This is a genomic window from Xanthocytophaga flava (assembly GCF_030068545.1).
In the GTDB taxonomy this organism is placed as follows: Bacteria; Bacteroidota; Bacteroidia; order Cytophagales; family 172606-1; genus Xanthocytophaga; species Xanthocytophaga flava.
Window position 1 is genome coordinate 57,672 of record NZ_JASJOR010000017.1, and the last position, 57,671, is coordinate 115,342.

The 57,671-nt window shown below is 39.5% G+C and carries 39 protein-coding genes (1 of these 39 only partly in view); 12 read left to right on the plus strand and 27 right to left on the minus strand.

The window, feature by feature from the left end:
• Positions 1 to 152: 152 nt before the first annotated feature.
• From QNI15_RS23010 to QNI15_RS23025, 4 genes are all read right to left on the minus strand, one after another.
• A complete protein-coding gene (locus QNI15_RS23010; RefSeq protein ID WP_314033749.1) occupies positions 153 to 731 on the minus strand; it encodes a GNAT family N-acetyltransferase in 579 nt (192 codons plus the stop codon).
• A gap of 170 nt (positions 732 to 901) precedes the next feature.
• Positions 902 to 3,262 carry a glycoside hydrolase family 3 protein gene (locus QNI15_RS23015; RefSeq protein ID WP_314033751.1) on the minus strand — a complete coding sequence of 787 codons (2,361 nt, stop codon included), beginning with the start codon at positions 3,260 to 3,262 and terminating at the stop codon, positions 902 to 904.
• 598 nt (positions 3,263 to 3,860) lie between these two features.
• Positions 3,861 to 6,269, minus strand: a complete 2,409-nt coding sequence (locus tag QNI15_RS23020; RefSeq protein WP_314033753.1) for an ABC transporter permease — start codon at positions 6,267 to 6,269, stop codon at positions 3,861 to 3,863.
• A 249-nt stretch (positions 6,270 to 6,518) separates the two neighbouring features.
• Positions 6,519 to 7,058, minus strand: a complete 540-nt coding sequence (locus tag QNI15_RS23025; protein ID WP_314033755.1) for a hypothetical protein — start codon at positions 7,056 to 7,058, stop codon at positions 6,519 to 6,521.
• 195 nt (positions 7,059 to 7,253) lie between these two features.
• Between QNI15_RS23025 and QNI15_RS23030 the strand changes: the two genes are divergently transcribed.
• Positions 7,254 to 8,189, plus strand: a complete 936-nt coding sequence (locus QNI15_RS23030) for a leucine-rich repeat domain-containing protein (RefSeq protein WP_314033757.1) — start codon at positions 7,254 to 7,256, stop codon at positions 8,187 to 8,189.
• A 103-nt stretch (positions 8,190 to 8,292) separates the two neighbouring features.
• Positions 8,293 to 8,745, plus strand: coding sequence for a hypothetical protein (locus tag QNI15_RS23035; RefSeq protein ID WP_314033759.1), 453 nt, complete (start codon positions 8,293 to 8,295; stop codon positions 8,743 to 8,745).
• Positions 8,746 to 8,818: 73 nt separating this feature from the next.
• Here the strand turns inward: QNI15_RS23035 and QNI15_RS23040 are convergent, their stop codons facing one another.
• Entirely contained in the window at positions 8,819 to 9,526 is a 708-nt protein-coding gene (locus QNI15_RS23040; RefSeq protein ID WP_314033760.1) for a YetF domain-containing protein, read from the minus strand.
• 405 nt (positions 9,527 to 9,931) lie between these two features.
• On the opposite strand from QNI15_RS23040, the gene QNI15_RS23045 reads away from it, so the two are divergent.
• Positions 9,932 to 12,760: a sensor histidine kinase gene (locus tag QNI15_RS23045; RefSeq protein WP_314033761.1), complete on the plus strand. Its 2,829-nt coding sequence runs from the start codon at positions 9,932 to 9,934 to the stop codon at positions 12,758 to 12,760.
• A gap of 137 nt (positions 12,761 to 12,897) precedes the next feature.
• Here QNI15_RS23045 and QNI15_RS23050 read toward each other — a convergent pair whose 3' ends face one another.
• Positions 12,898 to 13,089: a cold-shock protein gene (locus QNI15_RS23050; protein WP_313981814.1), complete on the minus strand. Its 192-nt coding sequence runs from the start codon at positions 13,087 to 13,089 to the stop codon at positions 12,898 to 12,900.
• A 213-nt stretch (positions 13,090 to 13,302) separates the two neighbouring features.
• Between QNI15_RS23050 and QNI15_RS23055 the strand changes: the two genes are divergently transcribed.
• Both QNI15_RS23055 and QNI15_RS23060 read left to right on the plus strand, forming a co-directional pair.
• Positions 13,303 to 13,725, plus strand: a complete 423-nt coding sequence (locus tag QNI15_RS23055; protein WP_314033763.1) for a response regulator — start codon at positions 13,303 to 13,305, stop codon at positions 13,723 to 13,725.
• 293 nt (positions 13,726 to 14,018) lie between these two features.
• Entirely contained in the window at positions 14,019 to 14,684 is a 666-nt protein-coding gene (locus tag QNI15_RS23060) for a response regulator transcription factor (RefSeq protein WP_314033764.1), read from the plus strand.
• A gap of 418 nt (positions 14,685 to 15,102) precedes the next feature.
• Here QNI15_RS23060 and QNI15_RS23065 read toward each other — a convergent pair whose 3' ends face one another.
• The 4 genes from QNI15_RS23065 to QNI15_RS23080 all read right to left on the minus strand — a co-directional run bounded on the left by QNI15_RS23065 (position 15,103) and on the right by QNI15_RS23080 (position 21,164).
• Positions 15,103 to 16,806 (minus strand): methyl-accepting chemotaxis protein, encoded by a 1,704-nt coding sequence (locus tag QNI15_RS23065; protein WP_314033766.1) that lies wholly within the window; start codon positions 16,804 to 16,806, stop codon positions 15,103 to 15,105.
• A gap of 168 nt (positions 16,807 to 16,974) precedes the next feature.
• A complete protein-coding gene (locus QNI15_RS23070; RefSeq protein ID WP_314033768.1) occupies positions 16,975 to 17,466 on the minus strand; it encodes a chemotaxis protein CheW in 492 nt (163 codons plus the stop codon).
• A gap of 366 nt (positions 17,467 to 17,832) precedes the next feature.
• Positions 17,833 to 18,471, minus strand: a complete 639-nt coding sequence (locus QNI15_RS23075; RefSeq protein WP_314033770.1) for a response regulator transcription factor — start codon at positions 18,469 to 18,471, stop codon at positions 17,833 to 17,835.
• Between the two features lie 143 nt (positions 18,472 to 18,614).
• Positions 18,615 to 21,164, minus strand: coding sequence for a PAS domain-containing protein (locus QNI15_RS23080; protein WP_314033772.1), 2,550 nt, complete (start codon positions 21,162 to 21,164; stop codon positions 18,615 to 18,617).
• 482 nt (positions 21,165 to 21,646) lie between these two features.
• Here QNI15_RS23080 and QNI15_RS23085 point away from each other — a divergent pair, with 482 nt between their 5' ends.
• Positions 21,647 to 22,042 (plus strand): response regulator, encoded by a 396-nt coding sequence (locus QNI15_RS23085; protein ID WP_313995040.1) that lies wholly within the window; start codon positions 21,647 to 21,649, stop codon positions 22,040 to 22,042.
• Positions 22,043 to 22,520: 478 nt separating this feature from the next.
• Positions 22,521 to 24,386, plus strand: coding sequence for a glycoside hydrolase family 2 protein (locus tag QNI15_RS23090; RefSeq protein ID WP_314033774.1), 1,866 nt, complete (start codon positions 22,521 to 22,523; stop codon positions 24,384 to 24,386).
• A 358-nt stretch (positions 24,387 to 24,744) separates the two neighbouring features.
• On the opposite strand, the gene QNI15_RS23095 is transcribed toward QNI15_RS23090, so the two are convergent.
• The 3 genes from QNI15_RS23095 to QNI15_RS23105 form a co-directional block, all read right to left on the minus strand.
• Positions 24,745 to 25,908: a glycoside hydrolase family 43 protein gene (locus QNI15_RS23095; protein WP_314033776.1), complete on the minus strand. Its 1,164-nt coding sequence runs from the start codon at positions 25,906 to 25,908 to the stop codon at positions 24,745 to 24,747.
• Between the two features lie 536 nt (positions 25,909 to 26,444).
• Positions 26,445 to 27,587 carry an epoxide hydrolase family protein gene (locus QNI15_RS23100; RefSeq protein ID WP_313995049.1) on the minus strand — a complete coding sequence of 381 codons (1,143 nt, stop codon included), beginning with the start codon at positions 27,585 to 27,587 and terminating at the stop codon, positions 26,445 to 26,447.
• 115 nt (positions 27,588 to 27,702) lie between these two features.
• On the minus strand, positions 27,703 to 28,554 hold the full coding sequence (locus tag QNI15_RS23105; protein WP_313995052.1) for an AraC family transcriptional regulator: 852 nt from the start codon (positions 28,552 to 28,554) through the stop codon (positions 27,703 to 27,705).
• A gap of 643 nt (positions 28,555 to 29,197) precedes the next feature.
• Between QNI15_RS23105 and QNI15_RS23110 the strand changes: the two genes are divergently transcribed.
• Complete coding sequence (locus QNI15_RS23110; protein WP_314033778.1) at positions 29,198 to 29,659, plus strand: GyrI-like domain-containing protein; 462 nt, start codon at positions 29,198 to 29,200, stop codon at positions 29,657 to 29,659.
• A gap of 362 nt (positions 29,660 to 30,021) precedes the next feature.
• Here the strand turns inward: QNI15_RS23110 and QNI15_RS23115 are convergent, their stop codons facing one another.
• The 13 genes from QNI15_RS23115 to QNI15_RS23175 all read right to left on the minus strand — a co-directional run bounded on the left by QNI15_RS23115 (position 30,022) and on the right by QNI15_RS23175 (position 48,042).
• Positions 30,022 to 30,411 carry a hypothetical protein gene (locus tag QNI15_RS23115; protein WP_313995059.1) on the minus strand — a complete coding sequence of 130 codons (390 nt, stop codon included), beginning with the start codon at positions 30,409 to 30,411 and terminating at the stop codon, positions 30,022 to 30,024.
• A 163-nt stretch (positions 30,412 to 30,574) separates the two neighbouring features.
• The gene (locus QNI15_RS23120; protein WP_314033780.1) at positions 30,575 to 31,777 is read right to left on the minus strand and encodes a S8 family peptidase; all 1,203 of its coding nucleotides are present in this window, start codon (positions 31,775 to 31,777) and stop codon (positions 30,575 to 30,577) included.
• A 30-nt stretch (positions 31,778 to 31,807) separates the two neighbouring features.
• Complete coding sequence (locus QNI15_RS23125; protein ID WP_314033782.1) at positions 31,808 to 33,832, minus strand: tetratricopeptide repeat protein; 2,025 nt, start codon at positions 33,830 to 33,832, stop codon at positions 31,808 to 31,810.
• Between the two features lie 153 nt (positions 33,833 to 33,985).
• On the minus strand, positions 33,986 to 35,425 hold the full coding sequence (locus QNI15_RS23130) for a T9SS type A sorting domain-containing protein (RefSeq protein WP_314033784.1): 1,440 nt from the start codon (positions 35,423 to 35,425) through the stop codon (positions 33,986 to 33,988).
• A gap of 276 nt (positions 35,426 to 35,701) precedes the next feature.
• The gene (locus QNI15_RS23135) at positions 35,702 to 37,417 is read right to left on the minus strand and encodes an IPT/TIG domain-containing protein (RefSeq protein ID WP_314033786.1); all 1,716 of its coding nucleotides are present in this window, start codon (positions 37,415 to 37,417) and stop codon (positions 35,702 to 35,704) included.
• Positions 37,418 to 37,603: 186 nt separating this feature from the next.
• Positions 37,604 to 38,980 carry a cell shape-determining protein MreB gene (locus QNI15_RS23140; protein WP_313995071.1) on the minus strand — a complete coding sequence of 459 codons (1,377 nt, stop codon included), beginning with the start codon at positions 38,978 to 38,980 and terminating at the stop codon, positions 37,604 to 37,606.
• A 75-nt stretch (positions 38,981 to 39,055) separates the two neighbouring features.
• Complete coding sequence (locus QNI15_RS23145; RefSeq protein ID WP_314033788.1) at positions 39,056 to 42,361, minus strand: TonB-dependent receptor; 3,306 nt, start codon at positions 42,359 to 42,361, stop codon at positions 39,056 to 39,058.
• A 351-nt stretch (positions 42,362 to 42,712) separates the two neighbouring features.
• Positions 42,713 to 43,723: a FecR domain-containing protein gene (locus tag QNI15_RS23150; protein WP_314033790.1), complete on the minus strand. Its 1,011-nt coding sequence runs from the start codon at positions 43,721 to 43,723 to the stop codon at positions 42,713 to 42,715.
• Between the two features lie 81 nt (positions 43,724 to 43,804).
• Positions 43,805 to 44,437 (minus strand): RNA polymerase sigma-70 factor, encoded by a 633-nt coding sequence (locus tag QNI15_RS23155; protein WP_313995078.1) that lies wholly within the window; start codon positions 44,435 to 44,437, stop codon positions 43,805 to 43,807.
• 708 nt (positions 44,438 to 45,145) lie between these two features.
• Positions 45,146 to 45,352 carry a hypothetical protein gene (locus tag QNI15_RS23160; RefSeq protein WP_313995081.1) on the minus strand — a complete coding sequence of 69 codons (207 nt, stop codon included), beginning with the start codon at positions 45,350 to 45,352 and terminating at the stop codon, positions 45,146 to 45,148.
• Positions 45,353 to 46,182: 830 nt separating this feature from the next.
• Positions 46,183 to 46,395 (minus strand): hypothetical protein, encoded by a 213-nt coding sequence (locus QNI15_RS23165; RefSeq protein WP_313981784.1) that lies wholly within the window; start codon positions 46,393 to 46,395, stop codon positions 46,183 to 46,185.
• A gap of 250 nt (positions 46,396 to 46,645) precedes the next feature.
• A complete protein-coding gene (locus tag QNI15_RS23170; protein ID WP_314033791.1) occupies positions 46,646 to 47,053 on the minus strand; it encodes a response regulator in 408 nt (135 codons plus the stop codon).
• A gap of 290 nt (positions 47,054 to 47,343) precedes the next feature.
• Positions 47,344 to 48,042, minus strand: coding sequence for a hypothetical protein (locus QNI15_RS23175; RefSeq protein ID WP_314033794.1), 699 nt, complete (start codon positions 48,040 to 48,042; stop codon positions 47,344 to 47,346).
• 529 nt (positions 48,043 to 48,571) lie between these two features.
• Here QNI15_RS23175 and QNI15_RS23180 point away from each other — a divergent pair.
• On the plus strand, positions 48,572 to 49,309 hold the full coding sequence (locus QNI15_RS23180; RefSeq protein WP_314033795.1) for a response regulator transcription factor: 738 nt from the start codon (positions 48,572 to 48,574) through the stop codon (positions 49,307 to 49,309).
• A gap of 426 nt (positions 49,310 to 49,735) precedes the next feature.
• Here QNI15_RS23180 and QNI15_RS23185 read toward each other — a convergent pair whose 3' ends face one another.
• Positions 49,736 to 50,524 (minus strand): DUF421 domain-containing protein, encoded by a 789-nt coding sequence (locus QNI15_RS23185; protein ID WP_313995092.1) that lies wholly within the window; start codon positions 50,522 to 50,524, stop codon positions 49,736 to 49,738.
• 1,647 nt (positions 50,525 to 52,171) lie between these two features.
• Between QNI15_RS23185 and QNI15_RS23190 the strand changes: the two genes are divergently transcribed.
• The 3 genes from QNI15_RS23190 to QNI15_RS23200 form a co-directional block, all read left to right on the plus strand.
• Complete coding sequence (locus QNI15_RS23190) at positions 52,172 to 55,018, plus strand: PAS domain-containing protein (protein WP_313995095.1); 2,847 nt, start codon at positions 52,172 to 52,174, stop codon at positions 55,016 to 55,018.
• A 641-nt stretch (positions 55,019 to 55,659) separates the two neighbouring features.
• Positions 55,660 to 56,967, plus strand: coding sequence for a hypothetical protein (locus tag QNI15_RS23195; RefSeq protein ID WP_314033797.1), 1,308 nt, complete (start codon positions 55,660 to 55,662; stop codon positions 56,965 to 56,967).
• A 521-nt stretch (positions 56,968 to 57,488) separates the two neighbouring features.
• Positions 57,489 to 57,671, plus strand: partial view of a zinc-dependent alcohol dehydrogenase gene (locus tag QNI15_RS23200; protein ID WP_313995101.1) — the 5' portion only. The gene runs 975 nt beyond the window's last position; 183 of the gene's 1,158 nt are visible here — the first part of the coding sequence; the start codon lies at positions 57,489 to 57,491; the stop codon falls past the right edge of the window.

Sequence of the window (57,671 nt, forward strand, 5' to 3'; positions counted from 1 at the left end):
AAACACCTTTCATCATAAACAAATACTGTATTTAAATTACTATATCATTAATACCATCTTGAATCAAAAGAGAACAAAAAAGTTTTGTTTTTTCAGGGGAAAAGAGTGGAATCGGCTGATATATAACAAGTATATAACTAAGACAACTTAGCTTAAAGAACGACTTTCTCTGATTCGGGAGCCTTTGTTCGAAAGAAATATAACGTATACCCAAAATCCTGCTCTGCAAATAACTCAAAACCAGATTTCTGATACCAGGGTATATTTTTCAACATGCTTGTTTCCAGATATACAGAGCGATTCTCAGATTGTGCTTTATGTATAATCTCCTCTAGAAGTTTTCGTCCAATGCCTTCATTTTGTCTTTGTGGATTCACACCAATATACCACAGATGATAAAAAGGTTCAGTAGGATGTAGTGCTTTGATCCTGGCCTCACGACCCAGTATATAGTTGATCTTTCTGAAACCCGTACAAGTAAAGACTAACTTTAAATCCCAAAGTAGAGAACGCAAAGTAGTTTGTTTTTGGTCTGGAAAAACAACCAGAGCACAAGCTTGTCTGTCATCTGACAAATACACTGCACCAAATGCACTACAAACATCAAAGGAATATTCCATCAGTCGTTTGATCCGATATTCACGCTGCCCTTGTTGAATTATAGAATTAACGCTTTGATTGTTTTCAAAAGCAGCAGTGAGTATATCTGCTACGTATATTTTATCCTCCAAAGTTGCTTTGATCATCCCTTGCCTAATAGAAAAGTTTGTGCAAGTTAGTAAGATTTGACAAGCAAGTAGAGATAGATTAGTGTCTGACGGCAATACTATAGTATAAAATAACAGGCTCCAGCCTAGAAATAGACAGGAGCCTGCAAATGTAGATAGTAAAAGTAAAAATCTTATTTCAGTGTCAGAACAGATTTTTGATATTTGGTAGTGCGGGCATCCTTAATAATACCTTTCCAGTTCATACCATAGGCAAAATCATAGGTGTGGCCTTCAGAATCTGTATAACATTTCATATCACGAGGAACATCCTCAGCCTGAGCCTCTACTGTCTGCATATCAGCTGGCATTTGTAATGGCAACAATGCAGATGGCTCACTAATACCTGTAATTAAATCCAGCAAAGCCTGATCCTGGACGCCAAAATGTACCAATATGGCATTTGACTGCTTTTCAAATTCACTCATCACCGCTGGGTTAGACATATTTATGGATACAATGACTGGCTTACCTTTCATTTTTGTATAGGTATCCTTCACCATAGCCAGATCAGTCTTATTGATGGTTTGGGTGCTTTTGCCAGTATATGAACGATTGGTAAACTTCTCAAGCGGATCACCACCTGCAATACTTGGATTTCGTGAACTCTGTGCTGTATAGTCTCCATACAGTAAACTGATAGGCACATATCCGGTTTCACCCGCTTTTGCAGCATCACTATTATATCCTAATCCGGAATTAGGACTTGCAATAAACACCAACGCTACATCAGCTTCCTCGGGATTGTCAGTCACTTTAAAATATTTCCGTACAATATCCAGGTTTACAGGATAGTCAAGATTTTCCGGATATGGTATACCCAGGAAATTACGTCCGGCTGGAGTAAAACGTTTAGGGATATAAACTGTTTTATTTTTGGCAATGGGCAGTAGCTGGGCTTTGTTCTTAAGCATTACTACTGACTGCAACTGAGCATGAAAGCCTGCTTTCATAAAATCAGGCTTACCCACTGTCTGTTTAGAAATCTGATGATCGAGGTAAGGATTTTCGAACAAACCCACCCGAAAGATATTGCGTAGCAACCGAACAGCTGATTGCTCAAACCGCTTCCGCATAAAAGCTTCTCCATGTTCTTTAGCACCCATTTGATAGGCTTCCAGCACAGGAGCTACTTCATTATTTCCGCCATACTGATCCACTCCTGCCATCAGTGCCTTGTAGTGACGTTGGCCTACTGTCAGTTTTTCAGCGCCCCAGGATTTACCTGTGAGGAATACATCCACAGCAGTTTCATCAGCCGTAACCAGCCAATCCGTACATACAACACCGTCATACTTGTATTTTCCACGTAGCAGATCACCAATAATGTATTTGTTATAGCTGTTACCTACATTTTCGTTATAGGCTTTGTCCTGATTATACGAAATAGTATAGTAAGGCATTACGGCTGAAGCCATACCTGTTTTGCCTTGTAATTTAAAGGCTCCTTCTGTAAAGGGTAGAAAGTGTGTCTGAAAGTTATTACCTGGATAAACAGCATATTTCCCAAAACCGTAATGTGCATCACGTCCACCTTCTCCACTACCACCTCCCGGCCAGTGCTTTACCATGGCATTGACACTGGTATATCCCCAACCATCTTTGATCTCATTGGCTCCTGTCGAAGTTTGAAAGCCATCAATGTATGCTCGTCCAATATCTGTAGCAAGCAAAGGATCTTCTCCAAACGTACCACTTACCCGATTCCAGCGAGGGTCTGTTGCCAGATCTACCTGAGGTGAAAGAGCTGTGGCAATACCCAATGCCCGATATTCCATCGCAGCAATTTGACCGAAATTATGAACCAGTTCAGGATTAAATGTGGCTGCCAACCCCAGCGACCCTGGCCACATCGAAATAGCACCACCCGCTCCAGCATTGAATTCGGCATCTGCCCGTGTACCATGACGTGGATCAGAACTGGTATTTATCGGAATGCCCACACCATTTTTCTCAACCAGTGCCTGGGCTTTATTATTCCAGCGAGCCGCTATTTCCGGACTTTGTACGGAGATAATGAGTACATGTCGCAGGTTATCTTTGGTTAGAAACTCAATCTGCTGATCAGAAAGATCATATGGTTTCGCTCCACTTTCTGCAAAAGCCTTTCCATTGTACTTGCCGGCAAATGGTCCTCCTGGTGCAGTAGGAATAGCCTGATGACGACTGTATAACATTAAACCCGCAATCTGCTCTATTGTCAGTCGTGCTGCCAGATCCCTGGCCCGTTCATCGGTAGGTAAGCGCCAATCTTCGTATTTATCCAGTTTGCCATTCTTATTCAGGTCTTTAAAGGCCTGGCTATTTACTGTCAGCACTTTCACACCGGAAACAAGGGAATAACCCAAAGTTGGACCTTTTTTATTTGTGACAATACGTATGCTATCATCCAGTGCTTTCTCAGTCCATTGCTTTTCAGGTTCTTTTCCTGTAAATGCCCCGATAGCCAAAGGTAGTGCAACAAGGATGGGTAATTTTAAATATAGGTGTTTCATAACAGGTAGTGATAAGGTAGGACTTACATTGCGTCTCTCAAACGCAATGTAAGTCCTTTTCTTTGAATAGTAAAAAATAGTATCAGTTTTTTACAAGTATTAACAGACTTATTTACTAGACATACCTCCTATATGGAAAGAAAGTCATGTTCTATGAACGACTCACTACTCTCTACAAAATGACAAAGCTACTCTCTATCCTATCTTGACAAGAATAGTCAACCAGTTTATATCAACGGACGAAGAGCTACCTATACAGATGTAAATTTTACTGAAGAAGGTAATACTTATCTGTTTTAGAAGAGAGGCAGGTTGGAAAACATTCGTTCTGTTACCGTTATTTTTAGTTCGGCTACAGCCTTAGCCAGCGAACTAGCCATTAACGTGTTAAATCCTTATTTAGAAATGAAGCTGATTGGATAACAAACTTATAGCAAAATGTGGGTTTTCTGGCCATTGGGTTCAGAATAAGCAAATCGTAGTATCAAAAAAGATGCTTACACTACCAGATTTAAGTAAACATCATACTTGAAATTGTAAGAAGAGGTTATCATTTACTAGTCTGGTAACCTCTTCTTGTTATTTGTACTATAAGCTATTATTCAACCTTCAAACTTTTCACCGGATCAGCATGGGCGGCTTTGTTTGTCTGAAGGATGATCAACAAAACTGTAAGTAGCGTTAATATTACTACCACAACCATAAAAGGAAGAGCTGTCAAAGTTATTTTATACACATAGTTACTTAGCCAGTTATTCATAATTACCCAGGCAACCGGACATGCAATAATCCAGGAGATTATCAGTACACCCAGAAAATCTTTGATGAAAAGCATCATGATGCTACTTGTTGAAGCACCCAGTACCTTACGTATCCCTATTTCTTTTGTTCTCTTTTGTATACTTAAAGAAACAATTCCAATCACTCCCAGAAAAACAATAACTAATGATAATACCACAGAGGCATAAGATGCCTTTTGCAATTGTATTTCAGTTTTATATACCCTTTTTAATGTATCATCCATAAACCGATATTCAAAGGAACTTCCGGGTAACAGTGTAGCCCATTTCTTTTCAATAGCACTGATAGCAGAAATGGTATTACCCGGTTTTAGTTTGAACGACAAATAGCGGTATGTATTGGCTACTTTTACATGGCTGAATACCATAGGCGGTATTTTATGTTGCATGGAGTTAAAGTGGTAATCACCGGTAACACCTGTTACAGTACAAATTGGAGCAAAACCCGAAAACTTAACCTGCTGACCAATGGCATCACGAGCATTGGCCCACCCCATTGCTTTGGCTGCAGCCTCATTTATAACAACTTTGGTAAGATCAGTGGCTGTTGCTGCTGTTAAAAAAGAACCTGCTTTTACGGGTATACCATAGGTAGCTAAAAAATGCTCATCTGAATTCATGAACTGTGCCGCAATGGCCTGTGTAGAATCCTGCTCAGCCCGGTAAATTAATCCTTGCCCGCCATTCATCCCATCCGGAATTTCGTAAGACAAGGTTACATTGATTACTTCAGGCATCGCTGCAAACTCATTGCGAACAGTTTCCATCTTTTGTACACCCAGTGGAGACCAGTCTCTAGGTACCTGAGAGGATACAATATAATCCTTTGTATAGCCTAGACTTTGACCAAAAAAATAAGATATCTGCTCAGTAACTATGAAGGCCGCAATCATTACAATGCCAGCCAGACAAAACTGAAAACCTGCCAGCACTTTACGTAAACCGGTATTCTCCTTAACTGTCTGGAATTTCCCTTTTATGGAATCGGATGTTTTAAGGGCTGAGAGTCTCAGAGCCGGATAGAAACCAGCAGCCACTCCAACCAGAAGAATAAGAATAGAAGGAAAAGCAATGAAAAACAGAGGAAATGCAGTAAGTCCGGGAATTTGCTTTCCAATCAAATTCCCAAATACGGGTTGTGCTAATGGATACAAAAGCAAAGCAAATACAGTAGCTACAGAAACAAGAATGACAGACTCCGCAAGAAATTGAATGATAATCTGGTTCCGCAAACCGCCTAATACTTTCCGAATCCCGATCTCTTTGATTCTTGTGGAAGAACTACTAATAGAGATATTGATAAAATTCACAATAGCCATGAGCAAAATAAACACTCCTACAAAGGACAATGCATATAACATTCGCGTTACCAGACTATTATCTTTTGTCAGGTAATACTCAATCAGAGCAATAGGCTTTACAGTTAGGTTTTCCTTAATACCATCGGGTGCATTCTGGGCTATAAGTCTTTTCAGAGGCAACTCTAACTCTTTTGCTGTAACTCCATCTTGTAACTCAATGTATGAAGGAAATGAAGAAATAGTCCAGTCTTCTCTATCTGCACGAGGGAAAAACGAAGAGCTACTGGCAGGAATAAAAAGTTGATGATGGTTATCATTATTTAAATCTGTAATGGAATTTTCAGGAATATCGTCGAGTACTCCGGTAATCCGAAAGTCATGATTTGTATTTGAAAAGTTTTGAATCTGAATCGTTTCTCCTACTACATCAGTTCGGCCAAAATATTTGAAGGCAATCTCTTTCTTTATAACAACAGAAAACGGTTCCTTCAGAGCTGTAGTTGCATCCCCATGCAACAATTTAAATCCGTACATGGTAAGTAAAGTACTGTCTCCGATGTCCATGGATTCACAAAAGTGTTTGTCTCCTTTGGAAACAATTGAAGTGATATAATCTCCCCGAAAGTAGTTGGCAACCAGTGTAGGATATTCTTCTTTCAACCGCTTCGCAAGTGGTCCCAGTGTAGTAAGCGGGATTCCCATGTTGGGGTCTCTCCATTCGCTAGTAAGAAAATATTGGTTCTTAGCCTGCCGTAACTGTCTGTTTACCTGCAGTTCACCCAGGATATAGATGCCTATTAACAGAGAGAACAGTATACCAGTACAGATACTGATGATATTGAGCAAGGCAAAGAAAGGGCGTTTAAGAATATTGCGCCAACCAACAATAAAGTAATTTCTGATCATAAAGCTGTAAGGTTGATAAGTTCAAAATCCATATTTTATTGCAATACCATACTTCTAGAAGAAAGTAGATTGTTTATTTATCAAAGTAGACAATCTACTTTCCTTATTGTAAGCTGAATTGTTATTTGATGACAATACTTTTCAATAAGCTCCTAAGCATTTGCAGATCAGGCCAATATACATTAAAATACCTATTGAATGTAGTAGTAAAACGACAATTATATCTACAAACTGTGTAACACTATTTATTTATGGACTACCCTTACGCTGAAGCCGACCTTTTACGAGGGTGTACTGATACTTGTCATGAAGAAAGCTTACCAGTTCTGCTGTATAGTCTTTCACTTCAGGACTAGAATACAATACACCTTTCTGATGAAACAGAAAAGATAAATTCAGATAGTTAGCAAAGGAATAACAATCCAACCCAATAGCAACACGAAGTTGGTCAATATTTCGTTTGCGAAAAGCTGGTATAGCATACAAAACGCTATCCTGGTAATGCAACATATGATCATACAGGTTATTTGCCTTTTCTGACATGGCCTTAGTTGCTTCCTCACTACCACAACAAGCACAAATACTATTATCTAACCATTCCATTAAATCCATAAACTTTCCTTTCCACACTTCTGCAGAATCTGTAAATGATTGGGATTTCAAAAGTGCGCGCCTCTCGATCTCCCAGCGAAAAGGATGTTTTTCAACCAAACTATCCAGATTAAAAACTCCTATTTGTGCAGAGGCCATTAGTGGAAAAAGCAGAAAGAACCAATATACCAGTTTCATGAAAGCATATTTATAACTACTGCCCTAAGTTAATCTGTATATCATACCTTCTGGAATTCTTAACTATTTTTAACACCTTTCCTTATAGTCAGATAAAGATAGCACTGTCACCTTAATCTCTTACATAAATGGTCTGCTACAACATACCCAGAATTAGGTAAATTTGCTCCCGTAACTACCACAGCCCAAGAAAACATGTTATCTGTTAAAGAAGAGGAAAATTTGTATCGTTTGCTCTATTCCGGACAATCGGAAACGGTAGCATTAGGCCTGGAATTAGCTCAGTCACTTCAGTTCAGTCTGGAAACGTTCATCTCTCCTATTCATCACGTGGATCAATGGTTACAAGAGCATGCAAAGGACTATAAAACAACAACAGAGACTCTGGCAGAAAAGATAGCTAGGGTGTTATCAATGCAAGGGTTGACTCTCACCTACAAAAAGCCTGTATCCCTACCTGAGTCCATTGGCATTTTGAAGAATCTTAGGAATTTGGAAGCCTCTATAGTAGAATTGAGCTCTTTACCAGAATCAATGAGTCAATTGACAGAGTTAATCTGGTTAGTACTAACAAACAATCGTCTGACGTTGTTACCAGAATGGATTGGACAGTTAGAGCAACTAGAGGAATTATCTTTATCAAGTAATCAGCTTACCTCTCTCCCTGAATCCATAGGTAAACTTACAAAACTGAAAAGACTAACAGTTATTGACAATGAGCTGACTTCTCTTCCAGAAACGATTGGTCAGTTGAAGCAGTTGGAATCGTTTCAGGCACGTTCCAATAAGCTTATCTATCTACCTGAATCAATAGGTAAATTAACAAATCTGAATAAGTTGGATTTATCAGATAACCTAATCTATGAATTACCAAAATCGGTAGGTAGACTTAGCAACCTGAAGGAATTACGTTTGCAGAAAAATCAGCTTACATCTTTGCCTGAATCCATTGGCAATCTCACAAATCTGGAGAAATTAGATGTAAGTACCAATCCTCTCAAATCACTACCAGAATCTATCAGTGAACTACAAAATCTTCAAAGCCTAAATCTGTCTGGTACTCTCCTTCCCCATCAACTGAAAAAGCAACTTCTTCGGAGGCTGCCTAACTGTTCTGGATTATCTGTCTAGACCTTCATTTTATACACTTTTGTAAACTACTGAAAGGGCTTTGCCAGGTATAGCCATACTTTTTCTGAGATTCCGTGTATCTTGCTCTTAAAATTTACTTTCTATGAATAAACCCGCCGCCGCATCGTATCGGCAACCCATGACAGAGGAAGAAATTCAGCTACTACAAGAGATGGCACATATTGCTCCTGCAAAGATTCTGTTACTCGTAGGTTTTTATGGTTTTTTCTTCTGGTTAGCCTTTCATGTACATTTTACTGCATTATTGTTGCTGGTAGGGTTGGTACTGTTTAGTCTTGCCTATATAGTGTATACACAGTTCTTTCCGAACAACTTGCTAAGGCAGGATATCAAAAACGGACAAAAGATAGTAGTACAAGGTCAGGTTGAAGAGAAAAGTGAAGCTGGTCATAACGATTCCTATACATTAACCATTCTCAACCATACATTTGCAGTTTCTGAAGAAGATTGGCAATCATTTAGGAAAGGTCAGATGGTTGAAATCCATTTTGCTCCCTTGAGCAAGCACTTGTTTGAGGTCAATCCAATTAACTAATTCATAAATCTACAAGTATCATGCAACCATTGCAAAATGGTAATGATCATAGTAAAAGCAGATCATAAGGGTGTTATACGATGACTCCAGGCTCCCATTTATCTTTTTTACAAACACTACATGTAGAATCTTTTGCAGACTGTGTATTTCCACAATTGGAACACACATGCATTTCTTCAGACTTTTGTTGCTGATTTCTAAATCCTTTGTCCCATACAGGTATAAGTGACAGACCCGGACGCGGATTTTGAGATTCAATAATGGTAAAACTGCCATTGGCTTCCATATACATACGTTCTATCATTCCCAGATGTAAGATACCTTTTTGACGGATTGCAGCAGTCAGTCGCTCTTTGGAAAGCCCTATCTGATGCATGTCGTGGAGTTGAAACACTCCATCAGCAACCAGAGTATTGTATTTCCCATTAACCAGATTGGCAACCTTTTGATTGGAAAAAGCCCACAGAGAAAGGAGGCGCTGAATGCCTACAATCACAATCGCAATAATAATAGCCGGAAGTAAGCCTCTTGTGGGACTCATCATCGGAATTCCTATGGCAGCAGCCAGTGATACGATTGAGGCCTGCTTGATACGATTTTGACTACCCGTTTGTGATTTCCCTGATAACCGCAAGGTAATGATGAGAAGAATAAATAAAAATAAAAAGCGAATAACCAATTCCAGTAAAAAACTAACGGGTGCATCTGTCCCAAATAGAATTCTGGTAATATCATTGAATTTAATGTCTTCTGCTTTCATGTTACGGGTGGAATAAATCATTCTATACCACTAGTATACATATAAAATAATGCCTGACATGAGTACAAACGAGTTAGATTCCAGATGTGGTAAATACTTGTTTTGCAAAATGAGTATTTGCCACAGAAATACATCGTTAACCAAATAAGAAGGCTTCAAACCGCAAATTCAATTTGAATACCACACAAAATCAAACTCTATATCTTTATAAACAGAATGTACTTGACTGTATTTCAGCATTATTTTTGTACATTAGAGATCTGCAAAATCAGATTATATACACATGTTACAGGATCTGGTCGGTCCTGATACAAGATACAAAACAGATGTAAGTCAATTACTCCTACTTACTGGAATGTGTAGTTATGAGTATGGTTCATCTGTCTCTTTCGTCTTAAGCCCGTCACCAGTATAAACTCATTACCTATGGAAGGTTATATGCAGTCTGAAGAAAAGGCCGCAATGCCAACGTCTTTAGAGGAAGCCACACAACTTATTGCACAATTACAAAAAAAGCAGCAGGAATTACAAAGTCAAATTGAGCAACACAAATTCGGGTTGGCAAATGTAGCGGCTATGGTTGATTACGAAAACACAAATATTGGTAGTGAAACTGATAAAAGTGGACAGAAAAAGTCATTCAGTCTGGAGTTTTTTCAATCCATTATAGATAGTTCACTGGATGTCATACAGGTATTGGAAGCTGTAAGAGATCTGGGAGGTAAAATTGTGGACTTCCGATGGGTATTGAATAATAACAAAGCGAAAGCCCAGAATGGTGACGTGATAGGAAAAAGCCTGCTTACACAAAATCCTGGGGTTATAACTACAGGAATTTTTGATCGGATGGTGCAGGTAATGGAAACTGGTCACCCTTTTGAACAGGAAATATACTATCCGTATGAGCAGTTTAGCAGTTGGTTTTATCAGGCACTTGTTCGACAAGGTGATGGTATAGTGATGACCACAAGGGATATTACTGTCCAGAAAAAGGCGGAACAGGAAATGCTACAGTTAAAAGATACCCTCGCTCAAAAAGCCACTGACAAATATCTTTCACTCTTCAATTCCATTGATGAAGGGTTTTGCATTATTGAGGTATTGTTTGATACAAACCAAGTTCCGTTTGACTGGAGGTTTCTGGAGGTTAACCCGGCCTTCGAAAAAAATAATGGTTTACACAATGCGGCTGGCAAAACAATTCTGGAATTAACACCAGACATTGAACATAAATGGTTTCACATTTATGGACGCGTTGCCCAGACAGGTGAACCTCTGCGCTTTGAGGAAAGTTCTGTTGCACTTGGCCGCTGGTTTAACCTCTATGCCTTTCGAATTGGGGATCCACAAGAAAACCATGTGGCAGTTATTTTCACCGATATCACCAGTCAGAAACGAGCCGAAGCTGCCTTGCGAAAAAGTGAAGAACAATTTCGACTGTTTGTAACTGCCAGTTCAGATATAGTCTACAAAATGAGTGCAGACTGGAAACAAATGTACTTTCTAACTGGTAAAAATATTCTCTCCAATACAGATGTCTCTACTACCAACTGGGTGGAGACGTATATTCATCCAGATGATCAACCTTACATACATTCAGTTATTGCACAAGCCATTGATAGTAAAAGCATGTTAGAGCTGGAACACAGAGTAATTCTGTCTAATGGCAAAGTAGGCTGGACTTTCTCCAGAGCCATTCCTATGCTGGATGAAAAAGGCCAAATCAGTGAGTGGTTAGGAACTGCCAGTGATATTACCATTCGCAGGCAGGCTGAAGAGCAGCTAAAAGGATTTACTAGTCAATTGGAACAGGAGGTAGAGAAACGTACAAAAGAACTAAGAGAAAGTAAAAATCTGTTGCAATCCGTATTCGATACAAATCTGATGGGAATGTCCATGATGAAGGCCATACGCAATGAAAATGGGACAATCGAAGACTTTCAGATCATTCTGGTCAATCAAAAAATTATAAATGAAACGGGAAGGACTGATTTAGCAGGCAGTAGATTTACTGAACAATATCCGGGTGTAAAACAGGTAGGCCTCTTTGATCTGATGTTGCGGGTAATGGAAACCGGATATGCAGAAAGGATGGAATATTATTATCCACAGGAAGGCTTTAACAAATGGTATTCCTGCCAGTTTGTAAAGCTGGATGATGGACTCGTTGCTACAAATTTGGATATTACCAGCCGTAAACTAGCAGAATTAGAGAAGGTTAAACAATATCAGATTTTACATCAGGCCGAAGAGGTAGCTCGTATGGGTAGCTGGGAATATGATGCTGCCAATGAAAAGCTTATCTGGTCAGAGGGTATGTATCGTTTGTTTGGGTTACCCGTTGGTAGTGCGGTATGCCCCGAAACCTATATGAACTTTGTCTGGGAAGAAGATCGTTTCGTAGCTGAAAGGCTCATTCATAATCTGCGTCGTCAACCAAAGTCGCTGGAAGAGACATTGCGGATTGTGGTTAACAACAAACCTATTACGTTAAAAATTAAAGCAGTCTTACTGCTAAATACAGACGAACAGCCTATAAAGATGTTGGGAGTAGATATAGACATCAGTGAATTAAAACAGTTGGAAGACGAAAACATCAAAATACGAATAGAACAGCAAAACCAGCTTCTTTTAGCCATTCTGGAAGCTCAGGAAGAAGAACGTAGACGAATCTCTGAATCCATTCACAATGGTGTAGGCCAGATTCTATATGCTACCAAGCTCAATCTGAATCAACTTGAACTGTATCTCCAGTCTGACGATAAACCGATGATTCAAAAGTCCCTTCAGGCTACAGAAGCCATGCTTGCTGATGCTATTACAGAAACCCGCAGAGCTTCGCATGAACTGGTTCCTATTCTACTTAAAGAATTTGGATTGGAAAAGGCTATTGGAGACTTTTGCAGACGTTTTTCGAAAAGTGGTATAAAACTTTCCTGTCATTCGCTGCCCGAAAGGTTACCAGCCCATCTGGAAACCGCTATTTATCGGATTTCTCAAGAGTTAGTCAATAACATTGTGAAACATTCTGGAGCCACTCGTGCCCGTATAGAAATTACCCGTGATGATCAGTATATCTATGTAGAAGGACAGGACAATGGTACAGGCATGAAAATGAGTATGTCTGCCAAAGGGATTGGACTAAAAACAATTCAGGATAGAGTCCAACTGCTGGATGGTAAATTGGAAATAGAATCTACTCCCGGAGAAGGCACATTGATTACTATTATCTTGCCACTCCGCAGAATGCTATAGTTAAGTAGAAACTTCCATCTATTATATCTCTCATAAAAGCAGTAACCTGTAAGTACTAACTTATTGAGTCAAATTATTAAAAATTAAAAAAGCCTCTGTAATGAGGCTTGGCTTAAAAGAATCTTTGGCTGTTTATCTCAGGCTAACTTGACATTAACCGCATTCAGACCTTTTTTGCCTTGTGTTACCTCAAAGGTAACTTTGTCATTTTCTTTGATTTGATCAATCAAACCAGTGACATGAACAAACACTTCTTCACCAGATGTGTTAGACTTAATGAAACCGAATCCTTTGGCTTCGTTAAAAAATTTTACTGTACCAGATTGCATGAAATTAAATATTTTAGGAGCAGTCTAAAGATAAGTTTATTCTACATCTGTCAAAAATTTTATTTCATAATTTTTTTGACAGATGTAGAATTCATGCAAATTGCGATTACTAGCCTTGTTATATCATCTCATAAGGTTATGAGATATTTTTTCATTTTTTTTATATAAGAAAGAACATTCTTTCTTCACCACCAACACTGGAATTTATTTTTTATGTCATCTGAAAATCCTTTTTTTATTCTGGTAGCAGAAGATGATCCTGATGATCAGGATATTTTGCAGATACTATTGGACACTCACTTTCCCCAATGGCATTATCACATTGTCAACAATGGGCAGCTTTTGATTGACTATCTTTCAAACAAAACGGAACAACCATTTCCTGTCTCTCTGGTATTGATTGATATAAACATGCCTGTCAAAGATGGAATAGAAACACTAAAGTCACTCCGTACTATGATAGAATACAAGTATTTGCCTGTTGTAGCTTTTTCTACTTCAGGTAATAAATGGATGGAAGATACTTTTATGAAGGCAGGAGGAAATGCTTATTTACAGAAACCAGATAAATTGGAACAGATGGTGTATGTATTGAGCCAATTGCCTGAACTAATCAAAAAAACAGGTAATAAATAATTGTCTGTTTTTTCTGGAGAACCGCGATACCTATTCATGGTTTCAGTCTGACTTATGCATTCGGCTAACCAGAAAAGTGAGTTTATAGGCTACAATTCACAAAATCTCTCCCTATGCACAGGTAATAGAAGATCAGCGATCCGCTGAGTTCTGATGCTTTGTAAAAACTCAGGATAAGACCTTTGTTAGCATTTTTTTAACGATAAAATAATAGTTAGATAAAATTAAGATAACATTCCTATATTTGCCACTCTGCTTCAAAATGCTATTTACGTGAAGATTGCTTGAGTCGAATGAACTATAAGATACTCCTTATTGATCCAGAATCATCTGTAACCGAGTTTTTTCACTCTATACTTCCTGCACATCTGTATACTATCAAAAGTGTAAGCAATCAATCAGCATTGGAAAAAAAAGTCCACAAATGGCAACCCGACCTGATTATAGTAGGAAATGCATCTGATAACTCATTGGAATTACTAACCACCCTTAGCACAAACCCAGCAACAGCTTCTATTTTTCTTGCCATGATTGTTGAACAAGCCTGTAGAGAGAAAGAAGCGGAAGCATTTGATAAAGGAGCAGATGCTTTCTGGATAAAGCCTTTACCTAAGCAAGCAACGCTGAAACGAACAGAAGCTTTACTCAAACGAAAAACAAGGCTAACTTCACTGGAAGAACTACAAATTGGAGAAATCCTTATCAGCAAGGATGCCTTTACTGTAAAAAGATCTACTCAAATTATAGACTTGACCCAGATGGAGGTCTCTATTTTGTGGTTTTTGGCAACTCATCCTAATCAGGTATTCTCCCGCCAGGAAATTGCCACCTATCTGTCAAGTGATAAAACTACTACTGACAACAGAAGTATTGATGTACACATTCTGTCTCTACGACAAAAAATAGGAGCTGAATATATTGTTACCAGACGAAAACGTGGGTATCTGTTTAAACTGTAAGCTTGGCTTTCACACTAAGTAACCCAGGTTAATTCCTATAAAAAGAGCATTCGTCCGAACCTGTTTGAGTTATAGTCTTTGTCTCAGCCAGTAGAGAACTTATGGCCTTCCTTAAAATCTATTAAATAGTTAAAGCATGTGCTTGTTATACTTACTTACTTTATTTAGGCATAAATAAATCGAGCTTACTTTTTTCATAACAAAGAGTAAGCTCGATTTACCAAATGACAGCAACAGTAGAACCCGATTCAAGTAGAATTTCCTCCTTACGTTGGGTAATCCTGTAACGGTATTATTCTAATGATAGCAGATATTCTATTTCTTCTTAATGCCTTTGTTAACTAAAGATCCAAGAATAATATATACTTTAACTACCTCATAGAACTGTAATAAATGAATACTTTACAGTATTTATTTTTTAATAGCGTTCATAATCAGCATCCGAAACCTCTCCCTGCATTTCCAGAGTTACTCCATTTGTTTTGGGCTTCCCTACCTGCTTTTTCTTCATTCCCCAACCAGAACTGGTATGTCCATAATCATTTTGAGCCGAGTAAGATGAAGTTTTTGATTTTTGCCGGGATTGTGACCCAGTGTTACGATCCAGCATATGTTCAATACGGAAAAAAGCAACTGTATCCCGAAGCTGATCCGCCTGTGCAAATAACTCTTCGGCGCTGGAAGCTATTTCTTCTGCATTAGCCGCATTCGACTGGATGATCTGACTTAACTGCTGAATAGCTGTGTTGACCTGCTCTGCACCTGCGTTTTGCTCTAAGCTGGAGGCCGAAATTTCCTGCACCAGACGTGATGTTTTTTGAATGTCAGGCACAATCCGTTCGAGCACCCTTCCCGACTGATCCGCAATCTCTACACTTGACTTTGATAAGGCATCAATCTCAGTAGCTGCCAGCTGACTGCGTTCGGCCAGTTTGCGTACTTCTGCTGCTACAACCGCAAATCCTTTTCCATATTCCCCTGCCCTCGCTGCCTCTACAGCAGCATTAAGTGCAAGTAGATTCGTTTGGCGGGCAATCTCGCCGATGATAGAGATCTTATCTGCAATCTGCTTCATTGACTGCACCGTTTGGTTCACTGTTTGACTTCCATCGCGTATATCTTCAGAGGCTTTGAGAGCTATTTTTTCAGTCTGCTGAGCATTATCGGTATTTTGCTGAATATTAGCAGCCATTTGTTCCATAGAGGAGGATACTTCTTCTGAAGAAGCAGCCTGCTCGGAAGCCCCTTCAGACATTTGCTGTGACGAGGCGCTCATTTGCTGACTAGCTGCAGCAATATTGTCAGCAGCATTAGTTACTGATGAGATAACTTCTTTTAATTTGGTAATCATTGATTTTAGATGGTTCAATAATTCACCTACCTCATCCTGACTTGTATTGTCAATAGTGATGGTCAGATCCCCATTGGCTACTGCACTGATCGCCGCTCTTGCCTGAGCCAGAGACTTGGAGATGGAGGTAATGATCCAGTAGGAAACGATAGCCGCAATGCATACACTAATGACAAGCATGATAATCATATTGTTCTTTCCTGAATCATACAATACATCCGTGTCTGCCGCTATTTTAGCCAGTTCCTTCTGGTTTTTCTTTACCAGCTTATAACCTAAGTCTCTCACAGCTTGAAACTGTTCATCAGAAACAGTACTTGACAGTTTATAGGCCACGGCATTGCTTGAATCAGTATTGGTTGTAATGCCCAGATAGAGCACCTGATTCATTGTTTTTATATAGGCTTCTTTTTTTGCAATTAACTCTTCTATTATCTGTTGCCCTTCGTCATCAGCTAGTTCTTTAATCTCTTCCAGGCGAGAATCCATCTCCTTTTTACGGGTCTCTACCTCTTCTAATAACTGTTTTCCTCTTTCCTGAGTAATAGATAAACAGGCTTCTTTTTCCCGTTTCCCGATAAACTGAATGTCCTCCGTCACCTTACTGGCTAGCAGCATTCGTTTAGCATTAACCTCAACAATCGCATTAAGCTGGTTATTTAACGAATTTGAACTATTATTTCCAATGTAAAAGATAATACCTGAAAGGGCTACAAGCAGGCTGAATGCAATAATGAGCCTTGCCCGAATAGTAAGTTTTGAGAGCTGCATTTTCTATCTGATTTATATAGTGTCTGAAAATTCTGTAATTCTATACTAATTCTAAATTGAAGTACATTTACTGAGTTAGGTTAACCTATAAGTCTGATCCCAATTGGTTCTGATTTAAATGGGTATAAATAAGTTGGTATAAAGTAAATTAAGCTTATCGGGATAGACTCAATCTACTTGGCCTGATTGAGAAACAGCTGTTAGCTCTTCGGCTGAAAAGACCTGATCCATATCCAGCAACATCACAAAGTGCTCTTTTGTCTTGACCAACCCAAGCAGAAACTCAGATCTATAGTTAGACCCCAGACTGGGGGAAGGTTTAATCTGTCCATCCGTGATTTGAAGTACTTCCTGTACACTGTCTACCAAAGCTCCCAAAACGATGGACTGGTTATCAATGGTGACCTGCAGAACTACAATGCAGGTATTTACAGTGAAATCAGTGGGGGGCAAACCAAAACGAATGCGTGTGTCAATTACAGGTAATACTGATCCACGAAGATTGATTATGCCAGAAATATAATTGGGGGTATGAGGAACTCTTGTAATATAGGGTACTTCAAGGATCTCGAGTACTTTCGCCACATTGACAGCAAAAGTTTCCTCTTCAAGACGAAAGGATAAGTAAGAAAGAGGAACACTGGCAGTTTCTACGCTCATAATTCGGTTGATTTATAATTAGTTGATGAATTTACATACAGATTTTGTTGTAAAAGGAAGCTTTGCTGTCAACAAAGAATATTTAAGAGAATGCATATCTGCTCCTGGCATAAGTAACTATTTTCTACTCAAAGATAGGCTGAGAATAAATCTCTGTAAATAAGTAGAAAAGACCCTTTTTAGTTGATTACTTCAAGGGGCATGGCAAGTAGTAAGTTTAGGGAAGGTGGACTAGTGATTTATAACTAGTAGGCCAAACTTTAGGTTTATCTGGCTGAATCAGAACTAGAAACCTAAAGTAGTGGGATAAAAAATATTCAAAAAAATGCTATACACAAGAGTAAATCCTACTTCCAAAACAGATTTTCAATCCAGCAGATTAAGTTCAGATGCTTTTCTGATAAGTTCTGCCACGTTTTGGGCAGCTAGCTTTCTAAGCAGGTTCGCCCGATGATTAGAAATGGTATACTCGCTGACCACCAGTCGGTCTGCAATCAGTTTGGTGCTAAGTCCCAGTGCCAATAGTTGTAATACTTCCTTTTCCCGTGGAGTTAAACGGATCTCTACACGTTGATGCAGTGAACGAATGGCTTTGAAAGCTGTATTATAGACAGATTCGCTAAAGTACTCCTTCCCCTGAGCGATCTGGTGGATGGCAGTGACAAGTTCTTCTCCAACAGTGGATTTGGGAAGAAAGCCAAGTACACCCTGTTGCATGGCTTCTATAATATATTCTTCCTTATCCTGCATGCTTAGAAAAAGCACTTTTGTCTGAATGGATAACCGGTTGATTTGCTGAACGAGTTCAATCCCATTCAGATTTGGCATGGCAATATCACTGACGAGAACATGTGGCGTAAATTCTTTGATAAGGGCAAGAGCTTGTACACCATCAGAAGCCTCTCCTATTATCTGGATAGTAGAATCTTTTTCTAAAATTAACCGGATTCCCTGGCGAACGATACTATGATCATCGGCAAGTACTACTGTAATTGGCTTATCCATCTGAATCAGCTTATATATTCAAAAACCAGACAAATCAGGTAAGAGCCTAATTCGTTACAGTGCTATACAGGAGATTGAAAAAAAATCAGGCCATCTCCTGTATACGTTTTCGTATTCTTTAATATAGTAGATGACTGAATATATTAGATAAAGTGTGTGGATAAAGGTACTTCAATGTTAATCACACAGCCTCTGCCGATTTGGCTTTCAATAAAGATTCTTCCTTTTAACGTTTCTACTCGAAACCGCATGTTGAGAAGGCCAAAACCTTTCCGATCTGACAAAAAGGGTGCCTGCGGTTCGAAACCAATACCATCATCTTCTACCATTAGCAGCAGATTAGTGCTTGTATGTGTTATTTGCACTGAAATATGACTCGCCTTAGCATATTTTGCAGCATTACTTAATGCCTCCTGTATCATTCGGTAAACACTTACTTCCAGATTTGAATCGAAACGTGTTCCTTCCAGATCAGAAAAATAGTATATTTCAATACCTGTCACCTTCTGATACTGTTCGACTATTTGTCTGATGCCTGCATGTAGACCAAAATCCTGCAAGACCAATGGCATCAGGTTATTGTTCATCGCCGATAACTCAGTCAGGATCTGATCTAACATCAGACGTGAATCCAGAGGAACCATCTGTTGTACCAGTTGCATTTTCAACACATTCAGCATCTGACCCAGTCCATCATGAAGCTCGCGTGCAAGCCGTTTTCGTTCCAGTTCCTGTCCTTCTATAAGTGCATTCGCCTGTACGCGCTGTTCTTTGAGTTTATTGGAGAGAAGCTCTGTCTGCATTTGCTCAATTTGTTTGCGTATCCGTATTTTTTCGGTAATGTCACGATATAAGTAGGATATTCCGATTACGTCCTGTCCCAGGCCATAAATCGGATGTACGGATACTTCAAAATACAACTTTCTATTCAGCCCCCCCTCCATTTCACTAGTTGGATAAGTATATTGATATTCATAGCTAAATTTTTCACCCTGCTGAACCCGTACCCAGTTTTCAATCAACACTTTTCGTCCTTGTTCACTTATCATAAGTGATATGTCATCTCCTATGTGAACGTCCCATCCCCAATTTTGTCGCCAGCTTTCTTTGTAGGCAGTGTTATAAAAAAGCAACTCAAAAAGGGCATTTAAGCCAAAAATAGAATCAGCCGAGTTTTCAATGGCTGAGAGTATATACGATTGATGCTCTTTTAATTGGTGTTGGATAGTGGCTATTTCCTCTATGTCTTTGCAGACCAGCATATATCCTTCATCCTCATCCAGATCCGTAAAACGTGAAAAGGTTAGAAAAATAGAATGCGTCTGCTCATCGGGAGTAAAAATAAGCACTTCACCTTTCCATGTTTGTCGCTGATTCAGATTCTCATACAACGTACTAACACTGGAGTTATCTTTGGGCTTAATAGTCAATACTTGGGAGAGTTGTTTACCTACTGTCTGCTCACTGGTTAATCCAAAAATAGCCTGGGCACCGTTGGACCAGCTACGGATCTGAAGTGATTGGGTAAGAGAGATAATGCCAATATCAATTAGTTCAAGCAGATGAGCCTGAAAACGTGTTTTCTTTTCTGCTTCTTTCTGATCTGTAATGTCCAGATGAGTACCAACAATACGGGCAGGCCTTTTATTTTCGTTCCAGGCAAGTACCTTACCGCTGCTAATCACCCATATCCACTGTTGGTCTTTTCGTTGTAACCGATGCTCTACCTGAAAGAAGGGAATGCTTCCTTTCAGATGCAATTCAAGCTGATCCAGTACCCAAGGAGCGTCAGAAGGATGTATCCAGGTAATCCAGTCATTCGAATTCTCTTTCCTGCTATCCAGTTCATGGCTTGGACTAGATTGAATTTCAGCCAGAGAGAAACCCAACATATCTGCCTCACGCTGGTTATAAGTCACCTGTCCAGACACAAGGTTCCAATCCCACATCCCCAGATTGCCTCCCAATAAAGCCAGTTCAAACCGCTGTTTTTTAACTTCTACTTGCTCAATACGTTGGCGTATTTCGTCTTCGCTGGACTTGATTTGCTGATTGGCTTTCTGGAGTTGCTCATTCAGATACTGGAGTTCTAAGGTACGTTCCTCAACCTTTTTTTCCAGTATATGATTGAAGGTATCTTGTAGTCTAAGCTTTACCTGAAGTAATTTCCATAAAAGCAATAAAAGCAGGAATACAACACACCCAATGATTAGAGTAAGAATAGAATGGCGCTCACGTGCAGTATCCAGTGCCGCCTCACGAGAGATGAGTAGTTGCTGCTCCTGTTGTTGTAGCGCATTCAGCTCACGACCAATCAATTCCACCATAATCCTATCTTTTTCCTGTTGATCTCTCTCCCTTTTACCTACACCAATAACGGATTTCATCACTTGTCTGTCTACAAGTTCCCTGTTTTTAGTCCATTGATTCAGACTTATCTGAATGTGGTTTCTGATTACAGCAAGCTGCTTTTGCATCAAAGGCTGATCTGCTGTCAATGTAGAAAGGGTTTGCAGACTTTTAATCATCTGAGGTTGAACCTGTAGATAAAAGGTCAGAAAAGATGTATCCTGCGTTAACAGATAGGTATGATGGCTCCGGTGTGCATCCTTTAAATACGAATACAGTCGTTCTCCTTCAGTAAGTATCTGATAGGAACGTATAACCCGGTTTTCTGTTTTGTTATGCTGCATAGTAAGGTCATAACTGAGAAAGACAAGCAGTGCCACCAATAACAAAGATACCCCAAAAGTTATGTAAAGTACTGTTTTACTATTTTTGATCACAAAGTTCATCTACTAAATCAATTGTGTAGAATATACAGGTGATAAATTCTTGTACCAGAAGATTAAATCATATCAAAAAGAGCATTATTACAATTATCACTCCCAATAAAATAAATGACGAAGTTACTATTAGCTTAAATTCAGAAAAGTAATCACTTGTAAACTAGTGATAATTCATTAGTATCACCTCCCCCTAAGTAATCAGCGTAAAAGGGTTATTTTCCCTTATTTACAAATAGATCTAACCGTTTTAGCTTTGATATAAATCTCAGTCAGTTTTTAAACATTTCTTTGATCAGGTTGTTTACATTTTCTGAGAAGCTTATTTTCAGACTGATTACTGCATAAAACTTCTCTCATTTTAACACTCTTACTAACTCTGTACCACTATGATAAAAGTGTTGATGGTAGAAGATGAAATATTAAACGCCTTCGTCCTTTCTCTTCAGTTAAAACAGTTGGGCTATCAGGTTGTGGATACAGTAACCGAAGGAGAAATGGCTATAGAGATACTAAAAAAGGATATACCAGACTTGATTCTGATGGATGTTCAATTGAGAGGTAAACTAAATGGCATTGAAACGATGGAGATCATTCGTACCTTCTCAGATTTACCTGTTATTTATATTACCTCTTACACAGATGCACTTATGATGGAGCGTATGAGCTCAACGCGCCGGTCAAATATATTGCAAAAACCATATCGAGAGGAACAGCTTGCAGCTATGCTTGTGTTAGCGCTGGAATCAGATAGTCCAGAAGACAATGTTATCTCAGCAAGCTAATCTAAATTATCTCACATAAGAGGTCTATGCATAAAAGGCGATCAAGATGAGGGTAGATTATTGATTCTATATTTTACTTTAACATAGAAATTCTTCTTTTATAAAAAAGTTAATGATTTTTTCATGATTAGCACCAAGAACAGTATACCCTAGATCAGCATAATACCCCTTGATGGCCAAATAATCTGGTCAAAGGTAATAGAGTGTCAATGTAATGGACGTTTGCTGAGTAGGTTACCTCTTTCGCACTATCTTAAATTATTTAATTTAACTACTACTTTTTAACTACCGCACTCTGTTCCATTTATGCTGTAAAAGCCGGGTACTAACCCTGATGCTGAAAGCTATGATAAACGGGCAATCTGCTATGTATAACTGTTTTTAACATTCTTTTTCTGTCTATTTTTGGCTGACTGGTCATACCCTTGACCTTCTACCAGTCTTCATGTGATACTCATTGCCACTTGTGCCAATCTTTATGCTAAAACACATTCTTTCTCTTTCGGTGATGCTGGCTGCCAGCCTTCTTTTCTTTACTCAAGGCGCTAAGGCCCAGCTAGCCCCATCGCCCATTCACGTGGCCGAGTTGCCAACCCGTTGGACCAAAGCTGCCCTGGCGTCTGCCTTACCACTGGGTGAATACCCGCGCCCACAATTGCAGCGTAGCGAGTGGCTTTGTTTAAACGGAATGTGGAATTACCAGGGCGGCCAATCGGTCGCTTCGGCTAACAACCCCACCCATGTCGTGGAGTTTTCGGCAACGAGTGAAAAAATACGGGTCCCCTATTGTCCCGAATCAGTGCTTTCGGGTGTTCATCGTAAGCAGGAGATCAACATGTGGTACCAGCGTACGTTTACCTTGCCCAATTCCTGGAATGGCAAGCAGATTCTTCTGCACTTCGGTGCGGTCGATCACAAGGCAACCGTTTTTGTCAACGGCCAGAAAGCGGGCAGTCATGCCGGTGGGTATGACGCATTTTGGTTTGATATCACTGCCTTTTTGAGAAAAGGAGAAAACAGCCTGGTAGTGGCCGCCTATGATGCCAACGACGGACGAACGCCTTCGGGAAAAAACGGTCCCCGGGGCGATTACACCTTTACATCCGGCATCTGGCAAACAGTATGGCTCGAGCCAGTTAATGGCCAGTACATCCAGACGTTAAGGCTGCTGCCTGACCTTGCTGGAAATCGTCTCAGAGTAGAAGTTAAGGCCGGCGGGACTTCCATTGCTGGTGAGGTCGCCTCCGTTACGGCCATTGTGCTGGATGGAAAAAAGGAAGTAGCCCGTTCCGAAGCCAAGACAGGGACGGCGTTCTATGTTCCGATTGCCAACCCCAAACTCTGGTCTCCAGATTCACCTTTTCTGTATGATGTAAAACTCATCCTCAAAACGGCAGACGGACAAGTTTCTGATCAGGTGACAAGCTACATGGGCATGCGCGATGTTAAGCTGGGTAAGGTCAATGGCGTAGTCCGGCCCTTATTGAACGGGCAGTTTCTCATGCAGCTTGGTCTTTTGGACCAGGGCTACTGGCCAGACGGAATCTTGACCGCGCCAACGGAAGAGGCCCTCAAATTCGACATTGAGTATACCAAAAAAGCGGGCTATAACCTGATCCGCAAACACATGAAAACAGAGCCTGACCGGTTTTATTATTGGGCCGACAAGCTGGGCCTTTTGGTCTGGCAAGACATGCCCGCCATCTGGTATCCCGATGAAGATACATTAACCACCCGGGCCACGTTTCGAAACGAGCTCAAAGCGATCATCGATCAGCATTACAACTCCCCGTCGGTCATTGCCTGGGTCCCCTTCAATGAAAACTGGGGCGCTTTTGATGTGATCGGTATAACTGATTGGGTTAAGCAGTATGATCCATCCCGACTGGTCAACGGCAACTCAGGTTTCAATAACAATCCATCCTATCAAAAAGCCTATGGCGATCCCAGAAACGGTGATTTTGTCGATACCCACATTTACATCGGTCCCGATGGAGCATCGGAGCCTGATGAAAAACGGGCCGCCTCGCTGGGTGAATTCGGAGGAGTAGGTTTGTTTGTGCGGGGCCATATGTGGCCAGTGGAAAACAATGCCTACGCATATGAACCTACTAAAGCAGCTCTGACTGACCGCTACGTTTTACTGCTTGACCAGGTTGAGCAACTGATGCGCTACAGAGGTCTAAGCGTGGCGATCTACACTCAGACAACTGATGTCGAGCATGAGGTGAACGGTGTGCTAACCTATGACAGGCAGGTGGAAAAAATGAATACTGACCAAATCCGGGCTGTCAATCAAGCTGTCATTCAGGCCGGTTCCACGCTGAATGGCCAAAAAGAATAATCGGCAAATATCTGCGGGTAAAAGACGCTAAAAAATGTATCAGCCCACCCATCTTACTGAAGGAACAGACCTGGTTTTGAACCAGGTTACGAAAGGATACTGTCCAGTAGTTGCGTAACATAGGGATTGATTTGAATCCAGTTGCATTTTGACTATTGGGTATTGGCTTTTGAGCTGAACTAATTCAATGCCAGACATTCAAAATGCGATTTATAGCCTTTGACAAGCTCTTTTTGTAAACCTTCCGGTTGTTTTGTTTCTATAATCGAACAGCAAGGGTTCATAGGACTCTTGCTGTTCGATACATCTATTTCGCTTGAAGTGACCGAATCCTAGCAGACCAGGGACAGTGGCGAAGCTACTTGCCTGAAGAGGTTGTCTTTACTCCGGAAGGAAGCTTTTGTGGGATAGTAGTCGGACCGTAAACCTCTATGTTTCCGTTTTTCACCTGCATACGATCTATAAATACAACTCGTTCCTCTCCTGTTTTGGCTGTTCTCCCATGATACACACAGAACATTTCTTTCCCATCCGGCGAGTAGGCAATGCTGTTGTGACCTGTACCCGTTACTAATCCGCCTTCTCCTGTGTTTTTCTGTAAAACAGGATTGTTATCGGCTTTTTTATATGGACCCAGTGGGGAGTGGGAGGTTGCATATCCGATTGCATAATGTGCTCCACCGAAATGATTAGCCGAATACATTATGTAATACAGGTTGTCTTTTTTAAAGGTAACTGACCCTTCTGTCCAGCGACGGTTTACTTCACGCTCAGTAACCGAGCGGCTTTCCCATTCTGCCTGTGTATCGCTCATTTGAATCGGTGGCCGCAACACTAAGACAGGTTCTCCAATCACGCCTGAAAAGTCAGGTTTGAGTTCAATGCCGTAAACCCAGCTTTCTTCAATTTCCTCAAACCATCCCTTTTCTTTCGCCAATGCTGCCACTTCGCTTTTCACCGGATGTTTGTAGCAGCAACGGGAATAATACAAATAGATTTTGCCATTTGTATCAAAAAAGACATTGGCATCGATGACTGGATACCCAGGATCAAAAACAGGTTTGCTGGAAAGGTCAATAAAAGGTCCGGTAGGCTTGTCGGCTACGGCTACGCCAATCCGGAAATTTTCCACTTCCTTAGTAGGATTTACTTTCCATTGCGCACTATAAAACAGGTAAAATTTTCCTTTCATCTCATATACTTCAGGAGCCCAGTAAGCTCCTCCCCAACTGGCATTTGGGTCACTCCAGCCGTTTTTATTATTATGAAAATAAATCTGCCCTTCCGGTTTCCAATTTACCAGATCTTTTGAGGAATAAGCGGCAAATCCCTTATCTGCTCCACCGGTTCCATACAGGTAATACATTCCATTTGTATACAATATGTATGGATCACCCAATTGTACAGACAGCGGATTGGTAAAAGTACTTTTACCGACAGTAGTACTTTGGGTAGACTGGGCTAGTCCAACATGTAAAACAAGTACGGTAAAGACACAAAGGAGGAGCAATGCTTTTTTCATAACAAACTTCAAATTTCATTTAATTTTCAACAAATTGACATCCGAAAAGCAGGTCTACGGGTAGAAAGCAATTGCTAAATACAGCTTGACATGTTTACCCGATTACAACAGATGAGCAACGCGCCCTCTTTTTCACTGTTTCGCATGTACTACTTCAGCTATTATCGTCGATAAATCAGGTTTTTATTTGTGCTTTTCTACGATAGTTCATTCGGACTCAAGCCTGTTTCTTTTCATTCCTAAGAGCAAGGTACTATATTTAGATTAACCAGGCAAACAACCGGAATTGGATGAGAGTATGTATGCTTTGTTGAAAGAGTCAACTGGCAGATAATGGGGCAGTGTCAGATTGCGTATAATGGAATAGATGGTAAATATCCTGTCTGTCAGTGGTCTCGATCTGGTGTTTACTCATCAGCTTAACAGACAGGCAACAATCGCTTCCAGGGTTAAAAGCAGGCAGGAATCCCTACATGCCTTTGGAAGTGGTAAGTCACTTTAAAACCAAAAACCTATCCGGAATAAATCTTAACCGGTCAATCCAGCTTCAGCTTTCCAAAAAAGTCATTTAATTCAGCTGCATATATCTGGGGTACTTCCAGTGCCGCAAAATGCCCTCCTTTTTCTGGTTTGGTAAAGCTTACCAGATTGACCTTTCTTTCGGCCCATTCCTGTGGAAACTGAGCTTCTCCCGGAAACAAGGATACGGCGGTGGGTACACTGACTTTCTGAGAGGATTTCAGTCCGCCGGTGTAAGCGGCTCTTGCATTCTCGGCATACGTCCGGATGGAACTGTTGATCGACTGGCTTATCCAGTAGATCATGATGTTTGTGATCAGCACATCTTTTGTAAAACTATTTTCGATATGCCCTTTGTTATCGCTCCAAGCATTGAATTTTTCCAGTAACCATCCCGCCAGGCCTACCGGAGAATCGTTGAGTCCGTAACCGAGCGTCTGTGGTTTGGTAGACTGAATCATATTGAAAGCCCCTTCACTGAAAAACCAGCCCTGAATCATCTGCCCAAACGCCTGTTCGGCCGGCGACATCGTGCTCCAGTCTTCCTGGCCGTCGGGATAGCCCACATCGGTAAGGTGTAAGGCTTTTACCTGTTCAGGAAACTGCACCGCCATGGATTTCCCGATAAGTGTACCCATATCCCCACCAGCCACAAAGTATTGCGTATACGACAGTACTTCTGTCATCAGCCGGTGAAACAGGATAGCAGACACATCGCCATTCACAGCCTGAGGACTTGAAAACCCAAACCCCGGTATGGAAGGAATAATCAGGTCATAGGAAGGATCGGAAGCGGCAAGCAAGGGAATGATCTTATGAAAACGATAGAATGAATCCGGCCAGCCGTGAATCAGCAATAACGGCTTTTTCGCAGAACCCTTGCCTTTGATATGAATAAAATGGATGGAAATGCCATCGATAACGGTGGTGTACTGCGGCAATTGGTTTAGGGCTTCCTCATGTGTACGCCAGTTGTAGATACCTACCCAGTAATCAGCCAGTTCTTTCAGATACTCAGCATTAGTGCCATACCCCCAGCCTGAGCCCTCTGGCTGGGCTATCCAGCGGGTGTTTTTCAGCCTGGACAAAAGGTCGTCCAGTTCAGTTTGTGGAACAGAGATGCGGAAGTCAGAGATACGCAGATCGTTGATTGTAGCCATGGTTACTGTTTTTTAGGATTGGTAATCTTATTAGGATTATACACCAAAGGTACAAACCCTGATAAGCAAGGCATTGTAAAAAATTTACCTATAGAATCCTATTCTCACTACTTCCCTAAAAAAGCTGGATATCAGTCAACAGTTTGTTATGTTCCGATGCTAAACTACGATTGAAGTATTCCAGCGGACTAAGCCCGGTAAAGTGAATAAATTCCTTAATGAAATGAGATTGGTCAAAATACGCATGCTCATTGGCGATTGATGCCCAGTTTACCTGCCCGCTGGCTTGCCGCAAAGAGCCCAGCACATTTTGGAACCGTTGCAGACGCTGTAGATATTTTGGCGAAAATCCTGTTTCTTTTTTTACCATATGGATCAGGTGTTTTTGCGAATACCCTGATCTGCTCACCAGCCAGTCGATAGGTTGATGGATATTTGTATGGATAAATTTAACAACCGATGTTTCAAAGCTATTGTTCTGAATATAGTTTTGAAAATAGGATTCAATGTGACAGAAATTCTTATCAATATCGGTTTCGTTCACCAGTCGCTGGTAGAGCCTGCTAAAAGAACTACCAAGGAGGAGTTCGATTTCCAGACCGGGATGAATAATCTCAGACATGGGAATCTTTGTAAGCGCGTAAAAACCACCAACAGCAAAGCGAATACTTAGAATGGCAGAATCCTTGTTATTTTTATAGACAATAGCTTTGGCATTGGCTCCTGAAATCCAACCATGCTTCATGGTATGCTCACCGGTAAAACCGGGCTCGGCGGTATCACCCTTTGTAAAACTGGCTTCTGTAAATAGGGTATTGGTGGTATGATCCCGGAGTTCAATAACTAGGTTTATTCTTCCATCAGGCAATTCCATCAGATAGGGAAAGTGCTGTGGACCATTGGCATAAATAATGTGCTCTATGTATTGCGATAATGGATAGGTCGGTATGTGCTTTCTGAAAATCAATAGGATGCGATTTAGTCTTTGGCAGATCAATGGCACTGAATCTACAAATTTATTCTACCCCATAAAACTCCAATGACATTTTTTAGCATTTGCAATACATTTATTCTTCTATGATGAGAATCTGAAACCATTTCCGTCAGACAGCAGGAAGGTTTTCTCAAACCTGGTGTGAGGAAGATGACTCAAAGTGCAACTTTGCATTGTTTAAACATGCCAATTGTCGGAGTGCAAGCACTGCTACTATAAAGTACATTCAAAAGCAAAATTGATAAAGAATCGTAGAGAGAATTAGACGAAAAAAGCTGAGAAGCAGAAAATGTGCTTAATCGATGACAATTCAAATCTACCCAAAAAATTTATTCCGAAGATTTCTGATATCTGTGTGATTGGCTACGGCACTGCCTCATTGGTATTCCTCCTTTTATGGAAGCCTCAATTCAATATTTACACCACACTGAGGAGTATTTTGAAGCGAGCATAAAAAATACTTATCCCTGTTGACATAGGGTTGTCAATAGTGTATTTGAAATTTGTAGCATAAAAAATGGTACTAGTTACGAAAAACGCTACCACCAAATACCTAGACAGGTAAGTTATTCTCAGTGGGAGCCCACTCACCAATATCAACCAAAAATCCAAAACAATGCACAATCAAATTATCCAGAAATTTTATGTGATAGGTATTTCTATCCGAACAACGAATCAAAACGGACAATCTGCCAGAGACATTGAGACAGTGTGGGGCAAATTTTGGGGCGAACAAATTCAAAATCAAATTCCCAACAAAGTCAATGATGATATTTACGCCGTTTACACCGATTATGAAACCGACTTCACTGGTCCTTACAGTGTCATTATTGGATCATCCGTAAGTTCATTGGAAAATATTCCTGAAGGTTTTACAGGAATCACAATTGAAAAAGAAGCCTACCAAAAATTTGTTTCAAAAGGTAAAATGCCTGAAGCAATTGTGAATACCTGGGTAGAAATATGGCAAAATACAAACCTGAACCGGGCTTATAAAGCTGATTTTACAGTCCACGGGAAAAAATATAACAATGGCGACCAGTCTGAGGTAGAAACTTTTATCTCAATAAAAGAATAAAAGTAGTAAACCCAGACTCATCTACGATGAATTGTTTCTATACATAAAGTATACAAAACGCAAGTATCCGGTGGAATACATAATGTATTTCATCGGGTGCTTACTTTGTAGAATTCAGTTTTAGGCTTAGATAACCCATTTACTCATATCCTTAAGGGTATGTTCTATCAATAGATTACCCTATCAGAACCCTTCATAATGGGTAACACTGAATTTTGCCCGTCCAGTCAGCTTAGCTTATAATTACTAAAGATCAGAGATAATCTGCAAACCTTGTACTCTGAGAAACTGATCCGGTAACAGCCCTCTTGCCTTTGCTCCTCTCAATCATGGTATTTTTCGGATCAGTTTTCTTTTTTCTTTTACTGAACTGGTTGAGAAACCGTTTTGTCACTAAGTGGCTTTGTTTGTGTAGTTTTGGTTGAATCCTTTGTTGAAGAAGCTTTTGTAGCTTCCTTTGCCACCGGAACAACTTTATCTGCTACTTGTTTTATTTTTTCTGCACTTACTTTTCCCAATACCTTTTTTTGAGATTCCTGTGCTTTCCGTAATTGCTTAACAGCTTTCTTACTTGCTTTTCGGGTAAGCTTCTTCAGCTTCCCTGATTTTACTATGCCTTTCTTTTTATCAGCAGCTTTGTTTAATGCCTTTTCCAGAAACTCAAAAATGGTTGCAGTTAACTGAGTGGCTAACTGTTTTTTTAACGATGGTTCTTTAGATGGTTTGATAGATTGTTTTTTAGATTTACTCATAAGAAATGTGTTTTAAGATATAGCCTTTCTATTGAATTCAAAATTAGGACATCTTTTTCATTAAGCAATATTTAATTAATATTATTTTAACAATTTCTTAACATTGAAAAGAAAACCCATTGAATAGCTGTAGATTAGAAGGAGACAGCCAGGGTAAAAAAGTCTATAATTTGTGAGGAATAGGTGCTGGTGGAGTATCCGGATCATTTTTTACATAGCCTGATAAGGCAAATTTTCTACCATCGAGCAACAGCAATCCGGCCAAATGTGGAGCAGCGGAAGAAGTACCACTCATAGTGGCATATTGCTGATTTCGATAAGTAGACAGAATACCAACTCCTGGTGCTGCCACATCGATAATATCACTCCCATAATTAGAAAAACTTGCCCATGTATCGGTATCGTCCATGGCAGCAACAGTGAATACATTCGGATGGTTGATGTGGGATGGAGAAATCAATGCAGCAGATTGGCTGGTGTTACCTGCAGCAACTGCAAACAGTATACCTTTATTAGCAATGGCCGTCACCTGCTTATCAATACTTGGTGAGATAGTATCTACTACCAGACTCATATTGACTACATCTCCCCTGGAGGCATGCTGGTCAATATATTCCAGTGCAGCTACTACTGATGAACCCCTTCCTTCGCCAAGCTGGTTTAGTACTTTTAAAGCAACCAAATTTGCACCAGCCGCAACTCCAACTACTCCAATACTATTGTTTTTAGCTCCAACAATACCGGCCACATGGGTACCATGTCCATGTTCATCCTCGACAGAGCTCTGACCCTCAATAAAACAACGACTGCGGACAATATCAATATTCAAGTCAGGATGTTGAGTATCGATGCCACTGTCAATGATCCAAACAGTGCGTCCAGTGCTGGCTCCATCTCCATAACCAACCCGTTTTACTCCCCATGTTAGCGTGTTACTATCCAGCACACCAAGACAAGCCGAAGCGATGGAAACCACCCGGTCTGGTTCGATAGACTCAATAGCCGGATCATTTTGCAGACGTGTTGCCTGCGAAGCACTCAACCTGCAGATAAAGCTATGCTTATAGATTGATCGTAGTGTCTGATCCGGAATAGCATTTCTGCCAAGAATGGTTTTAGCAAACACAGAAAGCTTTTCGGGTGTCCGAAGGGCAGGATTTACAGTCTCTGAACGATAGTTAATAATATATATGCCTTCAATTACTCTTCCATTATTGGGAGAATGATCAGAAAAACAGGCAACAGGAACAATACTCGGATCAATATTCAATTCTTCTTTTTTCTTACAACTCATTACATACCATGCAAAACAAAGGATAGCAACAAAAAGAGAGTTACGCTGAATAAAAAAAGAAACAGGTTTCATAGAATGATAAAAGTAACTATATACAATACCTTAATTCGGGCAGATTTGTTGCATATAGGCAGCTTCCGAACGATAACCGAGTTTATAAGCTTGTTTCATATCTTCACACACAGTCTCTGTTAAACCAAGACTCTGATTGAGATAGGCCCGGTTATAGTAAGCCTCTGCCAATAGTGGATCTGCCTCAATAGCATCGCTAAAGGTACTAAGAGCTTTTTGAAATTGCTCTATCTTAGCCTCTAGTAATCCTCTTAAATTGTATGCCTTTGCATAGGCAGCATCAATCTTGATGGCTTGGTTACAATCCATTAGGGCCAAATGCACTTTTTCCTGAAGATAATATACTTCAGCTCTATGATAGTAAGCCTCTTTTGAATTGGGTTCTCGAAAAATCGCCTGGTTCAGATCGGCGATAGCTTCTGTATACTTTTCAGATTCCAGAAAAAGGATTCCGCGATTCAGGAAAAAGTCAGGATCAACTATAGGAAGATGTGCTGCTCTTTCGAAATCAGTAAATGCTGCAGAAAAATTTTTAAGTTCAGCATAGACAGCCCCTCGGTTGATATAGAGAGAGGATGCATACATTTTAGTTGAGTCGGCAAACGAAATGGCTAGTGAATAATCTTTTAGTGCTCCGACATAATCCTTTACGCTTGCTTTAACCCCTGCTCGGCTACCATAATACCCGGCTTTATTAGCTCCATCGAGAACTATACATTTATCAAAGTCAGCATACGCTCCTACTGTATCGTTATGTTTGATTCGTGCATGCGCCCGGAGGTTATATGCTTCTGAAAAATCAGGATATTGTTGAACAGCATCATTCCACAAAGACAAATCGTCCTTCCATAAGGTAGATTGACGATAGGTACCTGCTGCGAGCAAAGCCAGATACACAAAACCCAAACCGATAATAAACTTCCGATGGGACGAAAATCCAGATACTATTTTCTGGAAGCAGACAGCCATAATCCAGAATACACCCAGAGAAGGAATATATGTATACCGGTCTGCCATAATAAAACGTCCCACAGGTAAAAGCTGTAAAACCATGCAAACGGAGGCCGTAAAAAATAGAAAGCCAAACAGATAAGTCCTAGTAAACTTTACAGAATACAATACCAGTCCTCCTACTAAGAGGACAGCTAGCACATATGTCACATAGATAAGAGGTATCCACTGCCCTGATTTTTCGGGATAAGGGTAGATAGCAGACAATTGAAGTGGACATAGTAGTTTCATCAGGTATTGCACAAAGGCATAACTGGCCAAAACAATACGCTCCGCAAAGTTCCAGGGATCATTCTCAACAATTGATTGAGAAGCTTTTTGTGCCCAGATCGCAACCAACCCAAAAAACAAAGCCATCAGAAAAAATGGCACTTTCTCAAGCAGAACGGTACGACTAAAAATCTTTCGCTTCAGCAAGTAATCAATGGCCAGCAAAATCAAAGGTAATGAAACTGCCATCGCCTTAGACAGAATAGATAATAGAAATAAGACCAGAGTATATACATACAGAGAAGTTTTTTGTTCTCTCGTATACCGAACATAACAAAATAATGCCCAGAAATAGAAAAACGTATACAGAACATCTTTGCGTTCAGCTACCCAGGCAACGGATTCGACATGGATGGGATGTAGGCCAAAAAGTATCGCACAGATAAGAGCAGTCAGAGAAAAGGGATTCAGTTTTCGAACCAGAAGAAAGACCAGAGCTGTATTACCCAGATGAAGCAGAATATTTGTACAATGATATACCTGTGGGTTAAGTTTACCCAACGCATAGTCTACAGAAAGTGAGAGAATAGTAAGCGGATGATAATTACCAAAAGTATATTCTGTAAAGATTCGTTTTATATTCAACAAAGACCATTGTCGTATCACTGGATTCTCCACTACATAGGGAACATCATCCCAGTTAAGAAAAGCAGCACTTAAAGCTGGTGAGTAGGCAAAAAAAGTAAATACAAGCACATATCCCAGATGAATCCAGGTAACCAGATCGGTAGTATGAGTATGAGCTATTTCGGGTTGAGCAACCTGTGTTTTCATAAAAGAAATAATTCATAAATAACAAATCTGTAACCTATATACCCATTAGCAGGAACGATCAATATTACTGAGTGCCTGATTGATTAAGCTGGAAAAGTAGACCAGCACATTGTTATGTGCTGATCTGAAAACAGTTTATAATTATAGTATGCATTATTGCTTTACAATAGAGAATGTTTGTGTCTTAGTCCCTATACTCACTCGTATCACATAGAGTGCACTGGGTAGACCTTTATCTAATTGTATAGGTTGGGTTAGGGAATGAGCTGAAGATTCATATACCAATCGGCCTTGCACATCGGTTATCGTAATACGGGCTTTCTGTTCTGAGGTATGAGCGCCAAATACATAAAGTGCATCTACAAAAGGATTAGGTCCTATGGTCAGACTGCTTTCTTCCATCTGATTTTCCGGTGAACTTACTCGTGCAGAAGTTGATGAAGAGCCTCCATATACATACACATAAATAGGTTTACGGTTTAATACCAAGCCTGGCACAAGGATATTACTCACCTGGCAGGTATAGGTACCGGCATCGTCAGTATTAATAGAATTAAGTATTAGATAAGGTGTAGTCAGTGTATCAATAGCCACACTGTCTTTAAACCATATGTACTGATTATTTGCACTATTACCAGCATAATTCGCAGAAAGTTGGATAGAACATCCGGCAGCAGTAACTACAATGCCTTCATTGCCAATATCAGCCTGAGGAGCATAGAAACCAGGATCAAAAAAACGGTTTATAATAGGTTCCAGATCTTCGAAAGTCAGACGATTCTCATTCACAATGCTGATACTTAATCCAGCAGGCAAAGTTGGCAGTACCGACAGACGATTTCCACTTACGTTTAAATAGCTAAGGGTTGAAGGTAAAGTTGGCAACGAACTGATACGATTAGAACTGACAATCAAGCTACCTAGATTTGCAGGTAAAGCTGGTAAAGTACTGATACGATTAGAACTGATATTTAAACTAGTCAATGCAACAGGCAAAGTTGGTAGAGAACTGATCCGGTTAGTAGAAACTGATAAATTAGTTAGTCTAGCAGGTAAGGATGGCAATGAAGACAACAAGTTTGAGCTAGCATCTAACACTGTCAATGCTACAGGAAGCGCAGGAAGGCTTTTAATCTGATTAGAGTTAATACGCAAAATTTCCAGTTTGGAAGGCAGAGATGGTAAAGCAGAAATCATATTGTTATCTGCATTCAGTGAAACCAGACTGGCGGGCAATGTTGTGATCCGCACCAGTTGGTTGCCACTTATCTGTAAGTCTATTAAAGGCAGATTACTGAGAGACGCAGGTAAGTTGCCAGTCAGGTTATTGTAAGACAGATTCAATACAACTACCTTGCCGGTACTATCTACACTAACTCCATACCATGTGTTAACTGGTTCAGCGCTTAACCAGTTATCCTTTACATACCAGTTTGGTCCTCCAGTAGAATTATAAAGAGACACTAACGCCTGATACTGACTGGCAGATATGCCTCCCTGAGCCTGGACACTCCAAACTGATAGCAAACAAAGTACTAAGGCAAACCAACATGCAGGTTTATGCAGCACGTAAGAAAAGTAAGAATACGACATAGTAAGTGTGATTGAAGTGATTGATTAATAAGTAGTAAAACCAGAAATATGTCTGTTGATGAATTATTTCCTGATTGAAATTATATTTTGCCTGGTATCCTAAAAGCACTATTTCATCAGAATAAACTTTAATGATTAGCACCATTAAGTACAATAAAGCATTAGCAGGCTTTTGAGATATCATTATTTTTCCTGCCATGACCAACCTGTGAAACACTCTACCATCAGTCTAAAAATCACATTCGAACATGTGATCCTAGCCCAGGTATCCTCATCTCATTCCACTATGAAGAAATTTACATAGCTAGTCGAGAGTGTAGATTTTGTGATAATACCACCGCCATCCAGATTACTCTCCATAAGACTATAGCCAGAATTGTCTGCCCATTGTACTTTTTGCTTTGTAGGCTCGAGTGTAAGGAATTGGGTACTTGAAATTCCACCGGCCCCTGGAGATAAAGCATTTAATGAACTCAATGAAACAGATGTTCCGTTTACATTACTCCAGAGAATACGATCTGGCTCACCCCAGTTTATATTAGAAACCTGATCCACTATATAGATACGTATTGTGCCACTAATAGCTATAGCATCTATATCTAAAGGAAAAAGAGGGGCTGTCCCTGAAACAGTCATAAAAGAAGGAGTACCTGATCCATCAATGCTTCCTTTGCCAATCTTTTGACTGTTCTGATCAGTCCAGAAAATGTCGGTTCCTACTACGGCGATACCAAAAACTCCAGTTATTTGATCAGAAGGTGAATCTCCATATAAGATTTGTATGGTTCCACTACCATCTACATTAGCAGACTTAATCTGATTATTGTTGGAGTCAGTCCAGTAAAGCTTGCCATTTATGGCTTCTAAATCTGTAACAATGCCAGGTCCTGTAGGATCTGTCTGAAAGAGTACTTTAAAGTCTGTTCCATCCAGATTGGCAGATGCCAGAGCATTAAAACCACCATAATAAATTTTGCCTGCTGAACGGTCTACCGTCATACATCGATTCGACGTACTGATAGGTAACAAAGCATTGTATTCAATCCCACCACCATCTATACTTCTGCGATACGTTGAATTTCCGTCTGTATAGTAAATGGTTAATATAATATTGGTCAAAGGTTTAAGTGTGATTTTTGTCTCACTTGTTATGGGTGTATCTCCAAAAACCATACTAATCGGGAAGTCGCCTGTACCCAAACCAGCAGGTAATGTTAGCTGAGCTTCAGTATTGCTCAAAATTGAATAGCTATTGATAGCCTTTCCGTTTATGCTGAAACCGTTGACAGAAAACAATGCATCACCCTGTAAAGTAATGGTCATACCTTCGGTTGCCTCTGCGGGAGAAACCGAAATGAGAGAAGGTTCTTTGACGGTAAAAACAGGCCCTGTAAAGGTAAGGCCTTCCTGAACTAATGATACGGATCCGGTTCGGGCAGCCTGAGGTACACTAACCATTAACAAAGTATCTGTCGCATAGAAAACAGTATTTCTCTCACTATTGGTAAAATTCACATACGCTTTTCCTTCTAAAAAGTCATTTGTTCTGAAGTTTTTCCCCTTGATTTCCACTACTCCACTTCCAAGCGGTGCTTCTTCTGAATTAGTGGGAGAAATAGAGGTAATGACAGTGCCACGGCTTCTAACTTTAAATGGAAATTCGGCACTGATTCTGTGATTGGCATCAATCACAACAGGACCCGATTCAGCACCATAGGGAACTATGATCCGCATTTGGCTTTCATTTCCATCTATTAACCTGGCAGCCTTTCCATTAAAAAGAGCAAAGTTATCTTCTGCATAAGACTCAAAGAACTTTCCGGAGACCACAACCGTATCTCCAATGTAGGCACTGTCTGGACTAATTGCCGTAATGACAGGCAATGTGACTTCTTTCTCTTTTTTGCAGGAAGTCGAAAAAAGAGTCACACTTACTAAAAAGAGTATAATCAAATAGTGTATTTGCAAAAAGGACGGGTATGATTTTTTCATACTTAGTTGGCAAGTGGTAAGAAAATAAATAACTTCGCTTTTTAAGATCTGATCTATGATATAGATGCTTTTTTAAAATGGAGCATAGCTGCGAACTATGCCCCACTCAAAAGTCCCTTCCATCTATATTGTTTTATAAAACAGAGGAGTGAATGTTATTCTGGCATACCTCCTCTGCTTTGATTTTTAGTTTCCTACAGTAGGGAATCTTAACCAGGTTCCAGCTAAGTTCCACCCAGCATTGTTAGCTGTAGTAGCGCTGAAAGCACCACGGTAAGGAGCTGAAACGAAGAAACCACTTGGAAGAGCTGTAGTAGTAGTCAAGTCAGTTGCATCTACTGCAAATGTTGGAGGTACTAAGCTATTAACAGTAAAGCTAGTTGTACCCGTTGCAGGCTCAGAAGCAACTACAGCTGATGTATAACTGCTTACCAGGCCAGACCATCCTGTTGGGATAGTAGTTGCACCTGGAGCATAGTTCTGTAAAGTAGAAGAAATTACTTGTGCGGAAGCATTAGCACCTGATGCATTTACAGCAGCAGTACCTGTTTTTCCGTATCCGAAGACAACAGAGTTATAGATTTTCTGAGCAGTATTACGACGTAATAAAGCACCTGATCCAAAGTATACACCATCTGCTCCAGTAGGTCCTACTACAGTTACGTTAGCAAAAATAGCAGAAGTTAATGGTGTTAATGAGCTACCAGCAGCATCGTTATCTGATTCAAAACCGTTAGAGTTGTTAGAAGCAGAAACTACGTCAAACTGAGAAGGTACACGCACAGCCGCAGCGAACTGAACACGGCCAGAATAACCGAAGTCAGTATCAAAATCATCATCTACAGTACCATACGAATACAGATAAGAAGCATTTACTGTACCGCCAAACCACTCAAATGAGTCATCGTTACCATACAGAACCTGGATATGATCAAGTGTAGTACCTGTACCTACAGAACCCAATGTAAGAGCGTTGATTTCATTGTTTGCAGAAAGAGCCTGTCCAGCATACTCAATACGTACATAGCTAAGGCGTCCAGAGTTATCCGCATTATTCAATGCACCACCTGGGCCATGATAGCCTGGAGCATTGTTGCCGGCAGTACCTACTGTGATACCTTCAATGGCTACGTTAGCACCTTGATTGTTTTGCGCACGTCCTAAAATGATAATTCCACCCCAGTCACCAGGAGCTTTCGCAGTAGCTTTGTTAGAAGTAAATACAATAGGAGCAGTAGAAGTACCTATAGCAACAATATCTGCGTCACGCTCTACAATCAATGTACCATCACACTCACCCTGAATGCGAGTACCTGCCTGAATAGTCAGTGTAGCACCTGGTTGGACACGTACTTTACCACGTAATACATAGGTATTTGCGGAAGACCAGGTAGTGTTGGATGAAATCAGTGTATTGGCACTACAAGTACCAACTGTTACAACAGCAGCAGCATGGATAGATCCATCCTGAACAATTTCTTCTTTTTTACAGGAAGAGAAAGTAGCCGCCAGTACTACACTGGTTACAGCTGAAAACGCGAGCAATTGAAGTCTGTTTTTCATAAATGTTGTAATCGGTTAAGGTTTAAATAGCACTGTACTTTATGAATAGATTGGAAGGGCAAAGGCAAAGGCACTTTAGAAGGCTAATATGAGTCCCAGAGAGAAGTAACTTCCGGGCCGGTATTTTTCTTCCATATAATCCCGGATATAGGTCTTAGCCTCCGGATCATACAGACTTAAGTGATTTGGATTATATGTTCTGGAACGATCTCTGTCACGATAAATACGAAAGGCCTGATTCAGGATATCCTGTACACCTGCACGTATTCTCAGATAGCGATTGATTCGTTGGGTCACTGTCAGATCAATTACATGACGAGGTAATTCGTACAATTCAGAAGTAAAGGAATTACCAACTGTAGTTAATCGTTGCCCAATCACATTATATAAAGCTGATACCTGCGTTCCAGATGGAGTATTGTCATAATATAAATTTACATTGATTGAGTAGGGTGATGAACCTTGCAAAGGACGAATCGAACGACGCAAATCATTATACTGTCCTCCTTGTTCAATCTGGTCTGAAATGTCTATCTCAGTTTTTAATAAGGTCAGATTCGCATTAACTGCCATATATTCAAACAATGGCAGCGGAATAAAGGAGAGGCGTTTTCGTACTTCTAATTCAAGTCCATATCCTTTCGCCTGTTTTGTATTGGCAAAATTGAAGAAGTCTCTTTCAAAGTTCACAGCCGCAATAGAATATAACTCAATTGCATTTCGAAAAGTCTTATAGTAAGCACCTATAGAAATGAGTTCATCAGCTTCCGGATAAAACTCCCAGCGAAGGTCATAATTATCTATTTCAGCATTAGTGAGTTTGTAGTTTCCAACAAAATCCATATTCCGGTCGAGGTCACGCGCCTGAATAGGTACTACCTCTCTAAATTCAGGACGGTTAAGCGTCATTCCATAGGCTGCCCGTACCTGCATCTTAGGAGTAAAGACATATGATACATTCAGACTGGGTAACCAATAAAGTTTTTTCTGATCAACACTTATTTGAACAATTGAATTATCTTCTAAGACGCTGAAGGTTCCTGGAAAGCTGAAATGATTCCATTCAGCCCGGACCCCACCATACACTGTCAAATGCTTATTGAATAAAGGCAGATTAAATGCCACATAGCCGGCACGCTGATTATTATTGGCCTCGTATCCATCATTTCCGTCAATGCCTTCAGCCAACGTAAAACCTGTATTATCATGAATCTGCAATCCTGTACCATCGTTCCGAAAAAAACGACGGTCAAAAAGTTGATTTGCCATAAAAGGCAAATCTTTGATGGTAGCTGTTAGCAATGTATCTACTCCTACATTACCATTATAAGCAAAGCGGCGTGTTGTATAGCGGCGTGTACGGTATTCCATAAAGATACCGGCTTTAATGGAAGCTTCTGATGCAAACTTTTTTTCCAGGTCGATAGCTCCAGTATAGGTATCCTCTGCCAGATCATCATACTGATGTGTATTTAAATCAGTGACCTTAATAGTGGCACTTGGTATATTAAACTGATAGGCTCCTATTGGATCGCTTTCTCCTTCAAAGCCAACCAATACGTCTCTTCTGCGGAAAGAGATAGAACGCAAGTCAGGTTGCTTATCGCTGGTATGCCCATATCCGAATCGCCAGTTAACGGACGTAAGCCATGGTTTACTGAGCGTATGCTCGCCGGAAAGAGTGCCTGTATAAAGACTCCGGCTACGGAAATTGTAGTACAAGGTCTTATCCAGATAGTTTACATAATTATCCAGTGTACTGGTTGAGGTTCTGTAATCCTGTGTAATGACACGATCACGATTTAACTGATTGAAGAAATTCTTAAAGTCAATAGAATGCCTGTCATTAAATACCCATTTGAAATTCTGCATTGCAGTCAGACGTACACTCTGAATATGACTTTGTTCGTTATTCTGGGAATTATATAAGTCGATAGGTTTGTCTTGATAAATTGTAGTAGAAACCCCTTCAGCATTATATTTAGGGTATCCAAAAAACCGTTTTATTTCATTTAGGTTAGTTGTAGATGTATAGGTAACCGAACTTAGGCTGTTTACATATCCCATTCTTGGCATGTTCCAGGATGTATAGTAGTTGATAACAGCTCTTTTATCCAGATTACTACGAGCATTCATCAGGTTCCAGTTGTTGGAAAAGGATCGTGCGAAACGGGCATTTTCTGCATTGCTCTTATCTGAAATTCCCACCACAGGAAACTCTTTACTAGATGGTACATAATTGGGCATATTGCGGGTGCCATCATCAAAGCCTAACCAGTCTGTTTTACCTCCTTTATACGTATAATAGTCTGTAAAGCTTGAGCCCTGGCGATACTGAGTAGAAAGCTGAATCTGAAGTTGACGGGCATTAGCAGAATTTTTAGTGTATACTTTTACAACCCCTCCTGCAAAGTCAGACGGATACTCCGGTGAAGCTGTCTTATACACCATTACCCGATCCAGGATAGAACTGTTGAGCATGTCAAACGAAAAGGCACGACGATCGCTTTCAGCACTGGGTGTGGGGATGTCGTTGAGCATAGTCAGTGTGTAGCGGGGGTCCAGACCACGTAACACAACAAAACGGTCTTGTACCAACGTAACTCCTGTGGCACGACGTACCACTTCTGCGCCATCCCGATCCAGGTTACGGGCAATCTGTTCATTGGATATACCTGTTACTATATTGTTAGCTCCTTTTATCTCATTGATAACAGAAATCTCGGTGGAATTTTCCAGTTGTACGGTTGCTTTTACTACTACTTCACCCAATACATTATCTGCAACCAGATTCTGATTGACACGGGTTACAGCATTGGCTTTTACCTGTATCTGCTCGGCTATTACCTGTTTGTATCCTACATAGGAGAAAATCAAAGAATAGACCCCTTCTGCCACTCCGTCCAACCGAAACCTACCCGCAGCATCCGTAGAAGCTCCTTTGGTTGAGTTCTGTATCACAACCGAACAACCTGGCAAACTTTCTTTCGTCTGATAATCCTGTACTACTCCTTCGATACTTCCATAGGAGATCTTAACAGGGACAGGTTTGGATACAATGACAATGTTAGTTCTAACTTGCTTAAAGGTTAGATCTGTTCCGGAGAGAAGAGTATTCAGTACCTGTTGTAGGGATTGATTACTAACCTGAATACTCACTTTTCGTTTACTATCCAGCTGTTGTACATTATAGGTGATATCTATGCCACTGACTCGCTGGACCTGATCAAGTGCCTCAGCTAGTGAAACAGCCGACAGACGAATGGATATTTTGCTGGATAAAAGAGTTGAGCCTGTCTGAGCGTATACCCAGGGAGTGGTGAAAAAGTAACTGGTCAGAAAAAGAAAGAAGCTAAGTGTACTAAAGTAAATAGATCTCATAAAGTATAAATAGATTGTAAAAGGTATTTAGCTTGTAAGTGAGCTCTATGACAGATAAATAAAGTTGACATAAGAGCTTTTGATTTTTAATTGTGCTTCACTTTTTCTATTTTTAGTGGCTTTTGGAAAGCAAAAAGCTTCCTTTAAGCACCTGTTGTATGTGCTTTTTTGTCCATTTCAGTAACGTTGCCAAACGGTAAGGGAAGGGTAATAGTCACATTTCAGCTTCGCCCGGGAATGCGTCAACATTCCCGGTATTTCTGAGGCATGACCACCTGGAATGCCCACTAGAGTTTTGTATCTGTCCTATTACAGTTTCTCATAGGTGATTGGTTTTTAGTTGTTGATCAGTTAGCATCCTTTGCCTGATAGGATTACTTTTTTATTTTGCCTATTATATTCATAGTGAAAAGATTTTGTCTGCTGTAGCACCTGTAAAATCTGCTCAAGGTGCATAGGCTTGAAAGTTGCCTTAAATACACACTGAGCCAGTTTGGGAGTTGCAAATACAATTTTTACATCGTAATACCGCTCCAGTTCAGTGGCGATCTCTGCAAAGGTCAGCTTATCAAAGACTAAGCTACCTTCTTTCCATCTGCTTTCCACTACATTTAGCTCTGATGTGACACTAGCCTGTTGTGTATTTTTATGAAATACCAGGGACTGACTGGCTGTTAATGTTGCCATTTTGTGAGAGGCACCTGCCAGACTCACCGCCACCTTTCCAGTGGCGACCGTAACCGTAGTTTTGGGATGGTTCAGATACGAACGCACAACAAAGGAAGTCCCTAGAACCTGTACCTGAAGTGTATCTGTATGAATGATAAAAGGTTTTTCCTTGTTATGGCTTACCTTAAAGAAGATTTCTCCATCCATAAATACTTCCCGCTTGTTTCCCTGAAAAGATCGGGGAAAACGTATTTTGCTTGCTGCACTAAGCCAGAGTTGAGATCCATCCGGAAGAGTAACCTGTTTTCGTTGGCCACGCATGGTTTTAATTTCCATCATAGCCACAGAAGGTTTATGGGAAGCATAGGCCCAGTACCAGACAAATCCCAGCCAGCCTACTCCCAACAAAACCAGCACAGAAGCTGCCAGTCGGAAAATTTGCTTATAGGTTGGCCTGTAGTAGATAAAGCTACTATCCGATTCTGCAGATTTTTCCTGTTGCAGCCTGTTCTTCAGTTTTTCCAGTCCGGTTGCAGTATCGTATTTTTGGGCAGAAGCTTGTTGCAGACTTCTGCTAAGCTGATCAAAAATAGCCTGATAAGCCGGATCAGTTGCCAGCCATTCTGCCACTTGCCGTGCCTCCTCTTCAGAAGCCTTCCCCAGTAAAACCCTGATCATTAATTCTTCCTTCATAAAACTGTCTTTGATAAAAACCTGGTGCTGTTTGGTATGATCAGAGACACGATTTGCGGAAGAAAAGACTATTCTGACAGGTTAAGTTATTGTTAACAAATCATATAAAAACCTCTCATACAGATAACTTAGCTGACCCAGATACCCCAATCCCAATGTGCTTAGGCTAAACAGATAAGGAAGTTGTGCTTTCACAAAACGATAAGCACTTTGTAACTGGTTTTTCACAGTACTTTCTGATACATTTAATTCTATTGCAATCTGGGATATATGTAAACCTTCTTTCCAGTTCAGTAGAAAGATGCGTCGGCGTTGTTTGGGTAGCCGTTCAATGATTTGGTGCAGACCTTCTGCAAGTTCCTGTTCTTTGATTTGTTCATAGGGTGTAACCTGAGTAGAGTGGCTTGCCTGTAGGCTTTTACTTAAAGCAGTAAATTTGATCTTCTTCTTTCGAATAGCATTCAAAGCTGCATTTCGGGCAGAAGCGTACAGATAAGCCTTCAGACTGATTGAAATAAGAAGTTCTTTGCGTTTGTGCCATAGATTCACAAATACATCTGAAACAATCTCCTCTGCTATGCTATCGTTTTTGACTATAAAGGCAGTATAATTGCACAACGTTGCATAATATTTGACGAATATCAGTTCCAGTGCCTTTTCATTTCCCTCCTTAAACATATCCACTAATAGCTGGTCAGTATCTACAGGTGTCATAGGGTTTGAAATACAGATAGAAAAAAGTTTTGGTATGGTTAACTGAATGTTGCCACTGAAAATTGGCGCTTTCGAAAAGCAGTCTGGTGACGGAAGAGTAAATAGTCTGTAGTTGAAAACTTAAGATAAAATCAATTGTACAAAGTATAGTTTGTACAATTGATTGTCTTGGTATCCCTAAAAATGACAGAATAGTAAGGCATTCTGCAGGATTGTTTTTAAATCATTTCATTTGTTATACTATCTATTTTATACGGAACTGATCTCAAAGATAGAGCAACGATATTTTTGAAGGTAATTTTGTCTGTTACCAAAAAATTAAATTTGTTTGTCTGATATTATGAAAAGAGGTCAGAACCTGAGTGCAGCTAAGTGTCTTTTTATATTTTTTCTTGTCTTTCCAGATTTTTGAGAAAAAGATGGACATAAAGAAACACACAAAGAGAAGTTTACTTCACATGAGGAAGGGTATATGTGTGTTCAGGGCTCATACAATTAAAATGCCCTTAAGGATTGTAGGGAGTCTGGTCCCTGACGACTATTCGAGTTATGATCAAATGGATGATAGAGGACTGGTAGAATACTCAGTAAGCAAATGAATAGAGTTCGAATCACTCTAGAAGTGTTCAGAACTCTATTCACTTTACTTGCCTGTTTATATATGAGATTCGGGGAGAAACAGGTTGCAAGTGGTAGTTATAGGCAAAGTTACTCTTGGAAATATGCGGTTCTCTCTCCCTGAACCTCATTTTGATCTTTTATCTGATCTTCAGTTTTGTCCTCAAGCGTGCGCTGAAGTTCTATGCGTACTTCGTTTTGTTCCTTATTAAGTTTACGAATGCTGGCAGACTTTGCAGCAATCAATGTCTTTAAATGAACAATCTTATTTTGTATATATACACTTTTTTTGTTCATAGTATGAGTGAACTACCTTTCAAAGATGACAATTAGAATGCATTTCTGAAAGAGCGTAAATACGCAATTTGAAAAATAAGTATTTATACATTAACAAGCTGAATATCAACCCAGACTATGCAATTCCCTATACTATAAGTCGAAAAATGTAAAATGGTATAGCAAAGGCTTTTTAGTTCTTCAAGAACTTTACTATTATTTGCCTTTATACCCTTTAAAAATAATTGTAAACAACCTCTAAAAGATCACTGGAGTTACAGTCAATGAGTATAATGACCGTAACTCCAGTGATTCTGAAGAAATATCCGAACTCTGTTCAAAATAATGTCGAAGGATAAGTGATCGAGCAACTGTTCAACAAGGAAAGTGAACAGAAATCGAATCACTTTTGAAAATGACCAGAACTCTGTTCACTTTTTATTTTGACTGGAGTTCTGGTCGCTTTTCAGAAATATTCGAACTCTGTTCATTTTTGAGAATGACCAGAAGAATGGTCACTTTTCAGAGTGGCTGGAACTCAGTTCATATGTGACAACGATTCGAATACCAAGTCAACCTATTGGCTGACCATAGTTGCAGTCACCAACCTGTATGACCAGACTTCTGGACAGCAGACATGCAAAACAATATATAAATCAGCTATACTATAAGAAAGGATAATATGAAAGCACTACCTATGAACAAAAAAAGAAGCAGCCAAAGGCTTACTTCTTTTTAATCATAATCTATAGACAATAAGCAAGATGATTACAAGGAACTTACTTTAAGATACTATTTATATTGAGGTTACACACAAAGTACACTATTGCTCTTCTGAATCAGTAATAGAGTTATTCCGACTTCATAACAGGTGCATCCAAAGAAGACATCCAGTCAATAGATTCTCCCTGCATTTGTAACCGCTCAAGTTCAAGCATTCGTTGTAATTCTATACGGTTTTTATTTTGTGATGCAACCATCGTCCGGATTTGCTCTTCCTGCCAGGATAGGACACATTGTAACTGATAAATCTTTTCACGAATAATATGCGAATATCTATCCATAGCTTTAAAGTTTTAGTAGTGATTAACAAATAGAATACGTTTCCATCTAATCTCCTGTTTACCAAAATTGAGTGGTAGGGAACTACAAATATTAGTAAGCTTTGCAGAGAATAAAAGGTATTAAATACGCATTTTGTAAAATAAGTATTTAACGCAAGTCTGATACACTAATTACTAAATGGCCACCTTCCAGGATTAATTATAATCCGTTTTTGATTTAATCAGAAAGTAACTCTCACACATAAGTTGGTTAGGTAGTGATAGGCTGAAACGACTCAATAATTCGCTCGAGTGCCAGACATTCTCCTTTTGAGTAAGGTTTTACTACATAGGCTTTCACTCCCATTCTATAGCAACGTAGTATCCATTCTTCATTGCAATAATCTGCTAGGGCTACAATGGGTACATATTTACACACGTCATTATTCTGGATAGCTATAATCTGTTGAAAATTATCTTTCAGCATCATATCTACACTCCACAAAATCAGATCAGGTTGTAGAGGTGCATAACTAAGCCAGGCTAATGCCTCTTCATTTTCAGAAAGGGTAACAATCTGACAATTGCTCAAAGATGTCTCCAGACAACAAGCCAACTCCCATCGGTAGTCAGCATTGTCTTCTATTAGTAGAATCTGCTGTGTTGGAATAGATATCATAAGCGTTAAAGGGAATAAATATATACTAACAGAAGCAAATTTGTACAATATCTATTGATATAGAAAGAGCGTAAATACCTATTTTGCAAAACATGTATTTAACGCAAAAATAAGCTTTCAACAGAATTACCTATTCTTTATCAAATAGTTAGACAAGGTTTTGTATGAGAATGTTTCTTTGCTTTTATTAATCCGGATGGTTTCCACATAAATGAAGGAACCTTTATTTATGTATATGTTTATGGATTATGTACGGCTTACTTATCACAAAGTTCTTTCATGTGTTGCCATTATTTTGGGTCTGACAAATGGGTACAAAATGTGAGCAACTTGTGTAAATCGTGAGGGTCTTTGAAGTTGATAGGGTTATCAATCAGATATTGGTTAAGCTCCTTTCGATATCGGGAAAATATCTTTCGTACAGCATAGGCACTGGCTTTATGAATACGATTATTGTGATCAATGAAATAATAATATATTTTTTTATGAAAAGTTAAAGTTTGGTTAGTTTTCCGCCTGAATAACTTATTTGATTCGATAATTCCACCCTCTGAAGTTTCAAGTCTATGGCCACGATTACCATAGATAGTGGGACCAAAATATCCAGAAAATCTTCCATTACTACCTTTTGATTCTTCTAGTTCAATGAGTTGTTTTTCGGCAAGTTGGGTAGATGGATACAATGTAACGACATGTACATACCCGTTCTCCTGATCAAAGTAAAATAGTTCATCATCTATCTTAATCTGTTGTATAAGCTTTTCCTGAGCAAACGACAACGTATCTCCCTTTAAATGTATAAATTGAATTTCTCCAAATAATCGGTTGTAATTCAGTAAAGCTCCCACTATCTGTCCATTGTGAAAGCTGATAGTACCTTGTCTAAAATCTCTAAACGTATATTGCTCTGTAAACGGGATTACCCGGATAGGAATCTGACCTAGCTCTACCACAAATTTCTGATCAGTCTGAGCAGACAGCTCTGGCATACATCTGGATAAGACCGTAAATTCTATCATGAAGAGTAAAATGTAATATTTTCTTTTCATACAAATAAAAATTAATAAAGCAGTTACAAGGGAGATAGAGAGGACTCACTTAAAAAGTAATGCACTACCTGTCAGGAAGATTGAGTACCCTCCTGTTAGCAGATTTAGCAGAAAATGTATGGTTTAGCTTATTAATCCTTTCGCACAAAGTTTGTGCCGAACTTTGGGTAGGTTGAGTATATCTGCTTTGCAGAAGAAAATTAACTTTACGCTATTATCACTCTTTTTGATAAATGATACTAACAACTAACAGACTGAAAAAGAAGCCAAAATCAATTATTTTTTTCTTTTGCCTCTTGGAGGAAATTTCACAAATTTATAAAAGTGACAGGCATAATTTTTTATATATTAGTTTGTGCTATCAACTCCTTCTTAGAAAGGTTAAAAATGAGTAGAAAAGCTCAAAATTATCTCTGATTGGCAACAGGATTGTAGTTTATTTGCCACACTTACTCAATCAAAAGAAGTTATGATTAACCTACTATTAGCCGACGACCATAAAATCATCCGTGATGGCCTAAAAGCGGTGCTCACATTCTCAGATGCTTCAATTCAAGTGGTGGCGGAAGCTTCTAATGGAAAGGAAGTTTTGGAACAACTAGAGAGAGAAAAAATAGATGTAGTGCTGCTGGATATGAATATGCCAGAAATGGATGGTCTGGAAACAACTACCTATATAGCCAGAAACTACCCCGAAACTAAAGTGCTAATTCTTTCTATGGTAGAAAATGAGCATCTGATTGCGAAAGTGTTTCAAGCCGGTGCACAAGGTTATCTTCTTAAATCAGCAGGACGCGAAGAACTAATCCATGCTATCGAAATTGTTCATAAAGGAAGTCGTTATGTAACAGCACAGATTACATTGTCATTGTTGGGCAAACTTTCTCATAGTGAAATACCAATTACTTATGCAGATTCAGTATCCTCGCCTGTTACATCTATAGAAGCTATTACCAAATCAGAAAAACTAGGTCCCAGAGCAGAAGCATCACATACCGGGCAGCCGGAAGGAATAGGATTATCCAAGAGGGAAATGGAGATTCTTCAATTGGTAGCTAAAGGTTATACAAATGCCAAAATCGCAGATCTGCTCTTCACCAGCAAAAGAACCATTGAGAATCATCGTCAAAGCCTGCTTGCTAAAACCGGCTGCAACAATACCGCTATGCTGATTCATTTTGCCTCCTCCCATCATTTACTGGACTGATTAGTTATTGTGTAAAAGTATAGGCTACAAGAAGCTCTCTGACACAGAGATAACTTTGTAGCCTATAAAATAAGATAACGAGGATAAGTAAAAGAAATCTTATAACTAACGTAAAAATGCTTTTTAAAATAAACCTTAGGGATAAACCAGGGTAAGTGGTTTATATATATTAATCTTTATCTTACAAAAAATCACTGTTTACCCCTAAGATTTATCTTCTAGTATCCTATATGTCAACTTCTAACAATAATACCTCCTATTTCTTGCTTGATTTTGCTAGTAAGCACACATATTTCAAATCTCACCTTTATAATTCCTTTCTCAATAGGGCGAAACGAAGTTCGCAGAAAAGTTTCAGTGAAAAAAGAGGGTAAATACGCATTTGTCAAAACAGGTATTTACCACAGTCCCTTTGCTTCTAGTCTATTAATGTGTATAGGAAGAAATATTCTTCTGATCATCTTTTGTCAGTTCTGGATCTGTTGGGCCAGAATGAGGATTTTTATTCTGAATTGTTGTGTCTTTAATAAAGGCTTCTGTCCAGACAACCGACTGGCAATTAGGGCACAATGCCTTGACACTGTGTACAGCTGACGTTACCACATAACCACAACTGGCGCAAGCCAGATGTGAATGTGTCTTTGCCTGTCGGTTTACTAAGATTCGATCGTTGGAGGGCAAAACGGATAACCCAGGTTTAGGAGATACACTTTTATAGATACTCAACGTACCACATGCTTCCAGATATACTCGTGCTATCTGACCTAAATGTATAATATTTTCTGAACGGAGATGAGCAAAGATCTGCTCGCGCTCAAAACCTTCCTGACGGATCTGGTCAAGTTGTAAGATGCCATCTTTCACTAATAGGCGTACATCTCCTTGTACAAGTAACTCTATCTTTCGGTATTTATACGAAAGCAGGTTAAGCCCCCTTAGTACAACAAGCACACAGATAAGAATCACAACACCTGGTAGGAGACCACGTATCGGATCTTGCATTGGAGCTGAAACAATAGCACCGAGTGTAATCATCACAGACATTTCGGTGAGACTCAACTGTGCATTCATTCTTTTTCCAAGAAGACGGGTTATTACCAGCAAAAACAAAAAAATAAAGATTGTTCGCAGAAATACCTCTAATAGAAAAATAGCAGGAGCATCCCCTAACAAAATTCGTTGCCAATCTCCTAAATGAATGTCTTCTTTTTTCATGGTGCCTTACTATATAGCTGTTATTTCGTCCCAGCAGGTCAATCTAGCATGCTGGCATTCCAGGATATTTTTCCCTTTGTTCTATTACTCATGTATTTTATCTGATTTTATGATTTCCTAAAGGATTCTATTACAAGTCAGTCACTCCTTGATTATAAAATCGTTTAACCAATCAACCAGCACTTCGTTATTTGTCACACCTGTACATTTGTGTCGGGAAGATTCTTTCAGGATAACTCACTTAACCAAAAACATTTACTCCTGATCAGACATAGATTATGTAAAAAACTATTCCTGTTCGCCTGCTTATTCTAACTACAAAGGTCCGCGTCATGAAGTGGGGTCTGTCTTCGTCTCTGTACATTCTGATATGGGAGTATTAGCAGAGTCAATCAATAGTAAACTTTTTCACCTATAGCCAATGTATGCAGCAAATGATGAAAGTCATTCCACCATTGTGTATCCAGCCACAACTTCCTCTGCCTAGGGTAAAAGAAGTTGTAAAGAGGTTGGCGGCTTTACTCGTCACACTAATAGCAGAGAGTGGCTAGTTGCTCTTTCAGTTATACCAGTCCCTTAACAGACTATTTGGTAGGTATCTTCGAGTAGTGATATCTAAGCCGAGATATTCCCAAGCTTTGAATGGGAGATAATTTTACAAAACTGACGTAGGTGCTTTCAAAAGAGTATAAACTAAGAGCATAGGCGATACTTATTTTTAGATAAATTTCTCTTCCTATGTTGGTTTATTGTCCCTTTCATTATCCTTCCAGTAGGAGAAATCAAGTTTGTCGGGATTTTTGTATTGGTTTTCCTGTAATAGTACGATTAAATTTCTGAAGCTTTATCAATTGGCAGATAAACTGTATCTGTGGGCCTGTTTATTTACGCTTTCCCGCGATTAGCGATCTGATAAATTTATTGACTGATTTGTGTATAAGCAATTCATTAATTCGGGAAACTATGTATGCTGGATATATTGCATCCAACTTTGTACGATTCTCAGTACCGAACAGAAAAAAACCTTTCTGAATCAGGAAGGCTTTTCTCAACTTCGGCTGCATAATCAGTAATTACCTATATTATATGCTGATATCTTCTATTTCAAGATACTTCTGACAGCTAAGTAAGATGTTTCAGGGATAAACAGGTTATAAGTGGTAGTTACAGCTAAGTCATCCTTAGGGTACGAATCGTTTACCCCTGAAATTTTTTCCATTTATCACAATCTATTTAAACTAACCAGTTGATAACATTTCAACTGATGATTGCACTAAACCATTCTGTATGTATAAAGCATTTTGTATTCAACGTCGCATTCTATTTTTATATAGTCTCTATTGTAGTAAATAGAATTATATCCTAATAATCAACACACTGCAAAGTTGGAGATTAGTATAATTCTATAAAAGAGGGTAAATACGCATTTGTCAAAACAAGTATTTATCACATATGAGAATACTAGTGAAATAAGTTTTTCTGATTTGGCACAATTTTGCGAAAATATATGCTTACATTGTGTATAGCTGACAGTTCTTTCTTGGTACGGATAATACATTATCTATACATTCCATACAATGCCGATTGTCTCAATTTGTTATTTCCAGTGTTGAAATTTGTGAAGAACCCTCTTTCCTTCTCTTGTCTATGCGAGCAGACACACTTTCATCTGATAACGACTCAGATTTACCCCGTTTGTGGCAAGCGGAACGAATTCTCAATAAGATACCTGTTGCCTGTTTTGAACTTGACCAAAACAGTTGTTTTACCTATATAAATCAACATGCTGAGATCCTTTTTGCCCGCTCGAAGAATACAATGTTAGGTAAAAGTATCTGGGAAGAATTCCCGGAAACAATTCAAGCCCATTGCTTCATAGCTATTACCAAAGCTATAAAGCAACAGGAAATCTCTACCTCTGAGTATATATCAGCCATTACGAATACATGGATACGATTGTCTACCATACCTAGTCAATCGGGAGTAATTGTCCTTGCTACAGAAATTGAAGAAACGAAACATATACAGCTTCAACTCAAAGAAGAACAACGTCGCCTTAAGTCTGCTCAGAAAATCGGGAAGATGGGTTATTTTGAGCGGCATTTGGGTGAAGAAAAATTATATTGGAGTGATGAACTTTATCGTATTCATGGTCTGGAGCCACAAAGTGAAATCATTACACTGGATAAAGTAGTTGCTTTCATACATCCTGACGATCAGGAAATATTTTATCAAACCGTACAAGACGCCCTCCTTCAGAAGACCTCCTTCGAAATCACGAATCGTATCATTCGAACAGATGGGCAAGTGCGAATTGTGAGCCGACGAATGGAGTTTCTGATAGATTCAAAAGGAGTTATTGATCGTATGTATGGTGTAGTACAGGATATTACTGAACAGAAACAAATAGAAGAAAAGCAAAAAGCCAGTGACTCTCTGATGAAACAAGCCGAACAGGCTGCAGGGCTGGGAAGTTATGAAGGTGAACTCCCTTTACAATCTTTTCACTTTTCAGATGGAATGTTTCGATTGCTTGGCTATGAACCACATGGATTTACCCCGACATTGGACTTTATTGATTCTATTTCGAATCCAGAAGATGCGATTGAGGTCCTTCAGATTATTACAAAGGCAATAGAAACCAAACAGCCTTATCAATATCTGCGACGAGTTTACTGGCCTACCGGAGAAATGCATTATATTTTTAGCCGGGGTAAGGTAATCTGTGACGACAAAGGCAATCCGATTAAAATTTTGGGAATGGCGCAGGATGTAACTGAACAAAAAAATGCCCAGGCCGAAATAGATAAACAGGCTAATTTTATCCGGCAGATAACAGAAGCTATACCAGGTACCATTAGTATTTATGATCTGGAACAAGAACAAATTGTATACATAAACCGGAAACAATTTACCCGTTTTGGCTATTCCGATCAGGAGCTGAACGAGATGACTGACTGGCGCTGGATTACGAAGATTGTCCATCCGGAAGATCGGCGTTTACTCTGGCAACTACTGGATGAGATGCCGGCTACCCTTACGGATGTGGTCCGGAGGGTGGATTACAGAGTCCAGCACAAAGATGGCACTCTTGAATGGCGCAGAATCAGGGCTAAGGTATTTAAAAGAAGTGAATCGGGAGCGCCCTTGCAATATATTAACTTGATACAGAATATCACTGAAGAGAAGCAGTCTGAAAGCCAGATTACTGAAAGTCAGGAATTACTAGAGTCTATATTTAATGTTTCTCTGTCAGGTATTTCTGTTTTTAAAACAATCCGAGATGAACTGGGAGAGATTATTGACTTTGAATGGAGTTATGCGAATAAAAAAGCGAAAGAATATGCAGGAAATCGAGAATTAACAGGTAAACGGTATGCAGAGGAATATCCTGGGATTAAAGAAGCAGGTATCTTTGACAGATATATTAAGGTAATAGAACAAGATATATCTGATGATTTTGAAGTATACTATACCTATCAGGGTTTTGAATGTTGGTTCAGGCTGGTAACTGTAAAACTGGGTGATGGACTTGTAACTAGTTCGGAAGACATTACAGAACGCAAGAAATCGGAGCTGAAGCTAAGCCAAATCCTTGAAGCTCAGACTCAACAAATGCAGGATAAATACTATTCCCTTTTTAATTCTATCAGTGATGGTTTCTGTATCATTGAAATGATCTGGAACGAAGCTGGTGAGCCTGTCGACTATCGTTTTCTGGAAGTGAATCCTGCCTTCGAGAAACATACAGGGATCAAAGATGCGGTAGGCAAAACCATGAAAGAGATTGAGCCTAATCATGAATCACATTGGTTTCAGATTTATGGAGAAGTTGCCAAAACCCGAAACCCCGTTCAGTTTGAAGAGCAGGCGCAGGCACTTATCGGTGGTTGGTATGAAGTAAATGCCTTTGCAATGAATGAAAGTAATAAAGTAGCTGTGTTGTTTCGGAATATTACTCAACGCAAACAAACAGAACAACTATTGCACCAAAGCCAGGAGAAACAAGCCTTCTTACTTCGGGTCACTGATCTGCTACGAACGTTAGATGATCCGAAGGAAATATACTATCAGGCAGCACGGCTGGTAGGAGAATATCTGGGAGCCAATCGGGTAGGTTATGCCGAAGACCGTGGTGATAACGCTACCTCTGTCATTACTTGTAATTATATTCAGGGGGTATCAGGTATTGAGGGAATCCACCAATACAATGATTACGGGACAGAGTTACTAAGAGCTTTTCATGAAGGACGTATTGTAATACGAAATGATGTTGCCAATGATCCTTATTTGACAGAGTCAGAGAAAAAGGCATATGAAGTATCACAGGTAGGTGCAACCATAGGTATTCCTCAGGTGAAAGACCAGCGTTTAATTTCTGTGTTCTTTGTTCATTATCAACAAGCACATGTCTTTTCATCGGAAGAAATATCCTTGCTGGAAGAAACTGCAAAACGTATCTGGAAGGCACTCGAAAGAATCAATGTTAACTAATCACCCAATAGAAGTCACTGATCACTTCAAAGGCCTTAAAAGTAGAAAGTCACTATCAAATGATAAAGCCTTGAAATGAGTTTTTTCTATACTGACTGCTTTTTTTATCTGATTTTCCAGTCATCAGAATCCATATGCTTATTGTAACCTGCCTTATATTCAAGAGTCTCGTATCTTTCATAGTCTGCTCAATGACTGAGGTGTTATAGTAGGATAAGAGACAATGTACTGCTGTGGAATATATAGCCAGGTCGGGATATCTTTTTGTAAATTCTCCCTATTTGCCAACATCGGTCCCGAAGTTTAGGGCTTTCAGACCTTTTACAGCATTCAATATGGCTCTATCAGAATCTAAGTCTTTTAGGCGGTTATTCTACAATTCTACAAAATTTTCCTCACTATACACAAACCCATGCATTCCACTCTAGCCAGTATAAATACCTGTTTTTAAAATTGAGTATTTAACGTAGTCAAAAGCTGATAGACAGAACAAATATACTTCGAGAATCAGTTTTTATCAGTTTGCTATATCTCACTCTTATGCGAGTATTTTTTGAAACTGTCCATTGAAAAACTTAACCTGCAGACAGCTTATATAGCTGATTAAGGTTTCTGCCTATATCGTTTTTAAAGGTCCTGCTATGCATGTATATGATTTTATCACTGATGAATTTCACTACCAGCTAAAACAAAAAGCCCGAAAAGGCAATGATCGGTTTGAGCATGTTATAAAGGAATATAAGACACAATTTTTTCAATACTTACGAAAATGTAAACCTGACTCTCCTACTCATTATCTGCCCAGCTCTCTGCGAAAAAACAAATCTGTGAATGAGTGGCTTACACTGGTGTGTGAAACCATCCAGAAAGAAGAGCCAGTGGCAAAACAGATTTTTGAGGAAGTCATTGACGGTTATTTCCTATTTTTACGGGGAAAGCATTTTCTATCGACTCTCAAATATCAGGACCTTCTGGAACGATACAATTTGTTATTTGAAGAAGATATATTGAATCTAAGCTTGTTTTTCCGAGGTACTGACCTAAAAGGTATAGGTAAGAAAAAGTTTTATCATATACCTTACAACACACGACACAAAGTAAAGAATCAGCGTTTTAGCTTTTCCGGAATTCCTTTCTTGTATCTGGGAGCCAGTATTGCAGACATCTATTTTGAGTTTAATCAGTCAGACCTAAACACACATGAACCCTATGTAGCATCCTTTGCCTTCCATCCAATGGATTTAAATCAAATCCATTCCAGACAACCCAAATTATTTAATATTACCAATTTACTTTTTAATGAAGTCAATGAGCAGATTGCCTCTCTTACAGATCCAAACCCAAAACCACCTCTGAAACAGAAAAAGACACTGATTACTGATTTGGCTGGTTGTTTTCGCAAACTGATCTTATCCCATGTCTGTACGTTTCCCAGACGTGAGAATGGTAGTGCCTTCTGTGAAGAATATGTCATTCCCCAGTTATTTACAGAAGCTCTGCGTATGCACCAATACGATGGAATTATATTCTCGTCTACCAGCTTTTCTGAACAGAAAATAATGTATTCTACGCCATTTCCCAACCTTCGGTTCAAGGACAATCTGGTATGGTTTACTACCTATCAAGAAGATTCACTTTATGACGAAAATCTTCTTGATATGTTTGAGATTATTGTAAAAGATATGAAAGGTTTTGGTCTGTCTGATAAGGTAGTTTTGGAGGAAAAAATACACCATAAGATCCATCATATTGAACAGCAACTATCTGATAGACTCGATACTATCAGAAGTGCGTATCTGAGAAGAACCCTTGCAGACATTTCTCAACGCTTGGAACTCTATAAAGATATGAAAATTAATGGTGGTCTTTATTTGAATACTTATGCTGGTAAGCTTGAACTCATCTACACACAAAATTATCTGGTATTTTTGGAAAATCAGCTTTCATAAAACTGCAATTCTATCTCTATGAATTGCCGCTCTTTCGCAAGATCCTCTTTTTTATATACCAGATTTTATACTTCAGGACCTTCTTCTGTAGATAAACCTCCCACCTGTTCCCCATCTTTACAAATTCCAGGTCTAGAATTAATACGTAGCTTTCTGATAGAAATACGTGTTTTTAAAATTGAGTATTTGACACATCTCATCACTGAATAGAAAACTTGAGCGTATAGACTCCATTTCGGCTATAACAAGAGCATATATCACCTAGATCATCCTATACCGCCTTTCTCTACGTGTAGAAGTAATTATTAAACCTAACGAAAACAGAATACAAGCTATTTTCTGATTTGTTAAAGCCTTTCTAATTGAGGCAAAGGAGAACTTTTCAAAAAATCATCCGATAAAGGTACATTTTTTATCGCCTTTATGCGAAAGTTAAAGCAGCCTAAAAGCTTATAACCAATTCGTTTACAGGCTGTAATACTGTAGTTTATTCAATTATATACCTCAACTAGTTACTTCCTATGATTGCTATGAATTTTCGGGGCCCTTTTCGGGTCCGTGCTGACCGCAACAAACCTGATCCCGTCATTGAGCATCCTGAAGATGCAATCGTTCGGGTTACCCGGTCGTGTATATGCGGTTCTGATCTGCATTTATACCATGGTCTTGTGCCAGATACCCGTGTAGGAACAACCTTTGGCCAT

Excerpts from the sequence above, each read along its gene's own strand:
- QNI15_RS23175 (WP_314033794.1), bottom strand. The coding sequence starts at position 48,042 with ATGCCAGAGCTGTCTGCTCAGACTGATCAGAAATTTGTGGTAGAGCTA.
- QNI15_RS23155 (WP_313995078.1), bottom strand. The coding sequence starts at position 44,437 with ATGACACCTGTAGATACTGACCAGCTATTAGTGGATATGTTTAAGGAG.
- QNI15_RS23025 (WP_314033755.1), bottom strand. The coding sequence starts at position 7,058 with ATGAAACTGGTATATTGGTTCTTTCTGCTTTTTCCACTAATGGCCTCT.
- QNI15_RS23120 (WP_314033780.1), bottom strand. The coding sequence starts at position 31,777 with ATGAAACCTGTTTCTTTTTTTATTCAGCGTAACTCTCTTTTTGTTGCT.
- QNI15_RS23135 (WP_314033786.1), bottom strand. The coding sequence starts at position 37,417 with ATGAAAAAATCATACCCGTCCTTTTTGCAAATACACTATTTGATTATA.
- QNI15_RS23065 (WP_314033766.1), bottom strand. The coding sequence starts at position 16,806 with ATGCAGCTCTCAAAACTTACTATTCGGGCAAGGCTCATTATTGCATTC.
- QNI15_RS23015 (WP_314033751.1), bottom strand. The coding sequence starts at position 3,262 with ATGAAACACCTATATTTAAAATTACCCATCCTTGTTGCACTACCTTTG.
- QNI15_RS23030 (WP_314033757.1), top strand. The coding sequence starts at position 7,254 with ATGTTATCTGTTAAAGAAGAGGAAAATTTGTATCGTTTGCTCTATTCC.
- QNI15_RS23045 (WP_314033761.1), top strand. The coding sequence starts at position 9,932 with ATGGAAGGTTATATGCAGTCTGAAGAAAAGGCCGCAATGCCAACGTCT.
- QNI15_RS23165 (WP_313981784.1), bottom strand. The coding sequence starts at position 46,395 with ATGGATAGATATTCGCATATTATTCGTGAAAAGATTTATCAGTTACAA.
- QNI15_RS23195 (WP_314033797.1), top strand. The coding sequence starts at position 55,660 with ATGCATGTATATGATTTTATCACTGATGAATTTCACTACCAGCTAAAA.
- QNI15_RS23130 (WP_314033784.1), bottom strand. The coding sequence starts at position 35,425 with ATGTCGTATTCTTACTTTTCTTACGTGCTGCATAAACCTGCATGTTGG.
- QNI15_RS23080 (WP_314033772.1), bottom strand. The coding sequence starts at position 21,164 with ATGCAGCATAACAAAACAGAAAACCGGGTTATACGTTCCTATCAGATA.
- QNI15_RS23125 (WP_314033782.1), bottom strand. The coding sequence starts at position 33,832 with ATGAAAACACAGGTTGCTCAACCCGAAATAGCTCATACTCATACTACC.
- QNI15_RS23115 (WP_313995059.1), bottom strand. The coding sequence starts at position 30,411 with ATGAGTAAATCTAAAAAACAATCTATCAAACCATCTAAAGAACCATCG.
- QNI15_RS23085 (WP_313995040.1), top strand. The coding sequence starts at position 21,647 with ATGATAAAAGTGTTGATGGTAGAAGATGAAATATTAAACGCCTTCGTC.
- QNI15_RS23140 (WP_313995071.1), bottom strand. The coding sequence starts at position 38,980 with ATGAAAAACAGACTTCAATTGCTCGCGTTTTCAGCTGTAACCAGTGTA.
- QNI15_RS23055 (WP_314033763.1), top strand. The coding sequence starts at position 13,303 with ATGTCATCTGAAAATCCTTTTTTTATTCTGGTAGCAGAAGATGATCCT.
- QNI15_RS23160 (WP_313995081.1), bottom strand. The coding sequence starts at position 45,352 with ATGAACAAAAAAAGTGTATATATACAAAATAAGATTGTTCATTTAAAG.
- QNI15_RS23050 (WP_313981814.1), bottom strand. The coding sequence starts at position 13,089 with ATGCAATCTGGTACAGTAAAATTTTTTAACGAAGCCAAAGGATTCGGT.
- QNI15_RS23070 (WP_314033768.1), bottom strand. The coding sequence starts at position 17,466 with ATGAGCGTAGAAACTGCCAGTGTTCCTCTTTCTTACTTATCCTTTCGT.
- QNI15_RS23040 (WP_314033760.1), bottom strand. The coding sequence starts at position 9,526 with ATGATTTATTCCACCCGTAACATGAAAGCAGAAGACATTAAATTCAAT.
- QNI15_RS23060 (WP_314033764.1), top strand. The coding sequence starts at position 14,019 with ATGAACTATAAGATACTCCTTATTGATCCAGAATCATCTGTAACCGAG.
- QNI15_RS23095 (WP_314033776.1), bottom strand. The coding sequence starts at position 25,908 with ATGAAAAAAGCATTGCTCCTCCTTTGTGTCTTTACCGTACTTGTTTTA.
- QNI15_RS23090 (WP_314033774.1), top strand. The coding sequence starts at position 22,521 with ATGCTAAAACACATTCTTTCTCTTTCGGTGATGCTGGCTGCCAGCCTT.
- QNI15_RS23170 (WP_314033791.1), bottom strand. The coding sequence starts at position 47,053 with ATGATATCTATTCCAACACAGCAGATTCTACTAATAGAAGACAATGCT.
- QNI15_RS23190 (WP_313995095.1), top strand. The coding sequence starts at position 52,172 with ATGCGAGCAGACACACTTTCATCTGATAACGACTCAGATTTACCCCGT.
- QNI15_RS23145 (WP_314033788.1), bottom strand. The coding sequence starts at position 42,361 with ATGAGATCTATTTACTTTAGTACACTTAGCTTCTTTCTTTTTCTGACC.
- QNI15_RS23185 (WP_313995092.1), bottom strand. The coding sequence starts at position 50,524 with ATGAAAAAAGAAGACATTCATTTAGGAGATTGGCAACGAATTTTGTTA.
- QNI15_RS23020 (WP_314033753.1), bottom strand. The coding sequence starts at position 6,269 with ATGATCAGAAATTACTTTATTGTTGGTTGGCGCAATATTCTTAAACGC.
- QNI15_RS23100 (WP_313995049.1), bottom strand. The coding sequence starts at position 27,587 with ATGGCTACAATCAACGATCTGCGTATCTCTGACTTCCGCATCTCTGTT.
- QNI15_RS23075 (WP_314033770.1), bottom strand. The coding sequence starts at position 18,471 with ATGGATAAGCCAATTACAGTAGTACTTGCCGATGATCATAGTATCGTT.
- QNI15_RS23035 (WP_314033759.1), top strand. The coding sequence starts at position 8,293 with ATGAATAAACCCGCCGCCGCATCGTATCGGCAACCCATGACAGAGGAA.
- QNI15_RS23150 (WP_314033790.1), bottom strand. The coding sequence starts at position 43,723 with ATGAAGGAAGAATTAATGATCAGGGTTTTACTGGGGAAGGCTTCTGAA.
- QNI15_RS23110 (WP_314033778.1), top strand. The coding sequence starts at position 29,198 with ATGCACAATCAAATTATCCAGAAATTTTATGTGATAGGTATTTCTATC.
- QNI15_RS23180 (WP_314033795.1), top strand. The coding sequence starts at position 48,572 with ATGATTAACCTACTATTAGCCGACGACCATAAAATCATCCGTGATGGC.